At 41.3% G+C, this 57,671-nt stretch carries 60 protein-coding genes, 1 tRNA gene, 2 other RNA genes, 1 riboswitch and 1 other annotated feature (1 of these 65 running past the window's edge); of the genes, 13 read left to right on the forward strand and 50 right to left on the reverse strand.

The genetic code is table 11. The features are described from left to right. Positions 1–40, forward strand: partial view of a tyrosine phenol-lyase gene (locus tag HDC33_RS10410; protein WP_179392366.1) — the 3' portion only. Its footprint begins 1,385 nt before the window's first position; only the last 40 of its 1,425 coding nucleotides appear in the window; its start codon lies off the left edge, out of view; it ends in the stop codon at positions 38–40. Positions 41–96: 56 nt separating this feature from the next. Here HDC33_RS10410 and rlmN read toward each other — a convergent pair whose 3' ends face one another. From rlmN to hisZ, 10 genes are all read right to left on the reverse strand, one after another. Beyond that, positions 97–1,161, reverse strand: a complete 1,065-nt coding sequence (gene rlmN / locus HDC33_RS10415; protein ID WP_179392367.1) for a dual-specificity RNA methyltransferase RlmN — start codon at positions 1,159–1,161, stop codon at positions 97–99. A 234-nt stretch (positions 1,162–1,395) separates the two neighbouring features. Then, on the reverse strand, positions 1,396–1,575 hold the full coding sequence (locus tag HDC33_RS10420) for a hypothetical protein (RefSeq protein ID WP_179392368.1): 180 nt from the start codon (positions 1,573–1,575) through the stop codon (positions 1,396–1,398). A gap of 81 nt (positions 1,576–1,656) precedes the next feature. Then, positions 1,657–2,721: a histidinol-phosphate transaminase gene (hisC, locus tag HDC33_RS10425; protein ID WP_179392369.1), complete on the reverse strand. Its 1,065-nt coding sequence runs from the start codon at positions 2,719–2,721 to the stop codon at positions 1,657–1,659. Next, positions 2,714–3,361 carry a bifunctional phosphoribosyl-AMP cyclohydrolase/phosphoribosyl-ATP diphosphatase HisIE gene (gene hisIE, locus HDC33_RS10430; RefSeq protein ID WP_179392370.1) on the reverse strand — a complete coding sequence of 216 codons (648 nt, stop codon included), beginning with the start codon at positions 3,359–3,361 and terminating at the stop codon, positions 2,714–2,716. Before hisIE ends, hisC begins: the two co-directional genes overlap by 8 nt. Then, on the reverse strand, positions 3,358–4,119 hold the full coding sequence (hisF, locus tag HDC33_RS10435; RefSeq protein ID WP_179392371.1) for an imidazole glycerol phosphate synthase subunit HisF: 762 nt from the start codon (positions 4,117–4,119) through the stop codon (positions 3,358–3,360). The genes hisIE and hisF overlap by 4 nt, the downstream gene beginning before the upstream one ends. Beyond that, positions 4,116–4,832, reverse strand: a complete 717-nt coding sequence (gene hisA, locus HDC33_RS10440) for a 1-(5-phosphoribosyl)-5-[(5-phosphoribosylamino)methylideneamino]imidazole-4-carboxamide isomerase (RefSeq protein ID WP_179392372.1) — start codon at positions 4,830–4,832, stop codon at positions 4,116–4,118. The genes hisF and hisA overlap by 4 nt, the downstream gene beginning before the upstream one ends. Positions 4,833–5,029: 197 nt before the next feature. Next, positions 5,030–5,614: an imidazoleglycerol-phosphate dehydratase HisB gene (hisB, locus tag HDC33_RS10445; RefSeq protein WP_179392373.1), complete on the reverse strand. Its 585-nt coding sequence runs from the start codon at positions 5,612–5,614 to the stop codon at positions 5,030–5,032. Continuing rightward, positions 5,604–6,893: a histidinol dehydrogenase gene (gene hisD / locus HDC33_RS10450; RefSeq protein ID WP_179392374.1), complete on the reverse strand. Its 1,290-nt coding sequence runs from the start codon at positions 6,891–6,893 to the stop codon at positions 5,604–5,606. The genes hisB and hisD overlap by 11 nt, the downstream gene beginning before the upstream one ends. Before the next feature lie 6 nt (positions 6,894–6,899). Next, positions 6,900–7,526, reverse strand: coding sequence for an ATP phosphoribosyltransferase (gene hisG, locus HDC33_RS10455; RefSeq protein ID WP_179392375.1), 627 nt, complete (start codon positions 7,524–7,526; stop codon positions 6,900–6,902). Next, the gene (gene hisZ, locus HDC33_RS10460; protein WP_179392376.1) at positions 7,523–8,761 is read right to left on the reverse strand and encodes an ATP phosphoribosyltransferase regulatory subunit; all 1,239 of its coding nucleotides are present in this window, start codon (positions 8,759–8,761) and stop codon (positions 7,523–7,525) included. Before hisZ ends, hisG begins: the two co-directional genes overlap by 4 nt. A 95-nt stretch (positions 8,762–8,856) precedes the next feature. On the opposite strand from hisZ, the gene HDC33_RS10465 reads away from it, so the two are divergent. Further along, positions 8,857–9,654 (forward strand): histidinol-phosphatase HisJ family protein, encoded by a 798-nt coding sequence (locus tag HDC33_RS10465; RefSeq protein WP_179392377.1) that lies wholly within the window; start codon positions 8,857–8,859, stop codon positions 9,652–9,654. A 172-nt stretch (positions 9,655–9,826) separates the two neighbouring features. Here HDC33_RS10465 and HDC33_RS10470 read toward each other — a convergent pair whose 3' ends face one another. From HDC33_RS10470 to gdhA, 8 genes are all read right to left on the reverse strand, one after another. Beyond that, positions 9,827–11,512, reverse strand: a complete 1,686-nt coding sequence (locus HDC33_RS10470; protein ID WP_179392378.1) for an S-layer homology domain-containing protein — start codon at positions 11,510–11,512, stop codon at positions 9,827–9,829. A gap of 337 nt (positions 11,513–11,849) precedes the next feature. Next, the gene (locus HDC33_RS10475; protein ID WP_255457334.1) at positions 11,850–12,431 is read right to left on the reverse strand and encodes a YdcF family protein; all 582 of its coding nucleotides are present in this window, start codon (positions 12,429–12,431) and stop codon (positions 11,850–11,852) included. 9 nt (positions 12,432–12,440) lie between these two features. Beyond that, on the reverse strand, positions 12,441–13,115 hold the full coding sequence (locus HDC33_RS10480; RefSeq protein ID WP_179392379.1) for an ABC transporter ATP-binding protein: 675 nt from the start codon (positions 13,113–13,115) through the stop codon (positions 12,441–12,443). Further along, positions 13,108–14,241: an ABC transporter permease gene (locus HDC33_RS10485; protein WP_179392380.1), complete on the reverse strand. Its 1,134-nt coding sequence runs from the start codon at positions 14,239–14,241 to the stop codon at positions 13,108–13,110. The genes HDC33_RS10480 and HDC33_RS10485 overlap by 8 nt, the downstream gene beginning before the upstream one ends. Next, the gene (locus tag HDC33_RS10490; protein ID WP_179392381.1) at positions 14,241–15,476 is read right to left on the reverse strand and encodes an ABC transporter permease; all 1,236 of its coding nucleotides are present in this window, start codon (positions 15,474–15,476) and stop codon (positions 14,241–14,243) included. The genes HDC33_RS10485 and HDC33_RS10490 overlap by 1 nt, the downstream gene beginning before the upstream one ends. A gap of 3 nt (positions 15,477–15,479) precedes the next feature. Beyond that, positions 15,480–17,054 carry a DUF6583 family protein gene (locus tag HDC33_RS10495; RefSeq protein ID WP_179392382.1) on the reverse strand — a complete coding sequence of 525 codons (1,575 nt, stop codon included), beginning with the start codon at positions 17,052–17,054 and terminating at the stop codon, positions 15,480–15,482. A gap of 337 nt (positions 17,055–17,391) precedes the next feature. Beyond that, a complete protein-coding gene (locus HDC33_RS10500; RefSeq protein ID WP_179392383.1) occupies positions 17,392–18,606 on the reverse strand; it encodes an argininosuccinate synthase in 1,215 nt (404 codons plus the stop codon). Between the two features lie 167 nt (positions 18,607–18,773). Next, positions 18,774–20,156, reverse strand: a complete 1,383-nt coding sequence (gene gdhA / locus HDC33_RS10505; RefSeq protein ID WP_179392384.1) for an NADP-specific glutamate dehydrogenase — start codon at positions 20,154–20,156, stop codon at positions 18,774–18,776. A 321-nt stretch (positions 20,157–20,477) separates the two neighbouring features. Here gdhA and HDC33_RS10510 point away from each other — a divergent pair, with 321 nt between their 5' ends. After that, on the forward strand, positions 20,478–20,618 hold the full coding sequence (locus HDC33_RS10510; RefSeq protein WP_179392385.1) for a hypothetical protein: 141 nt from the start codon (positions 20,478–20,480) through the stop codon (positions 20,616–20,618). 166 nt (positions 20,619–20,784) lie between these two features. Here the strand turns inward: HDC33_RS10510 and HDC33_RS10515 are convergent, their stop codons facing one another. After that, entirely contained in the window at positions 20,785–22,068 is a 1,284-nt protein-coding gene (locus HDC33_RS10515; protein ID WP_179392386.1) for a glycoside hydrolase family 18 protein, read from the reverse strand. A gap of 167 nt (positions 22,069–22,235) precedes the next feature. Between HDC33_RS10515 and HDC33_RS10520 the strand changes: the two genes are divergently transcribed. After that, positions 22,236–22,886: a spore coat protein gene (locus HDC33_RS10520; protein ID WP_255457335.1), complete on the forward strand. Its 651-nt coding sequence runs from the start codon at positions 22,236–22,238 to the stop codon at positions 22,884–22,886. Positions 22,887–23,216: 330 nt separating this feature from the next. Here the strand turns inward: HDC33_RS10520 and HDC33_RS10525 are convergent, their stop codons facing one another. Next, the gene (locus HDC33_RS10525; protein WP_179392387.1) at positions 23,217–24,125 is read right to left on the reverse strand and encodes an RluA family pseudouridine synthase; all 909 of its coding nucleotides are present in this window, start codon (positions 24,123–24,125) and stop codon (positions 23,217–23,219) included. A gap of 114 nt (positions 24,126–24,239) precedes the next feature. Between HDC33_RS10525 and HDC33_RS10530 the strand changes: the two genes are divergently transcribed. Continuing rightward, positions 24,240–24,899 carry an HAD family hydrolase gene (locus HDC33_RS10530; RefSeq protein WP_179392388.1) on the forward strand — a complete coding sequence of 220 codons (660 nt, stop codon included), beginning with the start codon at positions 24,240–24,242 and terminating at the stop codon, positions 24,897–24,899. Between the two features lie 195 nt (positions 24,900–25,094). Beyond that, a complete protein-coding gene (locus tag HDC33_RS10535; protein WP_179392389.1) occupies positions 25,095–26,288 on the forward strand; it encodes an NAD(P)-dependent malic enzyme in 1,194 nt (397 codons plus the stop codon). Between the two features lie 50 nt (positions 26,289–26,338). Here HDC33_RS10535 and HDC33_RS10540 read toward each other — a convergent pair whose 3' ends face one another. The 4 genes from HDC33_RS10540 to HDC33_RS10555 form a co-directional block, all read right to left on the reverse strand. Further along, complete coding sequence (locus HDC33_RS10540) at positions 26,339–27,049, reverse strand: YetF domain-containing protein (protein ID WP_179392390.1); 711 nt, start codon at positions 27,047–27,049, stop codon at positions 26,339–26,341. Between the two features lie 143 nt (positions 27,050–27,192). Beyond that, positions 27,193–29,100, reverse strand: a complete 1,908-nt coding sequence (locus HDC33_RS10545; RefSeq protein WP_179392391.1) for a PTS fructose transporter subunit IIABC — start codon at positions 29,098–29,100, stop codon at positions 27,193–27,195. Continuing rightward, entirely contained in the window at positions 29,100–30,029 is a 930-nt protein-coding gene (pfkB, locus tag HDC33_RS10550) for a 1-phosphofructokinase (RefSeq protein WP_179392392.1), read from the reverse strand. Before pfkB ends, HDC33_RS10545 begins: the two co-directional genes overlap by 1 nt. Then, positions 30,026–30,778 (reverse strand): DeoR/GlpR family DNA-binding transcription regulator, encoded by a 753-nt coding sequence (locus HDC33_RS10555; protein ID WP_179392393.1) that lies wholly within the window; start codon positions 30,776–30,778, stop codon positions 30,026–30,028. Before HDC33_RS10555 ends, pfkB begins: the two co-directional genes overlap by 4 nt. A 132-nt stretch (positions 30,779–30,910) precedes the next feature. Here HDC33_RS10555 and HDC33_RS10560 point away from each other — a divergent pair, with 132 nt between their 5' ends. Continuing rightward, positions 30,911–31,177: a phosphocarrier protein HPr gene (locus tag HDC33_RS10560; protein ID WP_179392394.1), complete on the forward strand. Its 267-nt coding sequence runs from the start codon at positions 30,911–30,913 to the stop codon at positions 31,175–31,177. Between the two features lie 118 nt (positions 31,178–31,295). Here the strand turns inward: HDC33_RS10560 and HDC33_RS10565 are convergent, their stop codons facing one another. The 3 genes from HDC33_RS10565 to metA form a co-directional block, all read right to left on the reverse strand. Continuing rightward, positions 31,296–31,553: a PepSY domain-containing protein gene (locus HDC33_RS10565; RefSeq protein ID WP_218843193.1), complete on the reverse strand. Its 258-nt coding sequence runs from the start codon at positions 31,551–31,553 to the stop codon at positions 31,296–31,298. Between the two features lie 1,073 nt (positions 31,554–32,626). Next, entirely contained in the window at positions 32,627–33,379 is a 753-nt protein-coding gene (locus HDC33_RS10570) for a nucleoporin Nup88 family protein (RefSeq protein WP_179392395.1), read from the reverse strand. Between the two features lie 67 nt (positions 33,380–33,446). After that, positions 33,447–34,355, reverse strand: a complete 909-nt coding sequence (gene metA, locus HDC33_RS10575) for a homoserine O-acetyltransferase MetA (RefSeq protein ID WP_179392396.1) — start codon at positions 34,353–34,355, stop codon at positions 33,447–33,449. A 281-nt stretch (positions 34,356–34,636) separates the two neighbouring features. Further along, positions 34,637–34,743, reverse strand: a riboswitch (SAM riboswitch). A gap of 138 nt (positions 34,744–34,881) precedes the next feature. Between metA and HDC33_RS10580 the strand changes: the two genes are divergently transcribed. Then, entirely contained in the window at positions 34,882–35,061 is a 180-nt protein-coding gene (locus HDC33_RS10580) for a hypothetical protein (RefSeq protein WP_179392397.1), read from the forward strand. A 367-nt stretch (positions 35,062–35,428) separates the two neighbouring features. On the opposite strand, the gene HDC33_RS10585 is transcribed toward HDC33_RS10580, so the two are convergent. From HDC33_RS10585 to HDC33_RS10630, 10 genes are all read right to left on the reverse strand, one after another. After that, entirely contained in the window at positions 35,429–35,719 is a 291-nt protein-coding gene (locus tag HDC33_RS10585) for a spore germination protein GerW family protein (protein ID WP_179392398.1), read from the reverse strand. 162 nt (positions 35,720–35,881) lie between these two features. Beyond that, entirely contained in the window at positions 35,882–36,532 is a 651-nt protein-coding gene (locus HDC33_RS10590) for an SIMPL domain-containing protein (protein ID WP_179392399.1), read from the reverse strand. Positions 36,533–36,907: 375 nt separating this feature from the next. Next, positions 36,908–37,174, reverse strand: a complete 267-nt coding sequence (locus HDC33_RS10595; RefSeq protein ID WP_255457336.1) for a DUF2087 domain-containing protein — start codon at positions 37,172–37,174, stop codon at positions 36,908–36,910. Continuing rightward, positions 37,158–38,207 (reverse strand): alpha/beta hydrolase, encoded by a 1,050-nt coding sequence (locus HDC33_RS10600; protein ID WP_179392401.1) that lies wholly within the window; start codon positions 38,205–38,207, stop codon positions 37,158–37,160. The genes HDC33_RS10595 and HDC33_RS10600 overlap by 17 nt, the downstream gene beginning before the upstream one ends. A 33-nt stretch (positions 38,208–38,240) precedes the next feature. Then, positions 38,241–38,750, reverse strand: coding sequence for a GNAT family N-acetyltransferase (locus tag HDC33_RS10605; RefSeq protein WP_179392727.1), 510 nt, complete (start codon positions 38,748–38,750; stop codon positions 38,241–38,243). 62 nt (positions 38,751–38,812) lie between these two features. After that, the gene (locus HDC33_RS10610; RefSeq protein WP_179392402.1) at positions 38,813–39,352 is read right to left on the reverse strand and encodes a Rossmann-fold NAD(P)-binding domain-containing protein; all 540 of its coding nucleotides are present in this window, start codon (positions 39,350–39,352) and stop codon (positions 38,813–38,815) included. 87 nt (positions 39,353–39,439) lie between these two features. After that, the gene (locus HDC33_RS10615; protein ID WP_179392403.1) at positions 39,440–39,886 is read right to left on the reverse strand and encodes a GNAT family N-acetyltransferase; all 447 of its coding nucleotides are present in this window, start codon (positions 39,884–39,886) and stop codon (positions 39,440–39,442) included. 224 nt (positions 39,887–40,110) lie between these two features. After that, the gene (locus HDC33_RS10620) at positions 40,111–40,542 is read right to left on the reverse strand and encodes a DUF5698 domain-containing protein (protein WP_179392728.1); all 432 of its coding nucleotides are present in this window, start codon (positions 40,540–40,542) and stop codon (positions 40,111–40,113) included. A gap of 74 nt (positions 40,543–40,616) precedes the next feature. Next, on the reverse strand, positions 40,617–40,787 hold the full coding sequence (locus HDC33_RS10625; RefSeq protein WP_255457337.1) for a CocE/NonD family hydrolase C-terminal non-catalytic domain-containing protein: 171 nt from the start codon (positions 40,785–40,787) through the stop codon (positions 40,617–40,619). 8 nt (positions 40,788–40,795) lie between these two features. Next, complete coding sequence (locus HDC33_RS10630) at positions 40,796–41,065, reverse strand: BCCT family transporter (RefSeq protein ID WP_179392404.1); 270 nt, start codon at positions 41,063–41,065, stop codon at positions 40,796–40,798. Positions 41,066–41,269: 204 nt separating this feature from the next. Here HDC33_RS10630 and HDC33_RS10635 point away from each other — a divergent pair, with 204 nt between their 5' ends. Further along, a complete protein-coding gene (locus HDC33_RS10635) occupies positions 41,270–41,962 on the forward strand; it encodes a TetR/AcrR family transcriptional regulator (protein ID WP_179392405.1) in 693 nt (230 codons plus the stop codon). Between the two features lie 80 nt (positions 41,963–42,042). On the opposite strand, the gene HDC33_RS10640 is transcribed toward HDC33_RS10635, so the two are convergent. Both HDC33_RS10640 and HDC33_RS10645 read right to left on the reverse strand, forming a co-directional pair. Further along, the gene (locus HDC33_RS10640; RefSeq protein ID WP_179392406.1) at positions 42,043–42,915 is read right to left on the reverse strand and encodes a YitT family protein; all 873 of its coding nucleotides are present in this window, start codon (positions 42,913–42,915) and stop codon (positions 42,043–42,045) included. Positions 42,916–42,991: 76 nt separating this feature from the next. Then, positions 42,992–43,471, reverse strand: coding sequence for a metal-dependent hydrolase (locus tag HDC33_RS10645; RefSeq protein WP_179392407.1), 480 nt, complete (start codon positions 43,469–43,471; stop codon positions 42,992–42,994). A gap of 144 nt (positions 43,472–43,615) precedes the next feature. Between HDC33_RS10645 and ssrS (HDC33_RS10650) the strand changes: the two genes are divergently transcribed. Together ssrS (HDC33_RS10650) and ssrS (HDC33_RS10655) are read left to right on the forward strand one after the other, a co-directional pair. Then, a non-coding RNA gene (gene ssrS / locus HDC33_RS10650) (6S RNA) lies at positions 43,616–43,807 on the forward strand. A gap of 72 nt (positions 43,808–43,879) precedes the next feature. Further along, a non-coding RNA gene (ssrS, locus tag HDC33_RS10655) (6S RNA) lies at positions 43,880–44,071 on the forward strand. A gap of 124 nt (positions 44,072–44,195) precedes the next feature. Here ssrS (HDC33_RS10655) and HDC33_RS10660 read toward each other — a convergent pair. The 4 genes from HDC33_RS10660 to HDC33_RS10675 all read right to left on the reverse strand — a co-directional run bounded on the left by HDC33_RS10660 (position 44,196) and on the right by HDC33_RS10675 (position 47,873). After that, positions 44,196–45,767: an FAD-dependent oxidoreductase gene (locus HDC33_RS10660; protein WP_179392408.1), complete on the reverse strand. Its 1,572-nt coding sequence runs from the start codon at positions 45,765–45,767 to the stop codon at positions 44,196–44,198. A gap of 275 nt (positions 45,768–46,042) precedes the next feature. Further along, positions 46,043–46,816 carry a DUF2935 domain-containing protein gene (locus HDC33_RS10665; protein ID WP_179392409.1) on the reverse strand — a complete coding sequence of 258 codons (774 nt, stop codon included), beginning with the start codon at positions 46,814–46,816 and terminating at the stop codon, positions 46,043–46,045. A gap of 654 nt (positions 46,817–47,470) precedes the next feature. Beyond that, positions 47,471–47,542, reverse strand: a tRNA-Asn gene (locus HDC33_RS10670). A gap of 157 nt (positions 47,543–47,699) precedes the next feature. Further along, complete coding sequence (locus HDC33_RS10675) at positions 47,700–47,873, reverse strand: hypothetical protein (protein WP_179392410.1); 174 nt, start codon at positions 47,871–47,873, stop codon at positions 47,700–47,702. A gap of 267 nt (positions 47,874–48,140) precedes the next feature. On the opposite strand from HDC33_RS10675, the gene HDC33_RS10680 reads away from it, so the two are divergent. After that, positions 48,141–48,698 (forward strand): SLOG family protein, encoded by a 558-nt coding sequence (locus HDC33_RS10680; protein ID WP_179392730.1) that lies wholly within the window; start codon positions 48,141–48,143, stop codon positions 48,696–48,698. A gap of 426 nt (positions 48,699–49,124) precedes the next feature. On the opposite strand, the gene HDC33_RS10685 is transcribed toward HDC33_RS10680, so the two are convergent. From HDC33_RS10685 to HDC33_RS10700, 4 genes are all read right to left on the reverse strand, one after another. Further along, on the reverse strand, positions 49,125–49,838 hold the full coding sequence (locus HDC33_RS10685) for a gamma-glutamyl-gamma-aminobutyrate hydrolase family protein (RefSeq protein WP_179392411.1): 714 nt from the start codon (positions 49,836–49,838) through the stop codon (positions 49,125–49,127). 104 nt (positions 49,839–49,942) lie between these two features. After that, complete coding sequence (locus tag HDC33_RS10690; protein ID WP_179392412.1) at positions 49,943–50,260, reverse strand: thioredoxin family protein; 318 nt, start codon at positions 50,258–50,260, stop codon at positions 49,943–49,945. A 186-nt stretch (positions 50,261–50,446) separates the two neighbouring features. Beyond that, positions 50,447–51,241 carry a GNAT family N-acetyltransferase gene (locus HDC33_RS10695; RefSeq protein ID WP_179392413.1) on the reverse strand — a complete coding sequence of 265 codons (795 nt, stop codon included), beginning with the start codon at positions 51,239–51,241 and terminating at the stop codon, positions 50,447–50,449. Positions 51,242–51,350: 109 nt separating this feature from the next. Beyond that, entirely contained in the window at positions 51,351–51,860 is a 510-nt protein-coding gene (locus HDC33_RS10700; protein WP_179392414.1) for a DUF3231 family protein, read from the reverse strand. A gap of 215 nt (positions 51,861–52,075) precedes the next feature. Here HDC33_RS10700 and HDC33_RS10705 point away from each other — a divergent pair, with 215 nt between their 5' ends. Continuing rightward, positions 52,076–53,062, forward strand: a complete 987-nt coding sequence (locus HDC33_RS10705; RefSeq protein ID WP_370457435.1) for a M23 family metallopeptidase — start codon at positions 52,076–52,078, stop codon at positions 53,060–53,062. Between the two features lie 163 nt (positions 53,063–53,225). Here the strand turns inward: HDC33_RS10705 and HDC33_RS10710 are convergent, their stop codons facing one another. The 3 genes from HDC33_RS10710 to HDC33_RS10720 all read right to left on the reverse strand — a co-directional run bounded on the left by HDC33_RS10710 (position 53,226) and on the right by HDC33_RS10720 (position 57,265). Continuing rightward, positions 53,226–53,768, reverse strand: a complete 543-nt coding sequence (locus HDC33_RS10710; protein WP_179392416.1) for a GNAT family N-acetyltransferase — start codon at positions 53,766–53,768, stop codon at positions 53,226–53,228. A 320-nt stretch (positions 53,769–54,088) separates the two neighbouring features. Continuing rightward, a complete protein-coding gene (locus HDC33_RS10715; protein ID WP_179392417.1) occupies positions 54,089–56,134 on the reverse strand; it encodes a prolyl oligopeptidase family serine peptidase in 2,046 nt (681 codons plus the stop codon). 114 nt (positions 56,135–56,248) lie between these two features. After that, the gene (locus HDC33_RS10720) at positions 56,249–57,265 is read right to left on the reverse strand and encodes an LLM class flavin-dependent oxidoreductase (RefSeq protein ID WP_179392418.1); all 1,017 of its coding nucleotides are present in this window, start codon (positions 57,263–57,265) and stop codon (positions 56,249–56,251) included. Between the two features lie 154 nt (positions 57,266–57,419). Continuing rightward, positions 57,420–57,648: a binding site (T-box leader), on the forward strand. Positions 57,649–57,671: the final 23 nt, after the last annotated feature.

Below are 57,671 nucleotides of genomic sequence, written 5' to 3' on the forward strand. Positions count from 1 at the left end.
CCTGTTCAGCGAAGAAATTCGGATAAGAGATAGTCAATAACGGATTTAAAAGACGCATCCTAAATGGATGCGTCTTTTGGTCAAATGTAGGTTCAATTAGATAGTTTCGTTTTTCTTAATCTGCTTGCTTCTCAACTGCCCGCAAGCTGCGTCGATGTCGGTTCCTTGTTCATGACGAACGCCGCAATTGATGCCTTTTTTCTTAAGTGTTTCGTAAAATGCTTTAATCGCTTCCGGGGTACTACGGCGATATTGATCGTGTTCATCAACCGGGTTATACGGAATTAAATTCACATACGACAGGTGTCGTTTGTTTTCTAGAAGCTTCGCAAGTTGCTGAGCTTCCGCAACATGGTCATTCACATCTTGCAACATAATATATTCAAACGTAATCCTACGGTTTTTCGATTCCAAATAATAATCGATTGCATCCATCAACTTTTCGATCGGGAATGCTTTGTTGATTTTCATGATGCGGGTACGAAGTTCATTATTTGGCGCATGTAAGGAAACCGCTAAGTTGATTTGGATATTCTCATCCGCAAATTCTTTGATTTTATGTGTAAGTCCGCTCGTAGAAACGGTAATATGTCGCGCACCGATTGAAAGTCCGTTTTGATCGTTTATGACACGAAGGAAATCCATCAAGTTGTTATAGTTATCGAAAGGTTCGCCGATTCCCATGACTACAATATGGCTAACACGCTCATTTAGCTCTTTTGCGTCAAGATGAAATTGCACTTTCATGATTTGTTCCACGATTTCCCCCGCGTCCAAATCACGGTTTTTTTTCAATAATCCACTTGCACAGAAACTGCAGCCGATATTGCATCCGACCTGCGTAGTAACACAGACCGAGTAACCGTATGCAAACTTCATCAACACCGTCTCGATTAAGTTGCCGTCCTGCATTTTGAATAGGAACTTGATTGTTCCATCCGCAGATTCCTGCTTAACCGACTGCTCAAGCGTTTGAATTGCAAAGTTATCTTCCAAAAGTTGAATACACTCTTTACTAATATTTTTCATGTCTGCAAAGTTGGTTACCCGTTTTTTATAGAGCCAGTCCCAAATTTGTGCAGCACGGAATTTTTTTTGTCCTCGTTCCATTATCCATTCTGTCAGCTGTTCTATAGTCAGCCCATATATTGATTTCTTCATTAGTTATCCTCATTTCAAAAAATGCAATTCACATATTATACTACAGTAAATCGGATAATGGAACAACTAATTTAATCAACAAGGTCTATATATATTCCCTTATTAATACCACAAAAGAGCCTATGATCAGGCATTTCATTTCTAACCAACATGTCCTTTTTCCTATAAAAAAAGACAAGCCATCTCCATATTCTTCGGAGGATGGCTTGTCTTCAATCAGTTCTAATTCAGGTTTCACCGTATATCAGTTTTCGTTGCTTTTTCTTTTTTGATCTTCATCACAAACGTTAAAATATTCAATAATGCAAGCACCGTGAAAAAGATTCCAAAACCGATTTGTCCGTCCGCAAATCGCGTGAATGCGAAATAACCCATGAATGCTATAAGTGCAAGATCGATGTATTTAGATCCCATGCAAAAAACCCCCTCGTTTACACAAGTATATCAGTTTCAGTGCACTTTTCATTCATTCATTTCGTAAACGGATCTGATAGTTTAGTACGACTTGATTATTTCACTTAATTTCACAACTAATCCTTCCATCTGCTCGTCTGTGCCTATTGTTATGCGTAAAAAGTTGCTGATTCCCGGTTTATTAAAATACCTGACGAGTATGCCCTCTTTTTTCAATTCATTGTACAGGAATTCTGCAGGCACCATTTCATGCGAGGCGAAAACAAAGTTCGCTTGTGAAGGAAGGACATTGAAACTGAGCAGTTGCAAGGCCTCTTTCGTTTTTTCACGTGTCGTGATGATTTTTTCCACCGTCTCTTTAAAATATGCATCGTCCTCAAACGCGGCCTTAGCACCGACCAATGCAAGCCGGTCCAGCGTATAGGAGTTGAAAGAATCTTTGATGCGGATTAAGGCGTCAATCAACGAAGGGGCTCCCATTGCAAAACCGACGCGTAAACCGGCCAACGAGCGTGATTTGGATGTCGTCTGGATAACGAGCAAATTATCGTATTTCCGGATTAGTTCCGTCGCAGATTTCGAAGCAAAATCGATATATGCTTCATCAATGATAACAACATTGTCGGGATTATTTTTCACGATCTCTTCAATCTGTTCTAGTTCAGCATAGACACTCGTCGGAGCATTCGGATTTGGCAAGATGACGCCGCCCTCTGAATGAAAGTATTTGTGGATTGGCAATGTGAAATCCGCATTTAATGGAACTTCTTCATAAGCGATATCGAACAGCTTCGCATACACGGGATAAAAACTGTATGTAACATCGGGGAACCGTATTGGATTACCGGGTTCAAAAAATGCCATGAAAGAGAATGCCAGCACTTCATCAGAACCGTTTCCAACAAATACTTCTTCTGTAGAAAGCCCGTATTGTCGCCCGATTTTTTCGCGCAATTCACTTGCTGTCGGTGATGGATACAATTGAAGATTACGCCCCATCTCCTGCTGGATTGCAGCTGTCACTTTCAGGCTTGGAGGGTATGGATTTTCATTCGTATTCAGTTTCACAATATCCTTTTGCTCGACCTGCTCGCCAGGAACGTAGGGGTCAGTCCGTTTCACCATGGAACTCCAAAATTTACTCATCCCGTGGCACTTCACTTTTAGGACGTCTTTTTCGCAATTCGTTTTTGACATCCTCAACGCTGACATCCAATTCTTCCATCAGCACAAGAGAGTGATAGGTCAAATCCGCCAACTCGCTTGTCACTTCGGCTTTATCCCGATTTTTTGCGCCTATGACGACTTCTGTTGTTTCTTCCCCGACTTTCTTCAGGATTTTATCCAACCCTTCACGGAACAAATAGGTTGTATATGACCCTTCAACAGGGTTTGCACGTCGATTTTTTATTTCATCCGTTATTTCATGGACAATTGAGCGGGTAGGTACGGCCCCATCGAAAATCTGGTTATGGAAACAAGTCACTTCTCCAGTATGGCAAGCCGGACCCACAGGCGTCACTTGTATTAAAATTGAATCGTTATCACAGTCGAGTGAAAGGTTGTTCACAATTTGCCGATTGCCCGATGTTGCGCCTTTGTTCCACAATTCCTGCCTGGATCGGCTGTAAAACCACGTCTCTTTCGTATCTAACGTCTTTTGCAATGCTTCCTTATTCATATATGCGAGCATCAGTACATTCCCCGTCCGATCGTCTTGGACAATTGCAGGAATTAGTCCTTTTTCGTCAAATGAAAGGGTATCGATTTGAATTGTCATGATCATTCATTCCCAACAGGTATATTTTTTGCTGCCAAATATGTTTTCAACTCTCCGATGTTGATATCTTCGAAATGGAAGACCGATGCCGCAAGTGCCGCGTCGGCTTTCCCTTCAGTCAATACCGTTTGGAAGTGTTCAGGCGTTCCTGCTCCGCCACTCGCAATGACAGGGATACTGACTGCTTCTGCGATAGCTCTTGTCAACTCGAGATTATAGCCATCTTTTACGCCATCTTCCCCAATACTATTGACAACCAGTTCGCCTGCACCCCATTTTTCAGCCTGCTTCGCCCATTCGATGGCGTCTGTTCCGGTGTCTTTCATACCGCCGTTTGAAAAGACAGACCATTTTGAGGGTCCCACTTCATTAACATCCATCGATAGAATGATGCGTTCAGAACCGAATTTTTTCGCTGCTTCTTCAATTAAAGTCGGATCGCTGAGCGCTGCACTGTTGATGGAAACTTTATCCCCTCCGGCATCGAACACCTTCTGAATATCTTCTAGAGTTCGAATTCCCCCGCCGACAATAAATGGTACAGGTACTTCTTTTGCGATTTCCGCAATAAGGTCCAGGAACATCGCACGGTTTTTCGTTGAAGCGGCAATGTCGTAAAATACAAGTTCATCTGCACCGTCAGCTACATATTTTTTCGCTAATGTAAGCGGATCTGCAACTTCCTTAACTTCCAAAAACTTTTTCCCTTTGACGACTTTACCGTTATCGAAATCCAGACATGGAATGATCCGTTTACTCGTCATGCTCGTTGTCCCCCCAGTATTTTTTCCAAAGATAATTTACCGTCATATAAAGCCTTACCGATAATTGCCCCATATAAATCGAGCTCTTTTAACTGAACGATATCCTCTTCTGTAGAAACTCCGCCTGAAGCAACAATATCAATGGAAGACGCTTTGTCCATCATTTCCAGTTCATGAAAATTGGGACCTTGCATCATCCCGTCTTTCATGATGTCCGTATATATGACTGTTTTCACACCCACCGCTTCCAGTTCACGCAATAAGTCTACCGCTGATACATCACTCGTTTCCGTCCAGCCGTCCGTTGCAACGAAACCTTTTCTCGCGTCGATGGACACTGCAATTTTCTCGCCATACTTTTCAACAGCTTCCTTTAGAAACGGTTTATCCTGTATCGCTGCTGTTCCGATGATCACCCGGCTTACACCCGCTTCAATATGTGCGTCGATGATTTCCATCGTTCGGATTCCGCCGCCGACTTGCACAGGTATCGAAACACTCTTGGCAATCGCCTGGATTGCGTCACGATTCAAGGAGTTACCTGTTTTAGCACCATCCAAATCGACGACGTGAATATATTCGGCACCTTGCTTTTCCCATTCCTTCGCCATCGCAGTCGGTGAATCATTGTAGATGATTTCCTGATTATAATCGCCCTGTATTAACCGAACACATTTTCCATCACGAATATCGATCGCTGGAAATAAAATCATGATAGTTCCCCCTTTTAATAATGTATAAAAATAAAGATTTCCACTGAATCCGCTGCGACGCTCGGGGATGCCTCCCGCCATAAGCCAGACAACTTCGTCATCAGTCTTATGGCTTCGGCTCCCCCTTATAAGACGCCTTCAATCTGTTTATTTAGGTATTCATTTGTTCAATTATATAGGTGCTAAAAGAAATATTCTTATAGCATTCCCTTCGTTGATGGAATTCCTTTTACATCCGGATTGATTGCACTCGCTACACGCAATGCACGTCCGAATCCTTTGAAAATTGATTCGATAATATGGTGACTATTTTTACCATACTGTAAATTAATATGCAATGTCACTTTCGCATGGCTTGTGAACGCTTGGAAAAATTCTTCGACCAGCTCTGTATCGAATTCCCCTACTTTATCTTTTAAACCGTCTACGTTATAGACGAAAAACGGACGCCCGCTAATATCAATGGAAACTGTCGATAACGCTTCATCCATCGGTGTCGACACCGTCGCGTAGCGCTCGATGCCTTCCTTCGTACCAATACTCTCATAGAAAGCCTGTCCCAAGGCTATGCCGATATCTTCGACGGAGTGATGCTGATCCACTTCGATGTCTCCATCACAATCGACCGTCAAATCGAATCGACCATGATTGGTGAACAACGTCAACATGTGATCCAGAAAGCCGACACTTGTTTTTATAATTGATTTTCCGCTGCCATCAATCGCAAAGTCCAATTCAATCTTCGTCTCTGCTGTCTGTCTTGAAATCGATTTACTTCGCATTCTGATCCGCCTTTCTAACTTGAATTGAATTTGCATGGGCTGTTAACCCTTCCGCATTCGCTATTGCGATAATGTCATCTGATACGTCTTGCAGTGCCGCCTCAGTATATTGGATGATGCTTGATTTTTTCATAAAATCGTAAACACCCAACGGTGATGAAAATGCTGATGTCCCACTTGTCGGCAATGTATGGTTAGGACCTGCCATATAATCGCCCAGTGCCTCCGGTGAGTAGTTCCCTAAAAAGATTGCGCCTGCATTGTGAATGAACGGCAATTGTTCCATCGGATTTTCCACCATAAGCTGTAAATGTTCCGGCGCCAGTTTATTGACGAAGTCAAAGGCTTCATCCAATGAATCGACGAGAATGATACGGCCATTATCGGTTATCGATGCTACTATGATGCTCTGCCGATCGGCTCGTTCGATTTGGTTCGCCACTTCTTTTTGAAGCGCTTCAGCGAATGTACGGCTTGTCGTCACACAGATTGCTGTTGCACGTTCATCATGCTCCGCTTGAGATAACAAGTCCGCTGCGACAAACGCGGGAATCGCACTGTCGTCTGCCACGACACAAATTTCGCTCGGTCCCGCAATCATATCGATTGCAACGTCACCGAACACCCATTTTTTAGCCCGTGCCACAAATGCATTGCCCGGTCCGGTGATCTTCGCTACTTTTTCCACCGTCTCCGTTCCATATGCCAAGGCCGCAATCGCCTGTGCACCGCCGATTTTATACACAACGTCGACACCAGCTTCTTGCGCAGCTATGAGTACATGGGGATTAACCTTGCCGTCTTGTTGGGGCGGTGTCACCATGGCGATGCGTTCCACTCCCGCAATCTTTGCCGGGATGGAATTCATCAAAACCGTAGAAGGATAGGCCGCTTTACCTCCTGGTACGTAGATGCCGACACTTTCAAGCGGGGTCACTTTCTGTCCAAGAACAATGCCTTTTTCTTGATTGATGAACCAGGACTGTTCTTTTTGAACTTCATGGAATGCAGTGATTTTTTCCTTTGCTCTTCGCAACGCGCCTAAAAACTCTGCTGATATCAATGTCTGTGCTTCAACGAACTCTTCGGATGAGACTGTCAGTTCCTCAAGCAGTACGCCGTCAAACTTTTCAGTATAGCTTTTTAGTGCCTGATCTCCATTTTCACGCACTGTTCCGATAATTTCAAGCACAGTTCGATCGAGTTCAAGATCATTTGATTGTAGAGACGTTTGTTTCCCTATTTCATCTGTATATTTTTTCAACGTTACAATTCTCATGTATCATCACTCCAATACTGCTTTTAAGTCCGATATGAATTGCTGGATCTGATTTGTCCTCGTCGCATAACTTGCTTTATTAACTATCAATCGTGCACTGACGTCGGCAATTTCCTCTAAGACGACCAACCCATTTTCTTTCAATGTCTTCCCGGATTCCACAATGTCGACGATGACATCGGACATGCCGATAAGTGGAGCCAACTCGATGGAACCATTCAATTTGATCGTTTCGATACGAATACCTTTGCTGTCAAAATAGGCTTTCGTTACACCCGGATATTTTGAAGCCACCGTCAATAATGTACTGCTCGGAAATTGTTTATCAGGAAAACCGGCCACAGCAAGCTGGCATTTTCCGATGCCAAGATCCAATAGTTCATAGACATCGACCGGATCTTCCATAATCGTATCCTTGCCGACAATGCCGATATCGGCTGCCCCTTTTTCAACGTAAGTCGGCACATCGACCGCTTTCACAAATATAAGTTTAACCTTATTTTCGTCATCATATATTACTAGCTTTCTGCTTTTATCATGAAAGTCGGAAAAACGGATACCCGCTTTTTCAAAAAACGTTAACGCTTTGTCTGCTGTTCTCCCCTTCGCCATCGCGATAGTCAGATGTGTCATTTCGGTTCAAGCCCCCCAACAAGTAACTCGAGTAATTCTTTTAAATTCGAAAACTGGACGTTTTTCCCTTTATAGAGAAATGAATTGCTTTCTTTTTCCAAACAAATCGAGTAAACGCTTTGCCGTAAATCTGCATGTTCTTTTCGTTCAGAAAATGATAGAACACTATAATTCCGTTCTCGTAATTCATTTGCAATTGAAATGGCCTGTTCTAAACGGCTATCAGCATAAGTGATTTTGATATCAATCGGCAAACGGGAAGTGACTTCCCTACTTTCAGTCGCTTTCACCAACGATTCAATTTCACAGGCAAAACCGATTGCGGGTAACGCTGTGCCGAACTCGGCTCCTAACCCGTCATAGCGGCCGCCCATTAAAACCGGTTTGCCGAACTTCTCTACATATCCTTGAAAAATCACGCCTGAATAGTAGCCCATGTGGTTGATCAGTCCTAAATCCATGACGATATACTGTTCCAATCCGTACAATTTCAATATACTGAAGATATCCATCAAGTAATCGAGCGTATCCTGTATTTTTTCAGTCAAGGCAATGCCTTTTGTCCGTTCAATTACATCTGCAGGGTTGCCATATAAGAATGGTATCCGTTCGATTACCTCTCTCACTTCATCCTTAATTTCTAAACTCTTAAGGAACGGTCCTATCTCCACTACATTTTTCGCTTGAATCAATGATTTCAATTGGTCGATTTGTAGTGGCGTAAGTGGAAGGCCGCGGACAAGTTCATTGAAAAATCCTGCATGCCCCAACTCAATTTTGATGTCGTTGAAACCTAGATCTTTCATCAAATGACAACCAAGTGCAATTACTTCTGCATCCGCCTCGGCGGAACTTTCACAGAAGTATTCAATGCCCGCCTGTGTCCGCTCAATGCTATCATTTCGATCAATGGGCTGACGAAACACTTCCTGTACGTAAAAGTATCGAAGTTCGCTTGATAGATCCGGGAAGTTTTGGGCCAATTCCCGTGTGATTGGAATCGTGACATCGGGCCGCAAGACTAACACTTGCCCGGTATGATCGATCACTTTTATCATTTCATTCTGATTGATTGAACTCTTCACTTTTGAGTAGAGGTCATACTGCTCGAATGCTGATGTTTTGATACGTTTATAGCCGTATGTTGTAAAACGTTTATTGATGGTTTTAATGATTCTTTCAAACTTTTCATTATCACTTAACATCCGTTCAGGATAAACTTCGTTTAAGACCATTTCCAACACCCCTCACTTTACTGCTTTACTAGACTAAAGTTATTTAGTACTATAAAGGTATACCAACGAAATGTCAATAGGAGGATTGATTATTAATGTTCGATTATCACATGCACAGTTCATTCTCAGCAGATTGCCCAGTTTCTATGGAAGATATGATTGATGGAGCGATTCAAAAAGGCTTGACCGAAATTTGTTTTACTGAACATATCGATTATGAATACCCGGATGATACAATCTTTTTTGATTTTGATAAAAAGGAATACGCAAGTAAATTGATGGAGATGCAGAAAGTATATAAAGGACGTATTCATATTAAAAAAGGCGTTGAAATCGGTGTACAACCTCATATCCTACATAAATACGAAGAACTGATGGACAAGGAAACATTCGACTTCGTCATCTGCTCTATGCATACGGTCGAGAAAAAAGGATTGCACTACGGAGAATTTTTTGAGGATAAAACATTGGAAGAAGCATACGGAATTTATTATGGAGAGTTGTTGTACTGCATAAAAAATTATAAACGATATAATATTCTCGGTCACGCCGACCTGGTCAAAAGGTATACAAAAAAGAATTGCGTTAATCCTTTTCATGATGAATTGAGAGAGATTTTCAACGTCCTCATTCCTGAAGGCAAAGGTATTGAATTGAATACGTCCGGGGTCCGCTACGGCATGTCGGGCGGAATGCCAAGTGACGATATTTTAAAACTTTATAAACAATGCGGCGGTGAAATCATCACACTCGGTTCAGATGCACATAAACCGGAGGATATCGCATTCCAGTTCAGTGAATCACTGCAATTATTGGAGTCGATTGGATTCAATTATATCACTACATTTGATAAACAAGAACCGAAGTTCCATGCCATCAGCAGTCTCATATGAATAAAACGTGCATATACCCCTTCTCTAAAAGGGATATATGCACGTTTTTTATTAACCTAATGTATGTTGAAGTGCAGATTGCCTTCAAATACGCTTCGGGAATGCCTTCCGCCATAAGCCAGACAGCCTGTGCTACGTTCAAAAAACGTCATCAATAACTCAACTTATCTATTTACTTCGCCTGCTTCAATAAGGACGTGAAGTTAACAACTATTTTTGCAGCTTGTGCACGTGTCGTAGAATTGCTTGGCATGAATTTCCCTTCATAGCCGGTTGTAACGTTTAGTTCGTGGAGCATGGAGATAGCATTTATCGTTTCCTCATCATAGTTACCGATGTCAGAATAAGGTGCTTTGCTGAATGCTGTGTATGGCTTACCGGATACGTTCCGATAAGCACGTTCTATCATCAAAGCCAGCTGTGCACGCGTCACTGCCTCAGTGGGCTTGAAATTACCTCTGTCACCTTTAACAATTCCATATTTGTAAGCAGCATTGATTTCCGCTTTTGTTTGATCTGCATAGTTGTTAATATCGCCAAATGGAGCCGTTTCGTCCGTTTTCAAATCCAGAGCACGAACGATTATTGCCGCCGCTTGCACCCGCGTCAGTTTCTGATTCGGTTTGAATGTACCGTCCGTATAGCCGCCGATGATTCCGGCTGCCGCCGCCTGTTCAATGTAGTTTTTCAAACCGTTATCCGCAATATCCTTGAATTGTGAATGAACAGAAACCGCCGTCGTTACTTTTACACTTGGAGTATGGATACTTTTGTTTCCAGCTTCATCGACCGCTACGATTGAAAAGTCATACACTGCATTTCCAGCAAGTTTTTCAATTTTGTAAGAGAAAACGTCACCCTTTACGGTAACTATTTTTTCTTTCCCACTATAGAGCTCATAGCTAGTCACTGCTACATTATCGACAGCGGGCTTCCAATTCAGGATAACCGAATCCGTTTCCACCAACCCGGCTGCAAGGCTGTTAGCTGGAATCCATGGGCTGGTCGTTAGCATGTTCAGCCAAAATTGCTCAGCCACTTTTTGATAACCAGCTTCACTCAAGTGGATATTTTCCGGGTTCGGTAGGTAAGCCAAATGGTCAACTGCAATCGTGTCGCTCGTTGGAACGAAGTGAGCCGCCGACCCTATGAGTCCCATCTGAATTCCTTTATTCAAAGAATCCAACAGTTGGTTCAGCAATGGTTGCATCTCTTCAGTCATATACGGGAACGGATTGTAGTAACCCATCACATACACTTCGGCCTTCGGGTTGATTTGAGCAATCTGAGTCATAATCGTTTTATAATTGATTGCTACTTGCTGTATTGCCGTAGCCATCAATTGAGGATCGACAGTGGCAGTACCCGTCGCAGTTTTTTTTTGGACAAGTGGTAATACATCGTTCGCCCCCGCACTGATCGTGATGATTTCAGCTTCGGCAATCGACTGTTGAAGCGCTACCGCAACCTCTTCATAGCCAATTCCATATACATCCTTTTTTACGTCCATCCGGATATCTTTCACGATGTCGCCTGTTGTATATTTGGGAAACGAGAAACCTTTGTTGAAAGATTTTAGAGCCCCTATGGAATGAAATGACTCAGCAAGAAAATCCGTATATCCTTTTCCAAGGGCATTTTCCGGGGTCACGCCGGCTGCCAAAGAATCACCCAACGCTAAATAATCAATTGGTGCTAGCCAAGAAGGTGACTCTGTATCAACCGGATTAATTTCCTCCGCCGAAAAATGTAACGGTACTGCAATCATTTGAAGCATGAGTGCGACTGCGAAAAGCAATCTGAACTTCAGCATCTTGTTAATCATTTTTCCCCCGCTTTCAATTTCGATAGTTCTCATCCCTTCTTTCTACCTGCTATTTCTCCGTCAGCTCCACAACTACGCACGAATTAGTCCTTCACTACCATTAATTCGCCGTCCAATAAAAGTATTCCTTTACCATTACTTTTTGCGCCCTGTGTAATAATTATACAAGTAAATACCTATGTAGCTGCCTGATATAAGAGACCGCTCTACCCCCCCTTATAAGGCGCCTACGCTGTATTCATTTGTTCAACAAATTTAATAGTCATTTAGTCACCTCATATAAAGTAGTATACTCAATCATACATTTTGTATAGCCTCACGTTGAAATATAAAACGCGCATCCGCCAATGGGTCACTGGCTGATGCGCGTTTATTTCCCCACAATATACGTTTTCAGAAGAGCGATGCGTTCGCGGCTGATCAACTTTGCTGCTACCACCTTAGGCGTTCTAGCCGCCACCGCATCGGTTTGCAGATTGAGATTCGAAGCAAGTTTCCGTGCTCTTGCCAGATGATAATCACTTGTAATGATCGTTACAGACTCCACTTCATCAGGCAGTAATGCTTTCGAGAATAGTATGTTTTCATATGTCGAAGTGGAGGCAGTTTCAAGTAGAAGTCGTTCTTCGGCAATGCCGTTCCTAGTTAAAAACTGTCTCATCGCTTCTGCTTCGCTCATTGGTTCATCGGGACCTTGCCCGCCGGACAGTATCATTTTCACGTGGGGATTGTCATGTGCATATCTCAACGTAGCGTCTAACCGATACTGCAATGACAGCGACGGCGCATCCCTTTTCACTTTGGCTCCGAGCACGATTGCATAGTCATTCGTTCCATCCGCGACCAGTTCTACTCCTTCATCCATCCATGTTCCTGTCAGTTGCCACAAGTAAATGCCCGACATGGCGATTACGAAAACACATACTATAGCTACCTTCCTCCACCTCTTCAATACAATCACTCATTTCAACTGCTCTACGGCAATTTCATTCTTTGTCAATAAATCCATATAAAAAGGATCTTTCCCAATTGAATAAACACGGTCACAAAGCGTTGTAATTTCGTCCATATCATGGGATGTATACATAATCATCTTCCCATCACTTTTCGCCAAGTTATGCAAATACGAACCGATTTCTATTTTTGATTTTAGATCGATGCCGACTGTAGGTTCATCTAGCAGCAGCAAAACCGGATCATTGAGAAGGCTGATAGCCAAATTCAATTTCCTTTTCATACCACCAGACAACGACCGGACCTCCTCTTTCCACTGGGTCAATTGCATATCCACACACAATTGTCGGCATTCTTCTTTTGTATGCTTTTTCCATGAAAGCTTTTCAAAAAACTGCATATTCTCCTCAACGGTGAATTCTTCCCATACCGCTATGTCTTGTGGAACATAACCGATTAACCGCCTGATTGTCTTGAAACCGTCCGTATATGAAAATCCTTCCAGCTCAATCTCTCCCAGCGTCGGCTGCATAACTGTCGCCAATAGTTCAAGCAGTGTTGATTTGCCCGCCCCGTTTTCCCCTACAAGGCCTACAATTTCCCCTGGTTTCATTTGTAAGGTGACATTTTCAAATACGGTCTTCTCTTTATACTTTTTCTGAAGTCCTGTCACTTCAAGCATTTTTCTCTCCCCCTTTAAAAAACCAGACGCCGAGCAAAACAACCAATGCGCAGAGCCACAGTATTGGTATCGTCCCGTTCAGTAATGATTGAACAGGACTGAGCGCTTCAACCCATACCCACTTCCGTGCTAGCCCATCCAGAGGTATGATTGCCCCGCCAACCACGGCCAAAAGCAGTGCAATCGCAAGGCCGCTTGTATAGTACATAAACAATTGCCTATAGAGACTTGCTAGTAAAAATGCAAGGAGATTTATCGTCAACCGGAATACGAAAAGTACAAACAGAACACGAATTGTAAATGCTTCCTGGAATAACGATGTAAAAATGATTGCCGTAATGATATCCATGGCATAAATGATTGCTGTAAGTAGCAGTAAAGAACCTAATGCATATTTTTTAAAGGATATTTCGGTGAATAACCAACGTTGACGCATTGATGGTCGATTTTCCTTCAGCATCCAGTCGAACAGGAAAAATGTCGTGATAATGGCGAAAATTGTCCAAACACCCCACGCCTTTACTAACGGAATCGATTGTTCATTCGCCCTATTTTGTTTATCGTAATAGGAAAAACTGGATTGCAGCAGTGCTTCACTTTTTTGCCTGTCTCGACTGCTATCAATGATTTCATCATAATGCCATTCTTCTTCCATGCCATATTCCATGAATAAATGTTTGATGACGAAAGCGGCTTTTGAACGTGCTGCGTCTTGTTGGGCAAATGAAGCAATCGTTTCGACAACTGCTTGATTAGCAAATGATCGATTGGAAGAAAAGGCCACGATAAGCTGATTTCGACGATTCGATAATATGTTATCTTCATAACCCTTACGTATAACGAACACACTATCCAGTTCATGCTGCTCTAGTTTATGCAATGCATCATCCAGATTCATGAATTGGATATGGAAAAGTTCAGTAGCTGCGATATCCTCTACTAATCGTCCGGCCATCTCTGTTTCATCTTCCACTACAAGCGCTACCGGAACTTTTGTCTCTTCCTGCCATGATTCTATACTTTGCATAATTACCACTGTCATAATAAGCGGGAGGAGCATCCAGCTTAAGAGGCTTTTCCATTCCTTCTTCGAACGCATCAACCGAGTGGAAACGATATTCCTCATCAAGTCCACCTCTCTTTTCCGATTAACGATAGCCAAAGTAGAACCAATCCGATAGCAGCAACTAGTATTAGCATGTTAAAATTTGCATAGTTTCTTCCTTCAAGCACAATTTCAATCATCCAATTGAAGCTTTCGTAGGAAAAGATATACGGCAATGCCCCTTGGATTGCTCGCGGAAAATATAATGTGGGGATAACCGCGCCGCTTATGAAAATGATTGAGAATGTAAACAGACTCTGCAACATAAGCACAATTTTACGGGATACAACCAAACTGTCGATAAGTGCTATGCAAGTTAAGAAAACTAACGCATAAAGGCTTGTAAAAAAACCTAAGCGGAAGTAATCAACCGCATACAACACAAAACCTGTAAACTTATCGGCCATGAAAAAGGTCACTGCCCCTAGGATTAGGCAAAACCATAAGGAAACGAGTATGCGTGCGAAAATTCGTTGCCACATCGTCACACCAAATATCTTCATCCGTATTCGCATAGAATCATGCTCTTCCTTTGCCAACACTGTATAGATGGCAAGAAGCCAGACAGACAGCGCAATAAACCAGGCCGATAATATGTAGTAATGGAACGGTGAAGACGTCGCGACGTTTGTAATAACTTCTTCGTCAAGCAACTTATCTTTCCCAAGCGTGTATAATGTGAAGTCCATAAACTGCTGGAACATCATTTCTTTCCGCTTATCCTTTGACATAACTGTTTCCTTCGCATAGTCATTGATCGTCAGTATAGAAGCTTGTGCCGCCGCAATATAGCGCGTCATGCTTTCAACCAGTTCTTTCACGAGAAAACTATCTGTTGGACGCGATGGATTCCCGACAATCGGAATTGTCACAGTCTCCCCTTCATACAGATCAGCTGTAAACCCTTTCGGAAATAAAAAGTAGGTGCTGATTTCATTTTGCTCCATCAATTTTTCCGCATTGTCTTTCGTTATCGAGACAATTTGGATGAATTGATTGTCCGCGACCGTTTCTTCCAACAACCCACTGAATAAAAGAGTCTCTTTCGTCTTGTCTTCATCAACTAGCGCCACCCGAATTGGCGAGCCTTCTTCAGGTAGCAATAACCCCACCGCCAGTCCTAGCAGTAAGCCAATCAAAACAAGCGGAAATAGAAAAAGAAGAAGAAGCGTTCCCCACTTCTTCTTCAATTGCTTATTGTATTGCTGCATAAAAAATACTATTCTTTTAATGGATAGCACAATAGTCACTTCCATTCTTTAAAACGCTCCGATTTCACCTTGCAGCTCTTCCATGAATCCGGATATCCATTCTTGGAACTTCGGTGTTATTTCGTTTTCAATGAACGCTTCAATTTCACTCATAGTCATTTTTCCGATATTCACAGTGTCGTCCTTCTCTGCCGGCATCTCCACTTTTTTCACAACTTTTCCTTGTTGTTTAAGCAGTAAGCTAATCATATTCTCGCCGATTGAGTCTTCAGAGAACATAAACTCATGATTTGCCTTCATTGAATCACTTTCGTGCGTTGCGCTACCTTTCCAAACGAGTTCAGGTTCCATCTCTCCGTCTGTAAAGCCAAATGAACGTGTAAATGATCGTTTTTTATCTTTCAGTTCTTCTTTTCCTTTGTAGATGACTTTCATGTCATCCATTATTAGTGTAATGGAATCATCCGCTTTTTTATCTTTCCACGTCAAATCCCCTTTGATTTGCACTACATTCTCATCACCAAAGCGATCTGTTACGCCGACTTTATAATCCCATTTCTGAGCTGTTTTTTCTAACAATTGTGTACCGCCAATTGTTAATGTAGTCGTTTCTTCTTTGTTTTCTCCAATACTGATTGTGAATTCGCGTTTCACAATACTATTTGAATGATGCCAAATTGTAGACCGAATACCGTTTGGAATCGTTAACTTGTCGACGCCTTTAATCGCTTCGTCAAGACCGTCTTCAAAATCGCTGATGATTGTTTCAATATCATTGTTTGAAGCCTCGCCCGCAATCGATGAGAGTGTTAGTTGCTCTTTCAGTATCGATTTAAGCTTTTCATCCGTTTTAGCTTTTTCCAATAAATCCTTCAGCAATGCCTTTACTTCTTTTTCAGTAAGAGTCATTTCCAATTTTTTCGTTTTCAACTTATTATCAAATACAGTGATTTCTTCTTTTTCACTTGTAAATGCATCTTCCGGAATCTCTTGCGCCAAGTACTTGATATATTCCTTTTCTATATATGTACGGGATTCCTCCGTCATAGAAAAGCCCTCTTCGAATAGCTGGGAAAGCCCAAGGTTTTCATTTCCTTTATAATCCGGATCGATTTCTCTCATCAGCTTGCCGAAATCTTTATCATCGAAGCGGATCAGTTCATCCATAAACGGAAGGGATGCAACTAGTTTCTCTGTTGTAGCAAAGTATGAACCGAAGTCCACTTTCATGCTGCCCAGTACTCCGTCAAATTGCACTTCCATCTCTTTCTTCACCGGATCATTGACTTGTTTCATGGAAAGCTTAGCACTGTTCAGAATGCTTTGAACTTCCTGCATTTCATAGTCTACAGTCGGGTCATTCCATTCAGCTGACAAGTCATAGTTCGTTTCCACAGGTTTATCTTGTTGGGTTTCAATCCACTTGAGTTCATTCTTATAACGATCGTCAAAGATTTCCCACACTTGTTTAACTGTTCCTGATTCTGCTAAAAAGTATTGCACTTTGGGTGATTTATTCACTAATAAAAATGCTGATACACTTCCGCCTAAGATCACCAACGCAGTTACGACCGCGACGATTAACAACCTGGGCGATTTTTTCTTTACTGCTTTTTCTTCCAATTTATTCTCCCCCTTATAATGACACATGAAAAAGAAATAGTTGCTATGTAGGTTGAAATGAAGAATTCCATAGAAACAGCTTCGGCTACCCCTGTTTAGGCGCCTTCGCTCAGTTTAATAGATATTCATCTGTTCAACTTACATAACTGTTTTAATTTTCCTTTATTCACATTTTTTCATACTATCATAAGCTATGTAGTTACTCAAAAAAAGATTGGAAAACTTCCCCTTTCATTAACAAATGATAGTTTATGACTAGCACTCTAGTCATGCCAATGGAATCATAAAAACCGGGGAGTATTCTACTAACTACAGTAGGAGGCTCCCCGGTTCGAGATCAATTATTTTTTACTGATTGTTTTTTGTTTACCATGCTATGAACTTCTGTCGGCAAGCCCCATAGTTTGATAAACCCAATTGCTGCGGACTGGTCAAACGAATCGTCGGATGTATAAGTCGCCAGGTTCATGTCGTACAGTGAATTCGCTGACTTTCTGCCCTCAACGATTGCATGGCCTTTGAATAACTTTACTCGCACTGTTCCGTTGACATACTGCTGTGTTTCTTTGATGAAGGCTTCTAGTGCATTTTTGAGTGGCGAGAACCAAAGACCGTTATAGATTAATTCGCTCAACTTTTGTGAAATGATCGGTTTAAAATGAGCCAGCTCTTTAACTAGTGTTAGATCTTCCAATTCTTTATGAGCTTTCAATAAGATGATTGCACCCGGGCACTCGTACACTTCACGTGATTTGATGCCAACCAGACGGTTTTCCACATGGTCGATTCTTCCGACACCATGTTTCCCGCCTATATCATTCAGTTTCAAAATCAGCTCACTGAGTGGATATTTCTGACCATCAATACTGACGGGAACGCCTTTCTCAAAATCAATTTCAATGATATCCGGGGTATCAGGTGCATTTTCAATCGAAACCGTTAGTTCGAATGCATCTTCAGGCGGCGCCGCCCACGGATCTTCCAGGATTCCACATTCATTAGCACGTCCCCATAGGTTTTGGTCAACGGAATACGGGCTATCAAGATCGATTGGAATCGGGATGTTTTTCTCCTTCGCGTAAGCAATCTCTTCTTCACGCGACCAACTCCATTCACGGACAGGAGCAAGGACTTCCAATGTAGGATCCAATGCTTTAATGGCCACTTCAAAACGTACCTGGTCATTCCCTTTACCCGTACAGCCGTGTGCGACTGCCATGGCATTTTCTTTGTGTGCCACTTCAACGAGCTTTTTCGAAATGAGCGGGCGTGATAGTGCAGAAACGAGCGGGTATTTGTTTTCATAATAGGTCTGCGCTTGAAGAGACAACAACGCATACTCTTGTGCAAATTCTTCTTTCGCATCAATCACATAACTGTTCACTGCGCCGACTTGCAACGCTTTCGCCTGGATGAAGTCCAAGTCTTTTCCTTCTCCGACATCAAGACAAACCGCTACTACTCCGTACCCTTGTTCTGTTAGCCACTGTACCGCCACAGAAGTATCGAGTCCACCCGAATAAGCTAAAACCACTTTTTTCTTACTCATCATATATATCCCCTTTCATGCATCTTACTGTATAATTATGCGTAACTTAGTATTTTTATAATACCATATTTGCAAATTAACACAATAGTTTTTACCCAAATAAATTATCAAAAAGAAAAAGAGTACACAATTGCTATCTTGTGTACTCTTTTTATGGGACTGTCATAAGATTAACTAAGACCATGGGCTACCATTGCATCCGCTACTTTTAAAAATCCTGCGATATTCGCCCCTACCACCAGGTTGCCGGCATGTCCGTATGTCTCTGCGGCATCCAAGCAACTTGTGTAAATATTTTTCATAACGTCTTTCAGTCTCTTGTCAACCTCTTCTACTGTCCAAGAAAGACGCATGCTATTTTGGGACATTTCCATCGCTGATACAGCAACACCACCTGCATTCGCAGCTTTTGCGGGAGCGAATAAAACGCCGTGTTCATGGAATACTGACATCGCTTCGAGCGTACAAGGCATATTCGCACCTTCTCCGATTGCTTTTACGCCATTTGCGATAAGTATTCGTGCAGCAATCTCATCAATCTCATTTTGCGTCGCACATGGTAGCGCGATATCACATGGAACAGACCAGATTGCTGAACAATCGTCATGATACGTAGCTTCCGGATGTTCTTTAACATATTCCGAAATACGTTTGTTTTCCACTTCTTTCAAACGCTTCACTGTATCAAGATCAATTCCATTTTTATCATAAATGTAACCGCTTGAATCACTGCAAGCCAGGACAGTTGCACCTAGCTGAATCGCTTTTTCCATTGCATAAGTGGACACATTGCCCGATCCCGAAACAGTGATCTTTTTCCCTTTAAAATTCATTGCTTTTTCTTTTAGCATCTCTTCTACAAAGTAGACGGTGCCATAACCTGTCGCTTCTTTCCGTCCAAGACTACCACCATGTTTCGGATCTTTCCCGGTGAATACACCTGCTTCATAGCCGCCTTTCAAGCGATTATACTGGCCGAACATATAACCAATTTCTCTTTTTCCAACACCGATATCGCCAGCTGGCACGTCAGTATCTGGACCGATATACTTACTTAACTCCGTGATGAAACTTTGGGTGAAACGCATGATTTCACGATCTGATTTACCTTTCGGATCAAAGTCGGAACCGCCTTTCCCTGCCCCGATCGGTTGACCCGTCAATGCATTTTTAAATATCTGTTCAAATGCAAGGAATTTCATGATACTGCTGTTTACGGAAGGATGGAATCGGATACCTCCTTTATACGGCCCAAGATCGCTATTGAACTGAACTCGGAAACCACGGTTTACATGGACTTTTCCTTTATCGTCTTCCCAGGCGACGCGAAAAATAATAATCCGCTCCGGTTCTGTGATACGCTCTAAAATACCATTCGCGATATAGTCGGGATGCTTGGAAAAGACAGGGCGAAGCGAATCGAAAATCTCTCTAGTCGCCTGTAAAAATTCCTTTTCGTCCGGATTTCTCTTTTTGATCAATTCATAGACTTCATGAACATAATCGTTCGCTCTTTTTTTATTGTCTGCATGAGTTTCATTCAACTTCGTCATGGGTCACTCATCCCTTTCTTATATAGGTTAAGGCGGGTATAGCTGAACCCACACTTTGTTAAACAATTGATATTTCAGAATCATTTGCTCATTTTTAAGTATTATCTCCGAAACTATGAGTATATACAACAATTTTTTCTGCTGAATAAGTAATTATACATCATTATGTCTTTTTTATGTATGGAAAATAAAATTATTTACATCTTTCAGAAGAGGGTGTATTATTTAACTATTCAGTAACTATTGATCAGCATCTACTGACAAGTACGATTTTCAATCGTTACTAGAAAATGACAACCAGGAGAAAGAGGGAGAATGTTTATGACAATCAAAAAAGGAATACGTGCGTTTCTAGGTGCGAACATTATGTTAATCATGACTTTCGCTTTCTTGCCTGCTTTAATTTTCAACCCGGATGTAGAACTGCTGACAACGTTCAGTAAATACCTGAACAAAGACTGATCCTCTCAAAAAAACTGTTAAATTCCAGACACGGATAAAATGAACCGCAAGTGCCAAGGCACCGCGGTTCATTTTTTCGGCTAAAGGAAATTATAAAACCTCGTTCTGTAAATAACTTTCAAAATAGGAATCACACTCCGAATTCGAACGCCCTGCACTGTTGGTTCTAAATTTTACGTATAGTGAAATTGTCTTGTAATAACAACCAATTTTGTGGGAAAGCCAAGCCGAGCTTCCAATACATAATTCCACGTAAATTAAACTGTTTGATCAAGTCAAACTTCGCCTGTATGCTGCGTGCATCTTCAAACCATACTTCATGAGGTACTCCTGTATCATCTGTATAGTTGAAATGTGGTGCTTGCGCTACATAATCATATTGAATGTCGACCTCTTGCTGGACTGCAATCGCCAGCGCCTGTTGCGGACTAACCGCTCTGGCAGCAGATCCACCTTGGCTAGGAAAAGGTGATGACCAGTCATAGCCGTATAGATTTTGACCTAAAAATATTTTTTCACGCGGGATTTGAGTCACAGCATACTCAACGACATTCCGGACAGGGCCGATCGGGCTAACCGCTTGCGGATCGCTGTACGTATATCCCCATTCATATGTCATCAGGGATACGAAATCCGCGATTTCCCCGTGGGTACGATAGTCATGGGCGCCGTAAATCCCTGTCCGGACGTCACTTGTCATGGGCGCAAGCGCAGTGGAAATTGTGAACCCGGCTTGATGGATGCGATCTCTCGCTTTCCGAAGGAAGCTATTGTACAGTTCGCGATCCTCCGAATGTAATATTTCAAAGTCAAAATGGATGTCCTTATATCCGACATCATTGGCAACTTGGATGAGGTTTCCGAACAGGCGGTTTTGGGCCGCTTCATCTGTAAATAGTGCATGTGCAAGATCCGCATTAAAAGCAAACTCTTCCAAATTTGTTACGACTAGTGCATTCGCTGCACCGGCTGATTGGGCTATATTCGGAATATCATCTATCGAGGGTGCCTTTAATGAACCGTCACGCTGTGCTTCATAACTGAACATAGCGAGATACGTAAGTGAATCGGCTCGATTTCTTACTTCGTCAATCATCGCTTGAGTGACTGGAGTCCGCGGTTCAACATAAAGTAATGATTCAGCCAGCTTTTTCGGTTTTGGCGGAATATATAGACGCTGACCGATTTGAAGTGTTTGAGTTGTTGATAGCCTGTTGATTGTTGCTAGCTCATTGACTGTCATACCATACAATCCGGCAATGACATACAGTGATTGACCCGGCTGAACCCAGTGGAAGCTGCCGGTTGTCGGAATGACTAAGGCTTGACCAACAACGAGCCGTGATGGATCCGGCAATTCATTAGCTTGTGCAATATCCGTGTAATTAATGCCGTAAGCCCGCGCAATACCATACAAACTTTGCCCTTTTTGAACCACATGAATTTGCATACGCTTCATCTACCTTTCGTTGACATAAAATGTCCTCTACTTAAGACTATTTTTGTCGGAAGGAAATTATGCATAGTTTATTTTCAAACGTTGGCTTCCGCGAATATTCTTCATGAAATCATCCATACTACTCTCGATGAAAAACAATTGAAGGAGGAGTTATTGAATTGACACAAAACCCATTCGGTCAATCGCACAATCAAACTAACCAAAATATGCATACGGGTGCTGTACCGCCGCAGATGAATCACGGCGGTCATGAATTGTTCGATGTCCATGAAGCTTTATCCGGTACTGTCGCCGCTTTGAATCAAGCGATGCTTCTGCGACCGCATGTGCAGGATCCCGAGTTACTGGATATTTTGGATCGCCAATACCGTTTCACTTTGGATGAATATAACATTACAGTTGAAGCTTTTAAAACGGGGCAAGATCCATCCCATCCGACAGGCAGCTATAAAATGAAACAAGGAAATGACTTCGTATATGGATTGAAGCCATCCCAACCAAAAAAGCCGATGCAGTCCGTTTCGGAAATAACGGACGAAATCATTTCCGGCTTTTTACTTGGTTCCGCCAAAGCCGGGGCATCGATGAAAACAATGGCTGCAACAGAAACGTGTAATCCCGTCGTTCGCCGCGTTCTTGCCGATTCCGTTCCGAATTGTATTGAAATGGCTTATGAATTGTCGATTTATCAAAATAAGCATCATTATTATCAAGTACCGCAACTTGCCCAGCAAGACATGCAACAACTATTGAATTCATTTGCTTCCTCAACAGGTCAACCGGGAATGCCGAATAATACGCTCCAGTAATAAAATCAGGTGCCCAATTCAACTGGGCACCTGATTTTTTAGTTCTTAACACCCAATTAGTTTAATGCATGCATTACTGTAGATGTCGTTCGTTATAGTGATTAAATCTTCCCCGAATTTTCTTGATGCGATAGCAAGTTCGAGTCTAGTCCCCGTAATAACCATGTGGATCCCAAGCAGATTCACGATTTTGTGTAAACAGTAAGTAATATTGAACCTACAAGTTCGACTTTCGTACCTGTTACTAGTTTTGAAACCGAATCATTTAAATAGATTGTTTTATAATCCGAATGAAGGGCTGTTGGCTAAGCAGCCGGAATTCCTCTCAAGTTATTTTGATTTCGAAATAAGCGCTGAAGGAACATCTGCTTTGAAACGGACAAGTTCCCCATTTCCAGGATGCAATAATGCTAACGCAGTAGCATGGAGTCCAATCCGCTTGATTGGGTTAACAGTTGAACCATATTTTTTATCGCCGACAATTGGATGTCCAAGGTCTTCCATATGAACGCGTATTTGATTTTTGCGCCCTGTCTCCAATTGAATTTCAAGTAAAGTGAAGTTATTATTCGACTGCAGTTTTTTATAGTGGGTAACTGCATGCTGGCCGCCGTTATCGGTCGGATTTGAGTACACTTTGAATGTTTTACTTTCTTTTAACCACGATGAAATCGTACCCTCATTTTTCCTAACGACACCTTCAACGAGTGCAGTATACGTACGTTCTTTCACCACTTCGTTCCATGCTGCCTGTAATGCATTCTTCACGATTTCACTTTTAGCGAATAACATCACACCCGATGTGTCTCTGTCAAGACGGTGGACAATATAAACACGATTTCGTGGATTGCTCTCTTTTACATAGTCCATCAGCTGTCTGTAAGCTGTCATGTCTTCTGGATTTTTCGAAGCGACCGATAACAGACCTGCTTCTTTATTGATAACGATAATATCGTCATCTTCATGCAAAATAGTTACGCCGACAAGCGTCTCCTCTTTCATTGCAGCCCGGTTTTTAAGGATTTCTACGGACTGTCCGGGCTTTAGGAGATGGTTATGTTGTGTAACCATCTTCCCATCAACTGTCACTTGCCCGCGTGTCAATATGGATTTCACTGAGTTACGGCTGCTTTTGGACATCTTCTCTAATAAAAAGGGTAATAATTCACTTGGTTCTTTGACCGGATATATTGCCGTATCGCCTTTTCTGTTAGCTGAATTCGTATGATTTTTTTTCATTGTAGTAAACTCCTCACTCTCATCTCTTATTATCCTCAAATTGCCTCGACAATACAAACGCTGTATGATTAAACGAAGGAATTAATTAAAAAAAGTAAGTAAAAGGGGATTTTTATGCGAGTTGCCATCTTCGATTTTGACGGAACGCTATATTCGGAAGAGACTTTTCAACTTCTAATGAGCCATTTACGATACCACCCTATCCACAAATCTAAATACAAACGTTTTTATCGAGCTATCCTCCCGCCATTCATCGGACATAAACTCAAGCTTGTTCCAGAAGCTAAAATGAAGGAACGTTCCATGCAAATCTACTTGAACGCACTTGGAATTTCATCCATGGATGAAATGGACAGCTATTTTGGAGAATTAACGGAGAAGGTAAGGGAAGGTTTTAACCTTGAACTCATTTCGCGATTGAAACAGCACACCGATGAAAACGTTCATATTATGCTTGTTTCCGGGGCGTACACCTCTCTCTTGCAATCGGTCACAAAAGCGTTGCATTTCGACACCATCATTGGAACGGAGATCCCTATGAATGGAGACAGTATTGATTATAGGACGCCTATTTATCATATCCAAGGCCAGCGAAAAAATGATAAAATCAAAGAGGTGCTGGATGGTAAAGAAATTGACTGGCAAAACAGCTTTGCGTATGGAGACAGTCTGTCCGACTTATCTGTATTGGAACTTGTCGGCAATCCCGTTGCTGTCCGACCTGAACCAAAATTACAGGTTATTGCAAAAGAAAGGGAGTGGGAAATTATATAATTCGTTACTAATAGTAAATCACGTCTTTTTTCAAAAAAAGTTTTAGCAAACATAAATACTGTCATGAAAGCAATGTAAGCGCTCCATTTTCTAAATATTCAAATTTAACCAATTCTTTGCGCTTGTATTTTCTTATGGTTCATGGTAATAATTTATATCAACAGAAAAAATACTGTGTGGAATGGGGTATGTTAAATGACGAGTCGTTATCGGTCTTCCTTGGAAATGCATCGGTATCATAAGGGGAAAATGGAAACTGTATCAAAGGTTCCACTTGAAAATAGTGCGGATCTCAGCCTGGCTTATTCTCCGGGTGTAGCAGAACCATGTTTAGAAATTGCAAAAAACCCCTCTGCAGTATATGACTATACGATCAAAGGGAATTTAGTGGCAGTGATTACCGATGGAAGTGCTGTACTAGGTTTAGGCGATATAGGACCGGAAGCGGCACTTCCTGTCATGGAAGGAAAAGCGTTGCTGTTAAAAAGGTACGCTGGCATTGACTCATTTCCAATCTGTATAGGAACCCAAGATGTGGATACAATCGTTCAAACGATAAAAGCCATCAGCCCAACATTCGGCGGCATCAATTTAGAGGATATTTCTGCTCCACGCTGTTTTGAAATCGAACAAAGACTGCGTGAAGAATGCGATATACCAGTGTTCCATGATGATCAACATGGCACTGCTATCGTTGTAGGGGCAGGTTTGATAAACGCCTTGAAGGTCGTCAAAAAAAATATGGCTACCATTAAAATTGCTGTAAATGGAGCCGGGGCCGCCGGAATCGCAATCGTTAAACATCTGCGAAATATCGGATTTGAAGAAATTGTCATCTGTGACTCGAAAGGAATCATTTATGAAGGACGTCCAAATGGCATGAATCCGACTAAAGATGAAATTGCCCGAATTACAAATCCACGCGGCATGGCAGGATCCTTATTGACTGCGCTGACGGGTGCAGATGTATTCATTGGTGTTTCTGCAGCTAATATCTTAACGAAAGAGCATATTGAACATATGAACAGTGACCCGATTATTTTTGCGTTAGCAAACCCCAATCCAGAAATCTCACCCCCATTGGCAAAGGAATTCGGAGTGCGTATCATTGCAACCGGAAGATCTGATTTTGCGAATCAGGTAAATAATGTCCTTGCATTTCCAGGGATTTTCCGCGGGGCGTTGGATGTTCGTGCTACTGAAATAAATGAAAGTATGAAACTGGCCGCTACTTTTGCCATCGCTTCCGTCATTGACGATTTCGATTTACGTGATGATTATATCGTCCCGGATCCTTTTGACGAACGAGTAGTAATAGCAGTGACAGAGGCAGTAAGTAAGGCAGCAATTGAATCGGGCGTGTCAGCCCTTAAGCTGCCCGTCCGATAAAGAAAAAACGTCGTAAAATCGGGTCTATCCCATTTTACGACGTTTTTCATTCAATTTGTCCCTTCAGATTTCAAATCGATATGAAGACTACCATCTGTTTGGACTTCGGCAAAAAATACATTTTCGACTTTTCCAACGCCCTGCTTTTTCAATTGTTCGTACAACCACTCTTCCGTCAGGTTAAGTTCCGTTAAATTCTTTTTTGTAACTCTTCCCTCTGCAATTACCTCTGTCGGAATATATTTTGGTACAGGCGCAGATACGTTCATATCTTTTTTCGTAGCCGTTTCTTGTCCTGCTTTTTTCAAGACACTTAATTGACCGTTTGTTTCAAGTATCGCATAATGAACATCTTTAATTGAAAAAATGCTTTGTTCACGGAGCATCATACTCAAATCATTAAGATGGAGACGCATCTTTTTCAAGGATTGTTCAACTATTTTCCCTTCATATACTATAATTGTCGGCTGATCATCGAGAATAATTCGCGCCTTTTTAGATTTAAATGCAATGTAGCTCATCAGTATTGTCAATACTGTCCACCAAACCATCGCAATAATCCCATCCAAAAATGGTGTTCTCGTTTCTCCTGCAATATCTGCCGCGATAGAGCCGATTGTAATACCAGTTACATAATGGAAAAAAGTAAGCTGAGAAATTTGTTTTTTTCCCATAAATCGCGCGAGAATGAGCAGGGCAATAAATGCAAACGTAGTCCTCATTATCATTTCCCAAAAATCAACTTCTAAAAACTCATCCAAAACCACACCTCCGCTTTATCAGGAAGTGTTCCACTATTATGCATTGCCTATACATCTTGGTGATTTGATGTTTATTTTTTATAGAAAGAAAGGCCCTTCCAATAGCCATGCGTGAATGGCTATCTGGAGGGACCTCTCAATTTTTAAATCGCCTGCATTTTGTTTTTCTTCAAAATCCCCGCTAGTAAACCTGTAACCACTGCACCGGCGATAATTGCTACTGCATACAACAACACTTTACCAATGCCGCCTTCAACAAGTCCCATAACGAAGACGCCGCCATGTGGTGCACGTAAACCGATGTCAAATAACATCGTTAGCCCGCCGGTCAATGCAGCCCCGACTACGGATGCCGGAATGACACGTGCCGGATCCGCCGCCGCAAACGGGATGACACCTTCCGTTATAAAACAAGCTCCTAGTACGTAAGCCGTTTTCCCCGCTTCGCGCTCTTGTTTCGTAAAACGTTTCTTGAACAGAGTCGTTGCAATTGCCATGCCGAGTGGCGGTACCATTCCGGCTGCCATGACCGTCGCGATGAACCCGAAGTTTTGTGCATCGAGCATCGCAATGCCAAAAGTGTACGCTGCTTTATTAACAGGTCCACCCATGTCAATAGCCATCATTGCGCCTAACAAAATACCGACCAGCACTTGGTTTGTTCCACCAAGGCCTTCCAAAAAGGCCGACATACCCGTATACAATGTAGTCAAAGGAGGATTGATCATCATCATGACGAGTCCAGTGATTGCAATACTGAACACAGGATAGAACAACACCGGTTTTAATCCTTCAAGTGCAGCTGGCAAGGCTGCAAACATTTTCTTGACGAGCACCGTTACATACCCTGCCAGGAAACCGGCAATGATACCACCGAGGAATCCCGATCCACCGCTGACACCGTCTACACCTGTAACCGTAATCGCGATGAGTCCGCCTACCATACCCGGCGCGAATCCTGGTCGTTCCGCAATACTCGACGCGATGAATCCTGCCAATACTGGAACCATTAGGAAGAATGCATTCCCCCCGCCGATTATATTTAACATCGCTGCAAACGCATTATAATCTGCACTAGTCGGATCGCTCGAATTAATACCCCAGAAGAATGATAATGCGATCAATATTCCACCGCCGACAACGAACGGCAGCATGTTGGAAACACCATTCATTAAATGTTTATAAATACCACTTTTGGTTTCTGAGTTGTCCGTATCATCTTTCGACTTATCATATTTAAAAATTGGAGCATCCTTCAAAATTGCACGATTCAGCAATTGTTCCGTTTCATATATCGCCTTGCCGACCTTCGTCTGGATAACGGGTTTACCGTTAAAACGTGCCATTTCAACTTTTGTATCTGCTGCAACGATAATAGCATCCGCTTCCTCGATATCGGCATCCGTCAATCGGTTTTTCACGCCGGACGAACCGTTTGTTTCCACCTTGAGCGAAATACCCATTTCTTTCGCCTTCTCATTCAATTTTTGCGCCGCCATGTATGTATGCGCAATTCCGGTCGGACATGCAGTGACGGCGAGTATTTTCGAGGTAGAACCTTTTGTTGGTTCTTCAACCACTTCCGGGCCATCCAATTCGGTTTCCTTGTCATTCACCGCTTGTAAAATTTCTGATTTTGACGTAGCCCCTAACACTTTCTCCCTGAAATTTGAATCCATTAAAAACGTTGCAAGTCTTGAAAGTGCCTCCAGATGGTCGTTGTTTGCTCCTTCGCTAGCCGCGATCATGAAAAACAAATGAGCCGGCTGGCCGTCCAACGAAGCATAGTCGATACCTTGTAAAGAACGTCCGAATGCGATTCCTGGTATTTTCACTGCAGCCGATTTCGCATGCGGGATGGCAATTCCATCACCGATTCCCGTTGTGCTTTGTTCTTCGCGGGCCAAAATATCTCTTGTAAATGCTTCTTTATCAGTCAGGTTGCCAGCACGCTCGAACTGATCGATCAGTTCCGTCAATACACTCTGTTTAGAAGTTGCTTTTACGTCCAAAATAATTGTAGCCTCAGTCAACAATTGTGTGATTTTCATCATTTCACATCCTTTTCATTTAATGACCTGATTACCACTTGGTCCAGCAAAGCTAACACATCTTCTCTTTGACATAAATCCATCCGAAAAGCGGTTGCACTCCCGCTGGCGACACCCGTCCGAAAGGCCTTGACCGCATCCCCGTCTTTCGTAAAAGATGCTAGGAACCCGGATACGAGTGAATCGCCGGCGCCTACTGTATTCACAACTTTCCCTTTTGGCGCTTCTGCAAAAATAGCAATCTCTTTCGTCACAAGTAACGCCCCTTCTCCGCCCATCGAGACGATTACATGGCCGACGCCCTTTTCAACAAGCTTTTTGGCGTAATGAAGCGCTTCCCGTTTGTTCGTTATTACCGTATCGAACAATTCACCAAGCTCCTGTTCATTCGGTTTAATTAGAAACGGTTTCATGTCAATCAATTCTTTTAACGCTGGACCAGATGTATCAAGAACGAAACGAATACCATTGTCAGTGCAAGTTTTTGCGATAGCCTTGAAATAATTTTGTGGAATTGACTCTGGCAGACTACCAGCAAGAACGAACCAATCGCCCTTCTTCATCCTCTTCACTTTTAACAACAATTGTTGTTGCTGTTCCAGGCTTATATCAGGACCCGGTCCATTCAACTCCGTTTCCTCAACGGCTTTGATCTTCACATTGATGCGCGTAATTTCATCCGTCTGTATAAAATCTGTTTGAACTCCTTCTTGATGCAGAAAATGTTGAATATAGTTGCCGGTAAACCCGCCCGCAAAGCCTAAAGCGATATTGTCTACTTCTAACCGTCGCAAAACGCGGGATACGTTGATTCCCTTTCCTCCCGGGTAGTAATACACCTTTTCAGATCGATTCAGTTTTCCACTGCCGAAATCCGGCAAATACGTAGTATAGTCAAGCGATGGCGTAATTGTACATGTATAAATCATCGCGCCACCACCTCTACTGTCGTCTTTTTTTTCAGTGACTCAATAGCTTCTTGTTGAAAATCATTCACAATTAGCACTGCGTCTTCCAAAGCTGTAATGGAAGAAAAACTTACTTTATTGTATTTCGAGTGATCTGCCACTACATATGTTGTTCGTGCAAGTGAAGAGGCAAGCCTTTTTACAGCCGCCTCTTCCGGATCAGGCGTCGTGTAACCGTATTCCAAGTGAAATCCGTTGACCCCTAGAAAACATTTATCAAAGCGATAGTCATGTAAGGATTGAATCGTTTGCGGACCGACTAGCGCACGTGTTTTAGATTTTACATATCCACCCACCAAATACGCCGTTATCCCGTGTTCAATCAAGGAGTCGACATGTGTCAGACCATTCGTAACAACGATTACTTGTTTATTTTGGAGATAAGGAATCATTTGAACTGTGGTCGTACCAGCATCAAGGAAGATGCAATCCCCTTCCTGTACAAACGATGCGGCGTATTTGGCAAGTCCAATTTTTTCTTGAAGGTTTTTGGTTGATTTGTCCAAGATACTAGGTTCTTGCGAAATTCGCCCGTTAACTGTTGCGCCTCCATGGATTCGTTCCAGCTTATTGAGGGTTTCAAGCTCATTCAAATCCCTCCGTATCGTTGACTCAGAGGCCGCAGTCAGTTCTATCAATTCATTTATATTTACTGTCTGCTTCTCTGCCAATAAATTTAAAATCATTTCATGACGTTCGTTCGTCAACATTTGAACACCACCTTATTTCTTCTATTAAATTCATTTTACTTGAAATCGCTTTCACTATCAATCATAATCATTCATAAGCAATCAAAAACAGTCACATCGCATTCAAAACAGAAAACATGGGAGGAATATTCAATGGTAGAAAAACAATACACTATTTCAGCATCTGAAGGTTTACATGCTCGTCCAACATCCGCTCTTGTCAGTGCAGTCAGTGCTTTCAAATCGGATATTACATTGGAACATGCCGGTAAAAAAGTGAACTTGAAATCCATTTTAGGTGTCATGTCACTTGGGGTCGCTTCTGGCGCTATGATCACAATTGCAGCGGATGGCGTAGATGAAGCGGAAGCATTAGCAAAAGTCGATGCAATCATGAAATCTGAAGGTCTAGGAAACTAATAACAAGGATGATTGCCAGAATTGTGGCTTCGAATGGGATTGTCAAAATGGATAGTCATAGTGAAAAGCCGCGCACGGGGTTCATTACCATGCGCGGCTTTTCACATAATTTCATCTCTCAATCAAGTTTCACTTTAAGGACTGCTCCTGTATTTGCATCAATTTTCACTTCATATTTATAACCTTCCATCGTTCTAACATCAACTTCATATACTAACATTCCATCCTCATAATCCAATTCTGCTTTCACGACCTGACCGGGTACACGCTCCAGTGCAATGGCCATTGCCTGATCAATAGTAATCCTTCGGTAATGCGGATTTTGCCAATGATTATCCCAATGATGATTGTGGTTATACCGATTATGATTCGTCACCCAATCTCCCCCAATTCAATCTTCGTATTGTCTATACATTCTATTCATGGATAGGGATAGTGTGCTGGAAAGAAGAGTAAACAAGCAACCCACACAAGTGTCGGGAGTCACTGAAAAAGTCTACCGTTATAGACTGGTCTATGGATTTTCTATCATGCATCTTTGACTATCGGTTTATCTGTTCAACTTATATAGTTAGTTTGTATATACATTGATTGACAAATCACACACTTTATACTTTTCAAGATAGTTATGATATAGATAAGTCCCATTGAATCCGCTTTGGCGCTTGGGGATGCCTCCCGCCATAAGCCGGACAACTTCGTCGTCAGTCTTATGGCTTCGGCTACCCCTTTGAGGCGCCTTCGCTGATTAGTCTGTTCAATTTATATAGTTAGTTTGTATACACACTGATTGAAAAAGCATACGCTGTACACTTTTCAAGATAGTTATGATATAAATAAGTCCCATTGAATCCGCTTTGGCGCTTGGGGATGCCTCCCGCCATAAGCCAGACAACTTCGTCGTCAGTCTTATGGCTTCGGCTACCCCTGTAAGGCGCCTTCGCTGGTTAGTCTGTTCAATTTATATAGTTAGTTTGTATACCCACTGATTGAAAAAGCACACGCTATACACTTTTCAAGATAGTTATGATATAGATAAGTCCCATTGAATCCGCTTTGGCGCTTGGGGATGCCTCCCGCCATAAGTCGGACAACTTCGTCGTCAGTCTTATGGCTTCGGCTACCCCTGTTAGGTGCCTTCGCTGGTTTTTCTCGGGTATAGTAGCGATATCTTATTAATCGTTACGGAGTATATAAAAAGCAGGCGGGCTATATTAAGGTAATATAACATTTGTGGTTAACTCAAATGAATAGGAACCTTTAGGGGGAATCAGAGATAAAAATGATTAGAAAAGGCGACATTGCGTTCGAAATCGAACGCAATGTCGCCTGACTAGATTCAGATTTGCATACATAGTTTAAAAACGTAGGTTTTTCAGTGACCTTATATGTGGTACGAGGTACTTGTTTAGGAAAAATGGTTTTATTATCTAGTAAAGCGTCATCTGTTCATTCAGTACTTTTCTTTTTTTCCTCCTGTTTTTGATTCACCATAAATCGTGCTGGATTTTGTTCCTGTCCGTTCAGCAGCTTGGAAATAAACGTGGAAGTCATACTATTGCTGCCTTCTATTTTCCCCGTTAAAAAGTTTGTTCGCTCGTAAAGGATAGTGCGGAGATTATCCAATTGTCTTACTACCTTCTCCAATAATCCCTCTTGGTTGTCCAACCTGCCAATTACATCTTTTTGAACATCCCCGTGCTTCGAAATTTGTTCGGATATTTGTTGTTGGTGATCCATCTGCTCATTCATTTTTAAGAGTACTTCCTCGTTTGCAGTTGTAATTGTTTCTAGGCGATTTGCAATTTCATAATTTGATTGCCTTATGTCATTTACCTGCTCATTGAAATCTCGATTCAGATTTCGTTGATGCCTTACATTCTCAAGAAACATCCGATTCTTTTCTTCTAATGTCGAAAACGACTTCTTGGCATCCTTTTCAAAACTTTCACGACGAAAATCATTTTCTCTTAATTCCAAGAGTTGGTTTCGGATTGATCTCATTTGATTCGATTGTGCGTTTTTTTGTTCTTTCAGGAGGTTCTTCATTACATTGAGTTGGCGATTGGCAGATTCGGTTGCTTCCTTTTGCTCTTTAATCCATTCCACTAAAGGGTCTATTTTGAAGTGTTCTTGATTTCGATTTTTAATGTCCTCATTGTTTTTAAAGACATTCGGATGCCCTTTTTCATTAATAAACAACCCCATACATTTCTCCCCCTTTATCGTATTATCTTATGCACTATACGACAAAAGGGTCATTGATCAGTTATTCCCACACGTAAGGCGTTTCTTGGTACACGTAGTAATTGAGCCAATTTGAAAAAAGCAAATGAGTATGGGAGCGCCATGTATTCATTGGTTCTTTGTTCGGGTCATCTCCTGGAAAATAATTTTTCGGAATTTCGACGTCGATCCCTTTTTTAAGGTCGCGTTCGTATTCTTCCGCGAGTGTATCCGCGTCATATTCAAAATGACCTGTGACCATAATATGTTTGTTGTCTTTGGAAAGTACGATGAACGCTCCTGCATCTTCTGACTTGGCCAGGAGAAGTAAACGGGGATCGTTTTCAATTGCTTCTATTGAAACAGACGTGTAGCGTGAATGTGGTGCTCTGAATTCATCATTAAAGCCCCGTGAAAGATTAATGGTAGGATCGGATAAACGATGTGTAAAAACGCCGGAGCATTTTTTGGGCAATTCAAATTTCCCGATTCCGTAATGATGATAAAGAGCAGCTTGAGCTCCCCAACAAATATGTAAAACTGATGTCACATTATCTTTTGACCACTCCATAATTCCCGTTAACTCTTTCCAGTAATTAACATCTTCAAATTCCAAATGTTCAATTGGTGCACCTGTAATGATCAATCCGTCGAAACGGCGGTGTTTCACTTGTTCAAATTTCATATAATATGCATCCAAATGTGTTTTACTAACGTTTTTCGAATCATGTGTTGCTGTATTCAAAAATGTAACATTTACTTGCAATGGTGTATTTCCTAATAATCGTAGAAGTTGCAACTCAGTTCTTTCTTTCTCAGGCATCAAATTTAAAATTGCGATATTCATAGGACGTATATCTTGGGACGTTGCACGTTCTTCATCCATCACGAATATTTTTTCCTTCTTCAAAAGTTCTCCAGCCGGCAATTGTTTAGGTATATTGATTGGCATTTGTCGTCTCTCCCTTTTCAATTTGATATGTATGGTTTTAAGAAAAATGTAGGCGCCCGCTTAGATGCGACAGGCATAAGACGGATCGGTGACGCGACGAGATTCGCCCGAGAAGGATGCAATTCAGTCCTTCCTAGCAGAGCTGGCTTATGTCCCAAGCGTATGGCGCCTTGAGCTAGACACTGTTCCATCATGAAAAACTTATATTTTCTTATTTTTAAAAAAATAAAAAACCCGCTTTTCTGTATGATAAGAAAAGAGGGTTCTTTTTGGGCTCTCAGCTCTTATCTCTCAAGAAATAATCTTGTTGGAGGTAGCACCTTCCCGACCAGGTCAGAGGTTGCTGAAGCTTCACAGGGCCAATTCCCTCAGCTTCTCTTGATAAGAATATTTAATTAACTTCTATTATACTACTTATCTTACTATTGTAAAAGGTCTTTTTCTTTTTCAAAAATTTTCATCGGATAAATCCCTTCCGTAAAGCCACATTAAAGAAGTACTTATTAAGATGAAAGGAGATGTTACAATGGGGAGAGATGACAACAAAACTGGCGGAAACAACGCGCGTTCGTTGCCGCAGACGCCGAAAAACCAAAAAATAAAACCTGGTGACATGAACGAAGAAATTGCCCGTGAGTTTGCTGAACTGAGTTCCCTAAAACCAAAACGCGAACGAATGAATCCAAATGCAAAGAAAAGAAAATGAGGAGTCTTGCCACGGACATTAGTTAAAACATTGAAACCCCGTGCTAGTAGTATGCTGGTACGGGGTTTCATTTGTTTTCAATCTTCGTCCTGCGCTTGTTTCAACTCTTCCGTCATTTGTTCGACCAAATCGGACCTACCGAGCATTTGAGCCGGTGTATTTTGGAATAGTGAGATACGCCATTCATCATTTCCGAAATCAGCGATGGTATTTCGTCTGTTTGCTTAGGATGTTGCCTTCGTTTAATCCATTTTCTTGCCTCGGACATATAGAATGGTACTGCTTGCTAGAATGTATTCATCTAACAGTCAGCTGATTCAGTTGGGTGGATTATTCTGCGAAATCACACTCAGTCCCCGTTATGTATTTAATTTGGGCGAGTCATTTTAGATAACAAAGTTAGACTCAATGTCAAAAAAGCGAAAAGTGTCAAAGCGAATTTGAAGTCAATGATTGGCCTGAACTTCACTTTTTTCGCATTAATCTCATAGACGCCTAGAGGTCTTATGGAGATATGTCCTCCGCCTCCTTCCCCTTGTGCCGCTGATGAATTTCCTGTTTCCCCGGAGAATCCCCCTCCTCCGCCCACAATATAATTGACCTTTGCTACAGGAAGAACTTTTTTGTTTTCATATTCAATCGTTTCGCCATAAACCAATGTTACGTCCCGCTGTCGTGTAAACTTTTCAAATATCCTTGCAATAGGTGATTGATAATTAGCAGGTTTTTCAGTTCACATGTCTTCCCCACTCCCTTAAGTCCTGATTTTCCTCAAATAATATAAGCGTAAAATAGTATCGATCTATTCTACGCTCTTATTTCAATACTGAAATTGTACTTTTACAGTAGCGCTAATCGTGATTTGTCCTTGTTCGATTGGTGTTGATCCAGTCAGTTCTTTCGCTGAAAATGTTCGATATAGGACAGGTTCTGCTCTTACTTCCTCAACAATTTTAATGGGATGAGGGTCAAGTTGCAGTTGGATTGTTGCAGCTATTGTTTGCGCTTTAGCTAACGCGTTTTTTAGTGCAAGACTCAATGCTTGTTGATAATGAAATTGTTCATTCTCAACCGTGAACTGGATGTTCGACACGTTATTTACACCGTTTTGAACAGCCACGTCTATCACATTTCCTACTTGTTCAATGTTTGTAATCTTTACGGTAATAGCATTTGTAACCTGATAACCTCGAAATACTTGTTTCCCCTCAACATAGTCATATTGTGGGGAGATATTATACGTTGTAGTTTGTATATTCTCCCTGCTGATTCCCAATTCCAATAACGACTCGATAACCTGATTCATCACATAAGCATTTTCCTGTTGAGCCACACTGAGATCCTTATTTTCGGTATTAACTGCGAGCTGTACTTGGGCAATATTCGGTTCAATTGAGAGATCACCGATTCCAGTAACAGTCATAACCCGTTGTTGCCGGCTGGTCATTTGTTGTACATTAGGGTAACGCATTTGTCTCCACCTTTCCTGGGTATCATTATAACTACATTAGATAGTATGCTGACTGTCCGGAAAAGATATTTGTGGAAACATTAAATGGAGATTTGGACGACAGTTTGCTCAAACTATGCGACTAACTGGGATACATCCATTTATCTAGAACTTCAGTAATGACGCGTTCACCTTTTCGTCTATGTCCTTCGCACTCAAAATCACGTAGTATTATCCTATCCAGGATATATATTTAGCCATTGAATAAGGGAGTCACTTTTGATTTATGTCAAATTTACCCTTTATCAATTCATCATATTTTCAGTACTTTTTGTTTTCAGCATTTCCCTTGATAAATAGAATCGTAAACCATTAAAACCATTCTGTTCCACATTCCTATGTAGTTGCATGTGTTCCGCTTTCAATCCAATACTGTGTGCCATCATCGCTACGAATCATGAAACGATAGTCTATAAGGAACCTTCTTACAGTCGCAAAGTCGGGATAAATTGTTGCCAATAGGTCATTTACCTCTTTTTCCACATACACTTTACCCACTTCAAATTGCTTTATTATTTCTGACGCAATAATGTATTTCCTTTTTTCTTTACTTGGAAATACATCAAGCGGTCCATGTAAACCGTGTTTAAAATAGTTTTTCAAAACCTTTTCTCGTTCTATATCCATAATTAAAAAACGTTCTCCCATCATTATCTTCCTCTCTGTAGCTAGCTGATTTAATTTGACGCCTAAGAAATGTATCAATCTCTTCCGCAATAAGTCCGGGTTCCCATGCATGGACATAGTGTCCGACATCTAAATATAAAAACTGACCTCGGTCAAGGTGACCAATATAAGCAGAGAGTATTTCCCGCCAATTCGGTATCCCGATTTCATTTCCGTCTGAGATGAAGAAATACATCGGAACTTCAATAGGTATCCCCTCTTGCGCAACTTTTTCAGCGTTCGCCCGGACTTGTTTCATTTCTTCAAGCATATTGGAAGTGAGTGTCCTCCGATAGAAAAGCGAACGATATGTCGCAATATCCTCCGCCGGCAAATAACCCGATTCAATCACTGCAGAACTATTAACGATAGAGGGGACCAACCTGATCAGCCCGGTATGGGCGAAAACTGTGGCAGCTAGTTTCGTTGGTAACGAAGGTAGCGGTAAGACTTTGTAAACAGCTGGAATCGCGGGATCGAGGCCGATAATCGCCTCCACTTCTTCCGGATATTTTTGAGTCCATCTGATGGCTTCCAATCCCGACATCGAATGGGCAGTCAAAACATAAGGCGGTCGAACATCTGCAAGTCGAAGCGCAGTCCGACTTTCTTCAAGAATAATATCAATCTCCCTTGATACATCCGCTTTCTCGCTCCAACCATATCCCGCCTTTTCCACGACCGCAATTGTATACGCAGGAGATAACTCCGACCACAGCGGCTTAAAATCCAACATAGGCGCACTCGTCCCGGCACCTGAAAGGAACACTAGCGTATGCTCTCCGTCCCCTTCTGTGTAAACATGCATTGAATGGCCATTCACATCAATAAGTATTCCCGGTGCCGGAGTTGAGGCAATTTCTTTTTTCATAGTAATCGTATGATAAACCCAAGAACCTGAAATGATGACAACAAAGAAAATGATGATTGAAAGAATAATAATGTTGATAACTCTTTTCAACTTCTGCATTATCACATTCCATTCGTAAGCAATTTTTATTCGTTAATGGCAATCAGCTATATCATCCCATCCATATGCGACTTCACTCAAATTCTTACCTCCAATTTCGATTTCTTCCGTGTCAATTTTCTTTCCACCTAACGCTTCATAAAAACGGCAAGCCGGATTCTCTTCTATTGCCCATATGAGCATTGAGTTCAAGTTCTTATTTTTTATATCATCCACAACGGACTTGACGAGTAATCGCCCAATTCCCTTCCCTTGGTACTCTTTCAATATATAAATCGCATACAATTCCCCAGTATATGCTTCGTATTTCCCCGTACGTTCTATTCCACCTGTAGAAAATCCGATGACTTGACCATTCTTATTTTCTGCTATGTAAACGTTGTTCTCATTTATCCCCTTTTTCCAAATCAGCTCGCGATTCTCATAGGATAGACTTTCTAAAAAGTCGTCCGGCACAATGCCTTTATATGTCGTTCTCCAACTATCTACATGAACTTTTGCAATTCCTCCTGCATCTTCTATCTCGGCTTTTCGAATTAATATCTCACTCACTCCTATCTAAGTTGTACAAAGAACTGAACAACAAGTCTATCTGTTTTAAAAAGTTACTTCGGTCGGGCCTCATAGGGATGGATTTTACCTATTATCCTCACTGTTTCATCTGTCTCAATCTGTTTAATTACACCATTCGCAATCTCATCATGTGTAAGCCATCGTGAACCATTCTCTTCCATTACAAATCCTAAATAAATTTTTCGGTATTGGCACAGGCTAGGAATACCGATAGGTTCATCTTCGAAATACCGCCGACTCCCTTTTACATGGAATAAACGAAACGACGTCTCCCCTTGATTCATTTCGCAAATGCGCTCAAGCGCGCTGTAATTTGGTGTCCAACTAAGAATTAAATCAAACGGACCGCGTTCTTTAATCGCTTCATTAATATAGTCATATACATAATCGGTATCGTAATCAGTCAAAAGTGGAAATATAGAATTCGGCCGGCTTTCATCCTGCAATCGCTTGAATTTCGATAAAGTACGTCCAATTACAGATACAGAAAAATCTTCACGTGCAAGGTATAGACAAACTCCAGCGAGCATCCCTGTTCCGCCAATGACTAGAGCATGTCTAGTACGTTTCATTCGATACCCTCTTTTCTCTTTTCCCTTTGACCATATAATTAAGAATCGTTTCCATGCAATGCACAGAAACGATTCCGCTGAAGAGTACTACAATTTCATTAAATGCGTTGTCTCAGAAGCGGAGTCGTCCAGTTCGAATCCGTTTGCCCTATAAAAAGCATCCGCTTTCGATGATTCTGTCCGTACTGTCATTTCATTGAACCTGCCTCGTGAATGCTCGACGATTTCTTTGAGTAAGAGGGATCCTACACCTTGCCGCCTGGCTTCATCCAGCACATAAAACCTTTGTAAACGAGCAACTTGTGTATCCTCAGAAAAAGGTGATTGATTCACCCCGCCGATTGCTACTACTTCACCATCTTCATTTCGAACAGATAGCAGAGCTTCTCCCGGTTTATTGAATGTATTTGTTCCGTCCTGATAGTCATTGACCAACCGTGTTAAAAATCGATATCCTTCCATTTCGCTTTCCTTCACCAAATGAGCAATATCGATTTCCTCTAAATCTTCAACCTGTTCTACTGTATACGCCATCTCTTTTCCTCCCATCAATGAAATGATTGCAACATACAGTCTATTTCGACATCCGCTATAAAAAAACCTTTATAATAAACAGAACAAAAGCGCTGAAGTCTAGACGTGGAATATCACCTTTAGTAAGTTATCCACAGAACGATATTTAGTATTTCCCGAGCGATAAGAAAGTGCCGAGAATCATCTTAGATTCCTGACACTCGTTGGCAAATCATATGCTTCATTTATATCTTGTTTGGATTTAGACTCCTGAGCAAAAACCCTCCATTTAACTGATTCGGTTCGTAGGAGATGATAAATGCTTTCGACGCTAAAGAGACGACAAGACTTCTTAATTTCTGTTCACAATTTCGTTTCGCTAACACCTTCATAACGAGCCGTTTGCCATCTTTTCCATCTGCTACCCGAGACGTGACTCCATACCCTTGATCTCGGATTTCCTTTGGTAACTCAAACTCCACAAAATCCACTAAAACTTCAAATACGATATAACTAAGTGCCATTGAGGATTCAATCTTACTGCCTAGATAAACTCCCATTCCCCAACCGACACAATACGCTTCGATATTGATTGGATTGTCCAAATTATCAAGGACAATTTTCAGTCCCATGAAGTTAATAAATACTTCATCCATCGATAGAATTGAGGCAGCTATCCGTTAGTTTTTCACTACAAAAATGAGGTGTAGTGTAAATAGCGAAACATAGACGACATTAATGACGATAATAGTCAAGTCAGTAGCATGTCATCACTGTTACGATGTGTCAAATTGAGCATTCCCCACGTCACCCTTGTCGAAGAGCCGTCAGGTGCGACGTCACAAAGACGAACTGCAAGAAGCGCATCCTTCTGATTTGATTCCAATTCAACTGTGGACTCCGGGAATCCGAGAATTTCCATCGGTTTAGTTAATGGTTCAGACGTGATGACAGTGGAAAGACCATTTTCTCGCCTAATTTAATTTTTCCATAACGGCTAAATACGAGCCATAAAAGTAGAATAAACGATCCAATCGTTAAGAATTGAAAAGCCCAATCTAACTTGAAGGTTATTGAGGTCATTATATTATCTAAATACGGCTCAGCCGTTTTACGATTCATAACCGACATAACCATCGCAAACAGAATCACAACTAACGATGTCAAAAACACAAACGGATCAATCTTCACTTTTTTCATTACAAACACCCCTTTTTAATAACACCTAGTAAAATATTATAAAATCCATGAAGATTATGGTAAGATTAATTTGTAATCATGATTATAATAGCATATATAAAAAAATCGAGAATAATAAAAATTCAAGATATTTTTTACTAGTATATAACTAATTTTCATAATGGTACTTTGAAGAAACTCAATACTTATCTAAGGAGAATAAAGATGAAAAATAAGAAAATTCAAATGAGCCGGATGTGGAAATACTTCGTAGATGCAACTGCGGAAATTATAGAGGAAGAAGGGATAGATAATGTAACGATTAGAAAAGTAGCTGACAAAGCCGGATATAATAGCGCTACCATTTACAATTATTTTTCCGAAATCTCCCACCTTATCTTTTTTGCTTCCATGAAGTTTTTAAATCCATATACGGTCGACGTCACCACTTACATGGATAAAGGAAAAACGCCCATTGAAAAATATCTATTAGCATGGGATTGTTTTGTTCAGCATTCATTCGAAAAACCGCATATATTTCATACAGTTTTCATAATGGATTTAGGCGAGTTCCCGGAAAAACTAATTCAAGATTATTATGAGATATATCCGTCCGATTTAATCAAAATCCCTGATGATCTCAAAACTCTTTTATTCGAACGAAACATGACTAAACGCGGCAGATCTATTTTGGAACACGCATTAAGAGAAGATTTCATCAAGGAAGAAAATGTAGACGCTATTAATGAGCTGACGATTCTTGTGTGGCAAGGAATGTTGACAAACATCCTGAATAATCGCCGGAATTATGATATTGAAGAAGCGAAAAAAATTACGATGAATTATATTACTGATATCGTGAATAATGCGACTGTATTTGATATGCCTAGTAGGTCGATGACAAAAACCGTCGAATAAGTAAACAAAAAAAGCTGTATCCATCTGAACAACTTTCAATTGTTCTGCAGGATACAGCTTTTCGAGTCTCGTTTCCAAACTCATTTCACGTCGTCTTCATCATATTGCGCTTTGGAAAAACCCCTGCCGAGGATTTCAGATGCATTCAAGAAGATAACAAACGAAGTTGGCTCTTTTGTTTGAAGAAGCTTTTTGAAATAGACGGCCTCTGATTGTTCGACGACACATAAAATCATTGTTTTCTCTTGATCGGAATAGCCGCCGATTGTTTTGATTTTCGTTAAGCCGCGATTGATTTCATTTTTGATGATGTCTTGGACACCCTCTTCTTTATCCGTAATGATGAGTACCAATTTGGTCGGTGATGTTTGCAACTGGACAAAGTCAATCACCTTACTTGTAACGTAAATTGCTATCATCGCATAAAGTGCAAGTTCAAAGTTGAAGACAAATGCCGAGGTGACGACTACTAGTCCATCTACGAGCAACTGCGAAAAACCACTCGATAGGCCGGTGTATTTCTTGACCAATTGGGCAATCAAGGCGGTCCCGCCCGTCGAACCGTTACCACGGTACACGATACCGAGACCGACGCCAAGCATGATTCCTCCATAAATTGCACTTAACAATGGATTGTCGACAGCGAGTTTCATGTCGGTGGTAAGCCAGATGACAAATGGAACAAAAAACGTCCCGACTAGCGTTTTTAAACTAAATTCCTTACCGACAAGTATGACTCCAAGAAATAATAATGGAATATTAATAAGCCATTGAACATAAGCCGGGTTGAACTGGAAAAGTTCAAACAAGATTGTGCTGATCCCAGATACTCCGCCTGCAGCTAGTCTGGACGGTAACAAGAAAATATTAAAGGCCAGTCCAACGAGTGCAGCCCCGAAAATAATCTGTATGTATTCAAATAAGACCGTATTTCTGAACTTTTGTATTGCCATTTTTCATGCTCCCTCTCTATCAACTTTTCCATTTAAACAACAGGCGGGCTATGACATCAATTAGATTTGACTTGGACTATAAGTAGAAACCGAATGCTTCGTATCCAAAATAAAATGATAAAAGCGATAAAATGCTGAAGACGACGTTTTCTACCGCGCCTCCTGTTCTTGTTGTCATTGGAAAGCGTACTGTCATATTAAGTGGGAATAGCAGTTTGATGCCATTTTTCGTAGCCATATCCAAAATGTAATGGCTCACCATTCCTGCCATGAATCCTGCCCTCACAGCCTCGTTAGGAATGAATGCATTCAATAAAGCGGCGATAAGCACTAAAAATAATAAACTGTGTGTGAATGTTCGGTGGCCGAATAGCATATTCATAAGTTTCGATAACAGCGGTAATTTCCTTCCGATTTTACTGCCGCCGTGACAGATGTCAGGAAGCAACGCGCCGATTACCCCTGCTCCCAGCATGATAATCGGATCATGATTTGTAAATTGTGCATAAGCAAGACTTGCTGCAATGCCGCCTACGATGTGTGTTTTCCCTGTCATGCTGTTTCTCCTTTTTTTCATAAATTGTTCCTTAACCAGTATAGACGTTGTTGCGTCGCCTGGCACGGAATCAATACAAATATTCCACAACGGGCTACCAATACTTTCATTTGAAAATATGAATCGGATGATGTACACTATATTTACAAGCTGCGTTGCACGTATACCCATTAAGTTTTAACCTTTAAGCTGTAATCGGGAGTTTTACCTAGATACAGGAATGGCAAGCCCAGTTCTTTCGATAATTGGGACATACAGGATTGTTTCTGCGAACACCCACTTGGAGAAGTGGTGGTTTAAAACTTTCTAAGACCATACGGCAAATGCGGCTGATCTTTACAAAGCTAAAAACTAATTTCCAATAATTTTTATTTGAAAATGCACTTTGATTGTTATACACTATATATATAGAGGCTGCGTTGTTCGTATACCCATTAAGTTTTAACCTTTAAGCTGTAAACGGGAGTTTTACCTAGAAACAGGAATGGCACGCCCAGTTCTTTCGATAACTGGGACATACAGGATTGTTTCTGCGAACACCCACTTGGAGAAGTGGTGGTTTAAAACTTTCTAAGACCATACGGCAAATGCGGCTATGCTTTATAAAGCTATTAGCATCAACAATTTTCAGACTAGCATCATCCTTCGATGGGTGATGCTTTTTATATTTCAAAAAATAAAAAAGCAGCAGTAGAAGACCACTGCTGTTGTTGGAAGTTTGCTGTTAATAACCTGAGTCCTCGGATGTCAGGTTATCAATCATTTTATAATCATATTTTTGTAACGGTTTTTCAGCAGGCCCTTCAATTACTTCTCCTGTAAATGAGAATCTGGAACCATGACACGGACAATCCCAAGTGCGGTCGCCATTGTTCCATTCGACCTCACATCCGATATGTGTGCAGGTTGTATCTACGATATGCAATTTACCCTCATCATCTTTATAAGCACCTTTTCTATGTCCCTCAAGCGTAATAACGGCACCTTCCCCGTTAGATAGGTCTTCCGGATTTGTTTTGGGTGAATCCAACTTCCCTTTAATTAATTGACCGACAACGTTGGCGTTCTCCTTTAAGAAGTTTTTCAAACTTGGATTTGCATAGAAACGCGAAGGAGTATATAGCTTTTCAAAGGTATTCTCTTTGCCCAAAATCATATCCCGGAACAACAGTGCGGCGGCAGTTCCATTGGACATTCCCCATTTCCTAAAACCTGTAGCAATTAAGATATTTGGTTGTCCGGATGTTAATTCGCCGATATAAGGTAATTTGTCTAATGTAATTAGATCTTGGGCCGACCACCGGTAGACAATCTTTTCGAGCCCAAAAACTTCCTCACCAAAGGCCTCCAACGCTTTGTAATGTTCCATCGTCTCTATTCCTTGACCCGTCTTATGGCTTTCTCCAACAATGAGCACCATTTCCTCTCCGTTAACCGTAACAGATCGGAGTGAGCGTGTTGGCTGATCGGCACTTATATATAGTCCACCTGGATATTTCTTTTTGGCTTTGACGGCAAGAGCATATGATCGATCTGCATGCAACCTTGTAGAATAAAGCCCAAGTCCCTCATAAAACGGAAAATGGGAACAAGCAAGAATATGATTGGCGGTAATGCGAGGTCCTTCTCGGGTAAGTACTACCGGTTGTTCTCCAGTCTCAAAATTCACCGCTGCCGTGTTCTCAAAGATAAGTCCGCCTTTTTGCGTGATGAGTTGTAGTAACTGGACCAGATATTTGGTTGGGTGAAACTGAGCTTGGTTTTTCATAACAAGCGCCTTTTGAATATCTATTTCAAAAGGAATACTATCAACCAATCCTCCCTCTATTCCAATCGTTTCATAGGCTTCCGCTTCTTTTTCAATCTTGCGTGCGTATTTCTCAGTAGTGGCGTATATGTACGCATCTTGCGTGCTAAAATCACAATCGATTTTATGTCGGTCCACTGTTTCTTTGATAAAGTTTAGTGCTTCCGTGTTTGCTTCATAATACAAACGTGCGTTACTTCTTCCGATATTATGAATGAATTCATCGTATATTAAATCATGTTGTGCCGTGATTTTGGCGGTCGTGTGGCCGGTTGTCCCGTTTAGCACTTTTCCCGCTTCGATAACAGCGACCTTCAAGCCTTCATTAACTAACAGATAAGCAGATGTAATTCCCGTAATACCTGCACCTACAATAACAACATCAACTTGAATATCCTCCTCTAAACTTGGAAACTTCGGAAATTCAATATCTGTCCTCCAATATGATTCAGTGTCATGTGGCAACTTTCCATTTTCATTTTGGGTCACAAGTAATCCTCCATTCAATACTCAGATAGTAGTAGGATTCCCGTTCACCATCAGATTATACAAAGTTGTATTTTTTGGTAGTATGTATCTTGATAAATAATAAAAAGCCATAGATAAACCGTGTAAAATCGCATCGACTAACAAATGCTCAATACGGAAGGTTTATTAATGGCATGAACGTACTTTTTTCATATCACATTTTATTTTAACTACCTTGGAGCTCCTGAAGGCGATAAGTTTATAGCAATCTCCCTTACGTACATAACCTTTCTATATTATGTTATAATCTCTTCTTCCAAGTTTCTCCATAGATGATGGGCTTCCCTTGCTATATGTTCCAACAAATCGGGTGGCGATGTTGTAGCGATTGCACATGTTTTGATTAGTTCATCCAATTCCAATTTAAATTCTTCTAGACTTTTGGCTTCTTTTATAATCATTTCCTTGAAATGTGTTAAAACTGGTAACGTTTCATTGCGCGGTCTACGTATCATTGTTTTGAGAGCTGTCGCCTGCATTAATAGCCGCTCAAATTTTTGCATCATAGCTGTTACTTGAAAGTTCACTTCATAATTCGAGACATCTGAATAATGACGTATATAGCCTAGGTGGTCTGCCATTTGTCTCAACCAAAATACAGTTTCATGTATGATAGCGTCTGACGGTGAAACTTGACCGCCACTTTCCATTAACTTAAAGACCCTTTGGGACTCCTCGGCCTCCCGCACCATATGGTCCAGAAGTGATACGGGCGTTGAAATAATGACGTCACAGTGTAAAGATCTATCCATCGTATCGGCTAGCAGACTGTGAAATTCACTCGTGGCATGTTTAGCTTCGTTAATCAATGTGCCTATATCTCCTGTTTTCGACTCCGCCTTTTGCCATATCGCTCCCAAGCGCTGAATATTGTTTAGGTTTGCACGGGCTAATTCTGTTTCATAATGGCTTATTTCTCTATCCAAAAATCGCCCGTGGTCATAATCATTCCGCAACCAAAACGCAATAATCCCATAGGCATCCCTTTCATAGTTATCCGTGTACGCCAATTCAACACTCCATTCCGAATAGTAAGTACACTGCCATGATATGCTGGGCGTTTACTAAAGGTACCGATAGCGGTCTCCGTGCCAATCTATTATAACTATACATTTATTTTTCAGGATTGTTTTATTCCCCTTTGTCCTACCAATCCATTACCTCGCCACACAATTTTAATCTATTCCATTAAATCATGACTCTAATTTTGGGCTTTACTTATCTTACCAGTTGTCAAAGTCATTCAAGCTACTCGCTTTACTTGTAAACTCGAGGTATGAAAGATTATTTATTTTTTGGGAAGAAGTTTTTATGAAAATCGCCAGTCTATCCGGTATTCATGATGGTTTGAATTGAAAAAACGCCAACATGAATGCCCCGGATTTGTTCGAAAGATGGATAGAAATTCATTCAACAGATGCAATTATCCTTAGTGGTGATATGACCGGCCAGCCGGAAAAAGCCCTTGTCCATCTGAACCGTATACATACTAACAACCCGCAAACCAAGGTTCTGTTTGTGCATGGAAACCATGATATACATAGTAAGAACTCATCAATGGCATATGTTTATAGACCATGTTCGGATACCGGCTTTGCCGAAAAGTAGATATCTCATATCAAAAAACCTCTATTCGTTTGAGTAGAGGTTTTTCTAAAAAATGACTCCGGAGGTAGGAATCGAACCTACGACCAATCGGTTAACAGCCGATTGCTCTACCGCTGAGCTACTTCGGAATAGTAATTAACTTTCTAAACTTATTTTATCCAAATAACTTATTCTTATACATTTTTTATTTCACAACTATCTTTTTAAAGGGCTGTACTTTTATAAAACCGACAGAAGCATTACGCTTCTGTCGTCCATGATTCCCACAAACTAGAAATACTTTTTTTAGAAACGATTATTGCGCGCATTATTATCATTATTCTTGCGCTCTTTGTCCGCGTTTCGTTCTTTAAGTTGATTCACATCAATTTCAGTTCCGAACTCTGTACGATCTTGATTATTGTTGTTGTTGTTCCTGTTACGGTTGTTGTTCTGGTTTCTGTTTTTGTCGTTTGTCATGGATATTCACCTCCGTCCAGACTAATATGTGCAATGAAAGGATTTTTAGACGTTGGAATTTATTGTTTCCCTTATCAGTTGAACCGATGAATACAGCGATGACGGTCGGATTAACGTTAAACAGGTGTTATTCCTGCTGGGTCTTTAAAATCCTGAAATGTAAAAACTATAGTAAAATGTAATGGAAATGCCCCACTGCAATACAAACTGCATTCATGTTAAAATTAGATGAATCCAGTATAACTATTATTAAAGGGGCCGATAATCATTTTAAAACGATTGGTCGTCACGGGTTACAAACCGCATGAACTTGGCATATTCGATGACAAGCACCCGGGAGTGCGTTTCATTAAAAAAGCATTAAAAAAACGGCTTGAATCCTTGCTCGATGACGGGTTGGAATGGATTATCATCAGTGGGCAGCTCGGCATTGAGACGTGGGCAGCTGATGTAGTCATCGAGTTGAAAAATGAATACACAGAGTTGAAATATGCTGTCATTACTCCTTTCAATGAACAGGAGAAAAATTGGAACGATTTGAAAAAAGAAAAATATCACACAATCATTGCCCTGGCCGATTATCATACAAGTCTAACGAATAGGCCGTACGAAGCGCCTTGGCAATTCATCGAAAAAGATAAATTTTTCATGCGTAATTCTGATGGAATACTTATTGTCTATGATGAAGAAAATGACGGCTCGCCGAAGTTTGTGAAGAAAGCAGCAGAACAATACGCTGAACGTTCCGATTACCAAGTCCTCACAATTAGTGCAGATGATTTGCAAGTGATTGCCGAGGAAGAACAAATGGATGAGTGGCAATAAGATTTATTATTTCTTGACACTCACTTATTTCCATGATAAGATGATTCAGTTAACAATAAGGTAATGCTTAGGATTGAATATCTGGCATTCTACGTACTGTTTTTGAGAATACTTATTCACACTGGCGCGGCTAAAGGGTCGCAAGGACGTAAAAGTAGGTAGGGTTTACGTTGCTTAAGTTAGAAAGCACCCAGTGGAACAATGACCGCGGCACTGAAAGCTTATCCTTTCTATGGAAATTATTCCCCGAAAATTCGGGATGAAAAATTAAATTCAAACGTATAGTGTTACCTGACAAAACAAAGGGATGCACCTCAATCGAGGGCATCCCTTTTCCAATTTACTATGTTAACGTTGTTTTCTTCGGACTATACGTTGCATTGTTTGACAGAAACATTGCGAACTCGTTGATATTTTGTCAACTTGTTAGTTACCTTTTTCAGCACACTCGCTAATAAAACGTTCAAAAATCTGTAAAGAGACTGCGTCGCCATTTGTCGACAATAATTCAGGATGCCATTGGACGCCGAGTACGAACTGCTCACCTGTACCTTCAATTGCCTCTACAATTCCATCGCTTGCTACACCGGTGACGTTGAAAACTGGTGGCACATCTTTCAGCGACTGATGATGATACGAATTGACCACAATCCGTTCACTCCCCGCCATTGATTCGAGTAAACTTCCTTTTTCCACTTGAACATAATGGGATGAATGCGTATTGGGGGCCTTTTGTATATGTTGGAGAATCGGCCCCTCTTTTTGATTATGAAAATCTTGATACAACGTCCCACCTGCTGCTACGTTCAGTATCTGAAGCCCTCTGCAAATACCTAGAATCGGTTTGCTCGTTTTCAGCATTTGACGCGCAAGTTCAAGCTCGCTCGAATCCCTGCTTGGCGAAACTTCTCCGAGATATGAATGCGGTTCTTCATTAAACAACATTGGATTAATATCATTTCCCCCTGATAAGAGGAGACCGTCAAGTAGCCCAATCAATTGATCCACGTCTTTTTCTATCCCGACTGAAATGATCATCGGCAACCCGCCCGCCCGAATAACAGCACGGACATATTCGCCATTAAGGAAGTGCTTATCGCTTATCTCCACATCTGCCGTAATTCCGATAACCGGTTTCATCAACAAGTCCCCCTTATCAACTTACAACATTATTTATTTGCACGTATAGTTGATATACGCCTCCACTCTGGCTGGCGTTATAGTTCATCGCATTGCCCCTATACTCAAGCAGATAAACTGTTTATGAATTCTTCGATCTCCGCCTGTGTTTTGCGGTCCTTGCTTACAAAACGGCCCACTTCCACTCCGCTATGGAACGCTATAAAACTAGGAATCCCAAAAATATCAAGATCTCCACACAGGTCGATAAACTCGTCCCGATCTACATAGTAGAAATGATATTCAGGATAATCAGCTTCGATTCCAGGTAATATCGGTTCAATTACTCGGCAGTCAGGACACCAATCTGCGGAGAACATAAAAATTGTACGTTCCTCATTTTTCAACTTCTCGAATTGTTCCATTGATTGTAGTTTTTCCATTTGAATCACTCCTGTTTATAGTTAATTAACACGACCTCATTATATCACTGAGAGAACCACTATTTCATTTTTTCAGTCAATTGTTCATCTGATAAATACGATATTAGCTGCGACTTGAAATGTTCCTGTCAGCAAGTCAATTTGGATAATGTTCTAAATTCCACACTGCCGATTATATCAGATACTTTATTTAAAACTCCACATGCACCATTTTCCTATATCGACAAAACCGATTCGTTTGTAGATGGAGCCGGCAGCTTGATTATCATAGAATAAGCAGAGCATCTTTCCTTCATCAAGCAATTCTGAACAAAGGGATGACAGGCATAATGAAGCTAGCCCCTTTTTTTCGTTTCCAGGCAATGTTCCAACACCGACAATCATTGCGGATTGGCTATTTTCAGCTGTGCTCGATGCAGAGCTTATAATCCGTCCCTCTTCTTCAATGAAATATGTACGTGCAGATCCATTGCTCAGTGTTTCACGTTTATTTTCGACACTAAATGTGCTTGCTGCAAATTCCGGGATTCCGTACATCTGATCAATAATACGACCCGCGTCATCAGGAATCGCTTTCTTCACTTCCATGTGAAGCGGTACTTCTTGCAAGTCGTTCGCTTGTTCACACTTGGCATAAAAAAGCACGCGCGGATTTGATGGTTTCACAGTCAAATGAGGCTCCAACTTACGAACGATATGTTCAATCCCAGAAATGAATTCATACTCTTCGTCAAGATTGATTATTTCCGCAAAACCTTGTGCATCATATTCCCCCGGAGCATACACGATGAAATTGCCTGCATATTTCAACAAAACACCTTGCATTTCACCATCAGCTGTTACGTCCCCCCATAATTTCTGAATTGGATTGTCAAACCCATACGCTTCTATATCCCCAATAATAAACAGGTTCTCAGCTGGTTTATGGGAGATAAAATTCATAGTGAGATACCTATCATCTTCTGTAAGCATTCTAATCATGTTAAAACACCCCTTTTCACTTTAAAGATAATTTTACCGATAATTCACTTTTTCCACAACATGAAAAGGGCTCTGCCATTTTATTGACAGAACCCTTTTCAATTCTTTTTTATTGGCTGGGGGAGTTTTTATGAAGTGGTGGAGGAATGATCCATCCTTTTTCTTTGTTCAAATTCAACATTTTAAAACCGAATAGCATTCTATCCGCATGGAATTTACTGAACATCATTGCGATGTCTTCCCGCAGACATTGTCCCATCACTTCACTGCATGACACAAGACCTTGTCCGACATTAATCGAAACGGCTCCGCTGATTTCAGGATCGGTAAATCTTGCACCGACAGGTATGTCTTCCGCCTTCGCTTTAGGCCGTTCTGGCAATGATGGCGGCAATGCGATCCCATTTTCTTTCAAGACCTTTTCAAGCATTTTGTTTTCAGAACGCATCATTTTTACTGCCTCTTCTAAAAGTTCGATGAGATCATTGTCACCCGCATGATTGACAAATGCCTCGTAACCACTGATTAACCCGTTATTCGCGCCGACAAATGCCCATGACCCAAGTACTTCTCCGTAATGCAACGGTTCATCTTTTGGATTACCACTTAAAATGCCCAAATTATCTCTCCTTTTCTCTCCACTTGTGTAATGGAATTCACTCTTATTATGTGATAGGAAAGTATTTATATACATTATTTTTTTAAATTCAACATTGTAAAGGTGACAGTCACCCGGACAATTTGAAACGATTCTGAATTGACTCGAAGGAAACACAGTTATGATTTCTTCCGTTTAGGGAATTCTATATGAACGTATTACAAGGAGGTTTTTTTGTGCGTCATTGGATTCTTTTACCGATGTATGTTGTCGCTTTGTCTTTTCTATTTTATACAGTTGTTTTAGCAAAAGAAGAGCCCAAACAGGAAGACATTCTCAAAGAGCGAATGCGCCTATATTTACGCTTTGAAAACGTATCTGTCCCTTGGTATCATTTAGCGGCCGTCGATCAGTTTGAACGCAATATCCAGCAAGTTCGAACGGATATTCCGAAGAAAGAAGGACCCATCGCCATTCATTTTTCGGAGGATGATTGGACGGGGCCACTCAACCCCGATAAAAAGGATACCTCCCCCGAGTCGATTGCCTATTCTGATGGAAGTGGACTTGATGGCAATGAAGATGGTTTAGCCGATTCCAACAATGCAGAAGACGTCCTCTACACAATGGCCACTTATTTAAGCGGCTACGGGCAAACTGAAGAAGACTTCGAAATGGCTTTATTGGACTACTACAAGCGCGAAGATACCGTTAAACAGATTATTACGATTGCGAAATTGTACGAGCACTTTGAAACCTTGGATTTGGATGAACATGCCTTTCCTGTTCCAACGAACTACAATTACAGTTACAGGGGAACCTGGGGTGCGAGCAGAGGATGGGGCGGCAGAAGGATTCACGAAGGGACCGACTTGTTTGCGGGTTATGGTACTCCTGTCCGGGCCACATCATACGGGGTTATTGAAATAATGGGGTGGAATGAATTTGGAGGTTGGCGTGTCGGTATCCGCGATACGCATAATACGTACCATTATTTTGCTCATTTAGCTTATTTCAATAAGGATATCAAAGAAGGCGACATCGTTGAACCAAGGACCATCATCGGTTCAGTGGGCAGCTCAGGTTATGGCAAAGAAGGGACATCAGGCCGATTTCCTCCCCATCTCCACTATGGCATGTATAAATATAATGGACGAACGGAATGGGCTTTTGATCCGTATCCTTCGCTTAGGATTTGGGAACGGCAAGATAAACAGAAGTGAAAAAAATTGGAAAGCATCGGTTATCATACCGACGCTTTCTTTTTGGGATTTGCTTCATCCTAAAAACTTAACTTTTCCTAAAACCGGGCATTCAGTTCCATGTTACTTTACGTACATTCGCTTTCAAATTCAAGTATTAATGAAAAGGAAATGGTAATTGTTCTTATAGGTCCTCTTTAATAATTGAGTACATATATAGATCATCGAATTTACCACAAGAAAATTCATAATGCCTCAGCAATCCATCCTTTCTAAACCCTTGCTTTTCAACTAGTTTTTGCGACAGGAGATTAGCAGGTTCAATTAAAGCCTCAATTCTTTCCAAATTGAAATGTTGATATCCATACTTAACAACACCCTCCAACGCTTCACTAGCTATCCCTTTTCCCCAGTAATCCTTGCTTAATTCATATCCAACTTCAGCCCGATAATGTTTAGATAGCATATTAAGAAAACCACAGCTTCCAATAACCTTACCGGAACCTTTTAATGTTATTCCCCATCTAATTCCCGTGCCTTCTTCGTATATAGATTGATACCAACTAATCTCGTCCCATACGTCTTTTACTGTTTGAAAAGGAAATAAGCCCATAGGTTTCACAACATCTTTATCGGACAGATAGGTAAACATGTCATTAGCATCCGCTGTCGTTACTTCTCTTAAAATCAACCTTCTTGTCTCAATTACTGGAAATTCTTTTTCCATTGAAATTTCCCCCTGGCAACTTTTTCATCGAATCAAACATAAAAACGACATTGAAATCCGTTATCTGGAATGATAAGTAGATAGTTTATGATCCCCTACCATATTCACGCCTATGATTCTCGCAAAATCTTTAGGGTCCATCTATATACACTTATACCCACTTTATAGAGATGAACTATATAGATACCTTTCACAATGACTTTACACCAACAAAAACGGAACCTACCCGCTATTGCGAATAGGTCTATAATGTCCCATCCTATTTAGTTGTTTTATTCCCTCGTAAGGAATCATAACCATTATGCCGGTGCATATATTAGTTAAATTTCAATTTCCATTGTTTTAAACAAAAACGTATACATATCCGTCTGTTCTTCGATGATTTTAACGGTCGGTTTGCCAAGTCCATGACCGGCATTCTTTTCTACCCGAAGGAGAATCGGATTGTCTCCTTGCTGGCCAGCCTGTAAGGTTGCAGCGTATTTCATTGCATGAAGCGGAACGACACGGTCATCCGTATCGGCTGTCGTCACGAGAGTCGGAGGATATTCGACACCTTTTATGACATTATGAAGCGGCGAATAGTTATACATGAACTCGAAATGTTCCTTGCTTGTTTCAGCATTTCCATAATCGGTCACCCAATACCGACCCACTGTAAATTTATGATAGCGCAGCATGTCAGTGACGGGAACGAGACAAAGTGCCGCCCCGAATAGATCAGGTCGCTGCGTGATGCATGTCGCAACAAGCAAACCGCCGTTACTTCCTCCCATGATGGCAATTTTTTTGCTGTTCGTATAGTTATGTTCAATCAACCATTCCGCGGCAGCGATGAAGTCGTCGAAAACATTTTGTTTTCGTTCTAATGTCCCCGCTTTGTACCATTCCTCTCCGAATTCCCCTCCACCGCGTAAATTTGCAACGACAAACACACCGCCAGCCTCGATCCACATACGTTGTGACGGAGAAAATGCTGGAGTCAAGCTGACATTGAACCCCCCGTAGCCGTACAAAAGAACTGGATTGTCTCCCGTCAACTCCAACCCTTTCCGGTGTGTCAAAAACATCGGGATACGCGTACCATCTTTGGATGGATAAAACACTTGGGTAGTCTCAAATCCTGTCGTTTCAACTAACTCCGATGTATTAAATACAGTATCCAGTTCACTCTTCTCAAAATCATAGCGTGCAATGGTTGTCGGTACTAAATAGGAGGTATAGCCAATAAACATTGATGATTCTGTTTTCTTTCCGGACACGCCAGATATCGAAATGAAATCCGGTAGGGACACTTCCTTTTGCAATTGCCCTTCCAAATCATAAATACGTAGTTTGTAATGGGCATTATGCAAATAGCATACAACAAACTGATTGTTAATCACTTTTGCGAATGTCAGCACATCTTCCTGTTCAGGAATGATATCAATCCAATTTTCTTTTTTCGGCTTATCTAAATGAACTCCAATTACTCTTTCCTTCGGGGCATCATAGTTTGTCGTGAAATAAAAGAGTTTCCCTTCATTGCCTATAAATAAATATTCGCCATCATCTTCTGCCAATAATTGAACAAACCCCTCTTTCGATTGTTCATCCCGATAATAGATACGGCTTTTATTTTCCGTCCCTTTCCATACTGTTAAAACCAAATAACGATAGTCATCAGAAAGCGTAGGATTAAAAGATAGCCCTTTATCAAGGGGGTCTTCATACACCAAAATATCCTCTTCTTGTTTTCTTCCAACCGTATGCCAATAAACGCGATTATAGTTACTTTCATCCTCTGGATCTACGGTTCCTGGTTCCGGGAATCGATTATAATAAAAACCGCTGCCTTCCTCATCCCACGCAATGCTGCTGAATTTGCACCATTTAACTATGTCAGGCTCATCTTTTCCCGCATGTAAGTCGCGAATCCGAATTTCCTGCCAGTCACTTCCATTTAGAGAAATTCCGTAAGCTAATTTGCTACCATCCTTTGTAAATGCAAGATTGGTTATCGCTGCCGTTCCTTCTTCATTTAATGTATTCGGGTCGATAATGACCTCAATTTCATCTGACCCCAAATCCTTTGTCCGATAAAAAATGGCCTGGTTTTGCAGACCATTATTTTTATGAAAATAATAATAGTCCCCTTCTTTTTGCGGAACGGAGTATTTCGGGTAATTCCAGGACTTCGTTAATCTCTCTCTAACTTTTTCACGTTCCGGATACGTCGCTAAATAGTTTTGAGTCATATTATTTTGCTCGTCAACCCAATTCTTCACTTCTTCATCATCCGGATTTTCTAGCCAGCGATATGGGTCTGCAACATCTGTCCCGTGAAAGTTTTCAATAATCGTTACTGTCTTTGTCATATGGCTCATTTCACTCCCCTATTTACATCTATCGTCTATATTTTACCATATCGCAGAATTAGTTAAATGACTTTTCAGAATAAAAAGCCGCAACCCTTTATAAAGGTTGCGGCTTTCATATATTCAGTCCATCATGTCTGCAACAATTTCATAGGAACGCAATCGATCTTCATGACTAAATACTTGCGTGTTGATAATTAATTCGTTCGCTTTTGTTTCTTGAATAAAACTTTCTAGTTTCTGTTTTACAGTTTCCGGACTGCCGACGATTGTAGTACGGGAATCAAGTGTTTGCATAATAGATGCACGTTGTTGCGGTGACCAAAACTCATCGATATTGTCTACAGGCGGTTTTAATTGTGACGGCATGCCTGTTGTTATACCAAGGAATTGCAGTTGCTGTGAAGTTGCCAACCATTGCGCTTTCTCGTCCGTCTCCGCAGCGATGACGTTGATACCGAGCATTGCGTACGGTTCCTTAAGAAGTTTTGATGGTTTAAAACTTTGATGGTAAAGCTGCATTGCAGCCATTGTATAGGCCGGTGCAAAATGACTCGCAAATGAGAATGGTAAACCTTTCTGCGCTGCAAGCTGTGCACTGAAGCCGCTTGAACCAAGAAGCCAAATCGGAATATCGAGCCCTTCCCCTGGAAAGGCGCGAACGCGGGCTGATCTGTCTGGTTCAAAATAAGCTTGAAGCTCCGCCAACTGTTCCGGGAAATCATCCCCAGAGCTTTGCAAAATTCTGCGTAGCGCATAGGCTGTTGCCTGATCCGAACCGGGTGCACGGCCTAAACCTAAGTCGATTCTCCCAGGATAGATCGATTCGAGTGTACCAAACTGCTCGGCGATGACAAGCGGCGCGTGATTGGGTAACATAATCCCTCCCGAACCGACGCGGATTCGTTTTGTCGAGCCTGCAATATGCCCTATTAGTACAGACGTTGCCGAACTTCCAATGCCAGGCATGTTGTGATGTTCAGCCAACCAGTAGCGGTTAAATCCCAATCGCTCGACGTGTTGTGCCAATTCCGCACTATTTTTGAAGGATTGCCCCGCGTTGCTGCCTTCGTTTATTGGAGAAAGGTCCAGGACCGAAAGTGGAATCGAATTGAATTTTTTTATTTTATCAGCAGTCAAATCTGATCACTCCTTATTTTGTTCTTATAAGAAAGGATACAGTTCCCCCTTCGATTATTCTACCAATCGGACTCATAAAAACTTGATTACTGACAAAATGATGCTTGACTTTCACTTTTCATTTGTTATGATTAGTTTTAATTCCATAACAAATCTAACTATTTTGATGGAGATACACTTTATCTACTGAAATCTCAAGAGAGCTGATGGATGGTGCGAATCAGTGATTTCTTTGTAAAGTAGCACTCTGGAATAGATAAGCCGAAACGTTTAGTAGGTTTATCCGTCACATGCGCGTTAAGCATGCTAACCAAGACTGTCCATCTATTTTGGCAGTAAAAAAGGGTGGTACCGCGTGAGTATTTCAGCTTTTCGCCCCTTACATTCATTTGTAAGGGGAGGAAGG

This window comes from Sporosarcina sp. JAI121, from assembly GCF_013408665.1.
Classification (GTDB): Bacteria; Bacillota; Bacilli; order Bacillales_A; family Planococcaceae; genus Sporosarcina.

What these genes read in the sequence shown, in the direction of transcription:
- HDC33_RS10500 (WP_179392383.1), bottom strand. Translation starts at nt 18,606, where the DNA reads ATGATGAGTAAGAAAAAAGTGGTTTTAGCTTATTCGGGTGGACTCGAT.
- HDC33_RS10630 (WP_179392404.1), bottom strand. Translation starts at nt 41,065, where the DNA reads ATGAAAAAAGTGAAGATTGATCCGTTTGTGTTTTTGACATCGTTAGTT.
- HDC33_RS10635 (WP_179392405.1), top strand. Translation starts at nt 41,270, where the DNA reads ATGAAAAATAAGAAAATTCAAATGAGCCGGATGTGGAAATACTTCGTA.
- HDC33_RS10485 (WP_179392380.1), bottom strand. Translation starts at nt 14,241, where the DNA reads ATGAGGAATATCGTTTCCACTCGGTTGATGCGTTCGAAGAAGGAATGG.
- rlmN (WP_179392367.1), bottom strand. Translation starts at nt 1,161, where the DNA reads ATGAAGAAATCAATATATGGGCTGACTATAGAACAGCTGACAGAATGG.
- pfkB (WP_179392392.1), bottom strand. Translation starts at nt 30,029, where the DNA reads ATGATTTATACATGTACAATTACGCCATCGCTTGACTATACTACGTAT.
- hisD (WP_179392374.1), bottom strand. Translation starts at nt 6,893, where the DNA reads ATGAGAATTGTAACGTTGAAAAAATATACAGATGAAATAGGGAAACAA.
- HDC33_RS10515 (WP_179392386.1), bottom strand. Translation starts at nt 22,068, where the DNA reads ATGCAAATTCATGTGGTTCAAAAAGGGCAAAGTTTGTATGGTATTGCG.
- hisIE (WP_179392370.1), bottom strand. Translation starts at nt 3,361, where the DNA reads ATGATCATGACAATTCAAATCGATACCCTTTCATTTGACGAAAAAGGA.
- HDC33_RS10490 (WP_179392381.1), bottom strand. Translation starts at nt 15,476, where the DNA reads ATGGAAGTGACTATTGTGCTATCCATTAAAAGAATAGTATTTTTTATG.
- HDC33_RS10690 (WP_179392412.1), bottom strand. Translation starts at nt 50,260, where the DNA reads ATGGAAAAACTACAATCAATGGAACAATTCGAGAAGTTGAAAAATGAG.
- HDC33_RS10545 (WP_179392391.1), bottom strand. Translation starts at nt 29,100, where the DNA reads ATGAAAATCACACAATTGTTGACTGAGGCTACAATTATTTTGGACGTA.
- hisG (WP_179392375.1), bottom strand. Translation starts at nt 7,526, where the DNA reads ATGACACATCTGACTATCGCGATGGCGAAGGGGAGAACAGCAGACAAA.
- HDC33_RS10600 (WP_179392401.1), bottom strand. Translation starts at nt 38,207, where the DNA reads ATGCAGAAGTTGAAAAGAGTTATCAACATTATTATTCTTTCAATCATC.
- HDC33_RS10710 (WP_179392416.1), bottom strand. Translation starts at nt 53,768, where the DNA reads ATGGAAAAAGAATTTCCAGTAATTGAGACAAGAAGGTTGATTTTAAGA.
- HDC33_RS10715 (WP_179392417.1), bottom strand. Translation starts at nt 56,134, where the DNA reads ATGAGCCATATGACAAAGACAGTAACGATTATTGAAAACTTTCACGGG.
- HDC33_RS10555 (WP_179392393.1), bottom strand. Translation starts at nt 30,778, where the DNA reads ATGTTGACGAACGAACGTCATGAAATGATTTTAAATTTATTGGCAGAG.
- HDC33_RS10510 (WP_179392385.1), top strand. Translation starts at nt 20,478, where the DNA reads ATGACAATCAAAAAAGGAATACGTGCGTTTCTAGGTGCGAACATTATG.
- HDC33_RS10625 (WP_255457337.1), bottom strand. Translation starts at nt 40,787, where the DNA reads ATGGAAATTCTCGGATTCCCGGAGTCCACAGTTGAATTGGAATCAAAT.
- HDC33_RS10525 (WP_179392387.1), bottom strand. Translation starts at nt 24,125, where the DNA reads ATGAAAAAAAATCATACGAATTCAGCTAACAGAAAAGGCGATACGGCA.
- hisA (WP_179392372.1), bottom strand. Translation starts at nt 4,832, where the DNA reads ATGATTTTATTTCCAGCGATCGATATTCGTGATGGAAAATGTGTTCGG.
- HDC33_RS10470 (WP_179392378.1), bottom strand. Translation starts at nt 11,512, where the DNA reads ATGAGAACTATCGAAATTGAAAGCGGGGGAAAAATGATTAACAAGATG.
- HDC33_RS10675 (WP_179392410.1), bottom strand. Translation starts at nt 47,873, where the DNA reads ATGACAAACGACAAAAACAGAAACCAGAACAACAACCGTAACAGGAAC.
- HDC33_RS10640 (WP_179392406.1), bottom strand. Translation starts at nt 42,915, where the DNA reads ATGGCAATACAAAAGTTCAGAAATACGGTCTTATTTGAATACATACAG.
- metA (WP_179392396.1), bottom strand. Translation starts at nt 34,355, where the DNA reads ATGCCAATCAATATACCTAAACAATTGCCGGCTGGAGAACTTTTGAAG.
- hisB (WP_179392373.1), bottom strand. Translation starts at nt 5,614, where the DNA reads ATGCGAAGTAAATCGATTTCAAGACAGACAGCAGAGACGAAGATTGAA.
- HDC33_RS10590 (WP_179392399.1), bottom strand. Translation starts at nt 36,532, where the DNA reads ATGCGTTACCCTAATGTACAACAAATGACCAGCCGGCAACAACGGGTT.
- HDC33_RS10695 (WP_179392413.1), bottom strand. Translation starts at nt 51,241, where the DNA reads ATGATTAGAATGCTTACAGAAGATGATAGGTATCTCACTATGAATTTT.
- HDC33_RS10610 (WP_179392402.1), bottom strand. Translation starts at nt 39,352, where the DNA reads ATGAAACGTACTAGACATGCTCTAGTCATTGGCGGAACAGGGATGCTC.
- HDC33_RS10465 (WP_179392377.1), top strand. Translation starts at nt 8,857, where the DNA reads ATGTTCGATTATCACATGCACAGTTCATTCTCAGCAGATTGCCCAGTT.
- HDC33_RS10420 (WP_179392368.1), bottom strand. Translation starts at nt 1,575, where the DNA reads ATGGGATCTAAATACATCGATCTTGCACTTATAGCATTCATGGGTTAT.
- HDC33_RS10560 (WP_179392394.1), top strand. Translation starts at nt 30,911, where the DNA reads ATGGTAGAAAAACAATACACTATTTCAGCATCTGAAGGTTTACATGCT.
- gdhA (WP_179392384.1), bottom strand. Translation starts at nt 20,156, where the DNA reads ATGACGAAGTTGAATGAAACTCATGCAGACAATAAAAAAAGAGCGAAC.
- HDC33_RS10615 (WP_179392403.1), bottom strand. Translation starts at nt 39,886, where the DNA reads ATGGCGTATACAGTAGAACAGGTTGAAGATTTAGAGGAAATCGATATT.
- HDC33_RS10480 (WP_179392379.1), bottom strand. Translation starts at nt 13,115, where the DNA reads ATGCTTGAAGTGACAGGACTTCAGAAAAAGTATAAAGAGAAGACCGTA.
- hisF (WP_179392371.1), bottom strand. Translation starts at nt 4,119, where the DNA reads ATGACGAGTAAACGGATCATTCCATGTCTGGATTTCGATAACGGTAAA.
- hisZ (WP_179392376.1), bottom strand. Translation starts at nt 8,761, where the DNA reads ATGGTCTTAAACGAAGTTTATCCTGAACGGATGTTAAGTGATAATGAA.
- HDC33_RS10535 (WP_179392389.1), top strand. Translation starts at nt 25,095, where the DNA reads ATGACGAGTCGTTATCGGTCTTCCTTGGAAATGCATCGGTATCATAAG.
- HDC33_RS10685 (WP_179392411.1), bottom strand. Translation starts at nt 49,838, where the DNA reads ATGAAACCGGTTATCGGAATTACGGCAGATGTGGAGATAAGCGATAAG.
- HDC33_RS10645 (WP_179392407.1), bottom strand. Translation starts at nt 43,471, where the DNA reads ATGACAGGGAAAACACACATCGTAGGCGGCATTGCAGCAAGTCTTGCT.
- hisC (WP_179392369.1), bottom strand. Translation starts at nt 2,721, where the DNA reads ATGAGTAAATTTTGGAGTTCCATGGTGAAACGGACTGACCCCTACGTT.
- HDC33_RS10580 (WP_179392397.1), top strand. Translation starts at nt 34,882, where the DNA reads ATGGGGAGAGATGACAACAAAACTGGCGGAAACAACGCGCGTTCGTTG.
- HDC33_RS10530 (WP_179392388.1), top strand. Translation starts at nt 24,240, where the DNA reads ATGCGAGTTGCCATCTTCGATTTTGACGGAACGCTATATTCGGAAGAG.